General features: G+C 71.8%; 52 protein-coding genes, 3 tRNA genes, 1 pseudogene and 1 riboswitch (1 of these 57 cut by a window edge). Of the genes and pseudogenes, 28 read left to right on the top strand and 28 right to left on the bottom strand.

All coding sequences use genetic code 11. The features are described 5' to 3' along the window. Together ADL34_RS04555 and bcp are read right to left on the bottom strand one after the other, a co-directional pair. Window positions 1–248: pseudogene (locus ADL34_RS04555) on the bottom strand (HNH endonuclease signature motif containing protein); its annotated part reaches 253 nt to the left of the window's first position; the annotation flags it as partial. Between the two features lie 155 nt (window positions 249–403). Further along, window positions 404–871: a thioredoxin-dependent thiol peroxidase gene (gene bcp, locus ADL34_RS04550; protein WP_062665180.1), complete on the bottom strand. Its 468-nt coding sequence runs from the start codon at window positions 869–871 to the stop codon at window positions 404–406. A 94-nt stretch (window positions 872–965) separates the two neighbouring features. Between bcp and ADL34_RS04545 the strand changes: the two genes are divergently transcribed. From ADL34_RS04545 to sugE, 3 genes are all read left to right on the top strand, one after another. Further along, window positions 966–1295 carry a DUF3618 domain-containing protein gene (locus ADL34_RS04545; protein WP_062665179.1) on the top strand — a complete coding sequence of 110 codons (330 nt, stop codon included), beginning with the start codon at window positions 966–968 and terminating at the stop codon, window positions 1293–1295. Between the two features lie 51 nt (window positions 1296–1346). Next, on the top strand, window positions 1347–1703 hold the full coding sequence (locus ADL34_RS04540; RefSeq protein ID WP_062665178.1) for a GroES family chaperonin: 357 nt from the start codon (window positions 1347–1349) through the stop codon (window positions 1701–1703). A 63-nt stretch (window positions 1704–1766) separates the two neighbouring features. Beyond that, window positions 1767–1836: riboswitch (guanidine-III (ykkC-III) riboswitch) on the top strand. Between the two features lie 36 nt (window positions 1837–1872). Continuing rightward, window positions 1873–2193: a quaternary ammonium compound efflux SMR transporter SugE gene (sugE, locus tag ADL34_RS04535; RefSeq protein WP_062665174.1), complete on the top strand. Its 321-nt coding sequence runs from the start codon at window positions 1873–1875 to the stop codon at window positions 2191–2193. 24 nt (window positions 2194–2217) lie between these two features. Here the strand turns inward: sugE and ADL34_RS04530 are convergent, their stop codons facing one another. Further along, on the bottom strand, window positions 2218–4578 hold the full coding sequence (locus tag ADL34_RS04530; protein WP_062665290.1) for a transglycosylase domain-containing protein: 2361 nt from the start codon (window positions 4576–4578) through the stop codon (window positions 2218–2220). A 257-nt stretch (window positions 4579–4835) separates the two neighbouring features. Between ADL34_RS04530 and ADL34_RS04525 the strand changes: the two genes are divergently transcribed. From ADL34_RS04525 to ADL34_RS04510, 4 genes are read left to right on the top strand one after another with little or no spacing between them, the layout of a single operon-like run. Continuing rightward, window positions 4836–5636 carry an ABC transporter permease gene (locus ADL34_RS04525; RefSeq protein WP_062665289.1) on the top strand — a complete coding sequence of 267 codons (801 nt, stop codon included), beginning with the start codon at window positions 4836–4838 and terminating at the stop codon, window positions 5634–5636. Next, window positions 5629–6450 carry an ABC transporter permease gene (locus ADL34_RS04520; protein ID WP_062665172.1) on the top strand — a complete coding sequence of 274 codons (822 nt, stop codon included), beginning with the start codon at window positions 5629–5631 and terminating at the stop codon, window positions 6448–6450. Before ADL34_RS04525 ends, ADL34_RS04520 begins: the two co-directional genes overlap by 8 nt. Window positions 6451–6459: 9 nt before the next feature. Continuing rightward, window positions 6460–7467, top strand: coding sequence for an ABC transporter ATP-binding protein (locus ADL34_RS04515; RefSeq protein ID WP_062665170.1), 1008 nt, complete (start codon window positions 6460–6462; stop codon window positions 7465–7467). Between the two features lie 33 nt (window positions 7468–7500). Continuing rightward, window positions 7501–8211 carry a DUF1707 SHOCT-like domain-containing protein gene (locus ADL34_RS04510; RefSeq protein WP_062665169.1) on the top strand — a complete coding sequence of 237 codons (711 nt, stop codon included), beginning with the start codon at window positions 7501–7503 and terminating at the stop codon, window positions 8209–8211. A 48-nt stretch (window positions 8212–8259) separates the two neighbouring features. Here the strand turns inward: ADL34_RS04510 and ADL34_RS04505 are convergent, their stop codons facing one another. Further along, on the bottom strand, window positions 8260–9597 hold the full coding sequence (locus tag ADL34_RS04505; RefSeq protein WP_062665167.1) for an SGNH/GDSL hydrolase family protein: 1338 nt from the start codon (window positions 9595–9597) through the stop codon (window positions 8260–8262). Window positions 9598–9931: 334 nt separating this feature from the next. Here ADL34_RS04505 and ADL34_RS04500 point away from each other — a divergent pair, with 334 nt between their 5' ends. Both ADL34_RS04500 and ADL34_RS04495 read left to right on the top strand, forming a co-directional pair. After that, window positions 9932–11194 (top strand): DUF445 domain-containing protein, encoded by a 1263-nt coding sequence (locus tag ADL34_RS04500; protein WP_420714240.1) that lies wholly within the window; start codon window positions 9932–9934, stop codon window positions 11192–11194. A 54-nt stretch (window positions 11195–11248) separates the two neighbouring features. Next, on the top strand, window positions 11249–12757 hold the full coding sequence (locus tag ADL34_RS04495) for an MFS transporter (RefSeq protein ID WP_062665163.1): 1509 nt from the start codon (window positions 11249–11251) through the stop codon (window positions 12755–12757). A gap of 211 nt (window positions 12758–12968) precedes the next feature. On the opposite strand, the gene ADL34_RS04490 is transcribed toward ADL34_RS04495, so the two are convergent. The 7 genes from ADL34_RS04490 to ADL34_RS04460 form a co-directional block, all read right to left on the bottom strand. Continuing rightward, complete coding sequence (locus tag ADL34_RS04490; RefSeq protein WP_062665287.1) at window positions 12969–13271, bottom strand: hypothetical protein; 303 nt, start codon at window positions 13269–13271, stop codon at window positions 12969–12971. Window positions 13272–13399: 128 nt separating this feature from the next. After that, window positions 13400–14257, bottom strand: a complete 858-nt coding sequence (locus ADL34_RS04485) for an LLM class flavin-dependent oxidoreductase (RefSeq protein WP_062665154.1) — start codon at window positions 14255–14257, stop codon at window positions 13400–13402. A 168-nt stretch (window positions 14258–14425) separates the two neighbouring features. Then, window positions 14426–14659, bottom strand: coding sequence for a hypothetical protein (locus ADL34_RS04480; RefSeq protein WP_062665142.1), 234 nt, complete (start codon window positions 14657–14659; stop codon window positions 14426–14428). A gap of 199 nt (window positions 14660–14858) precedes the next feature. Continuing rightward, the gene (locus tag ADL34_RS04475; protein WP_062665133.1) at window positions 14859–15104 is read right to left on the bottom strand and encodes a hypothetical protein; all 246 of its coding nucleotides are present in this window, start codon (window positions 15102–15104) and stop codon (window positions 14859–14861) included. Between the two features lie 195 nt (window positions 15105–15299). Continuing rightward, entirely contained in the window at window positions 15300–18374 is a 3075-nt protein-coding gene (locus ADL34_RS04470) for a DUF3427 domain-containing protein (RefSeq protein WP_062665126.1), read from the bottom strand. Between the two features lie 166 nt (window positions 18375–18540). Then, window positions 18541–19563 carry an SEC-C domain-containing protein gene (locus ADL34_RS04465; protein ID WP_062665125.1) on the bottom strand — a complete coding sequence of 341 codons (1023 nt, stop codon included), beginning with the start codon at window positions 19561–19563 and terminating at the stop codon, window positions 18541–18543. Between the two features lie 92 nt (window positions 19564–19655). Then, the gene (locus ADL34_RS04460; RefSeq protein ID WP_062665124.1) at window positions 19656–21065 is read right to left on the bottom strand and encodes an MFS transporter; all 1410 of its coding nucleotides are present in this window, start codon (window positions 21063–21065) and stop codon (window positions 19656–19658) included. Window positions 21066–21123: 58 nt separating this feature from the next. Between ADL34_RS04460 and ADL34_RS04455 the strand changes: the two genes are divergently transcribed. The 4 genes from ADL34_RS04455 to ADL34_RS04440 all read left to right on the top strand — a co-directional run bounded on the left by ADL34_RS04455 (window position 21124) and on the right by ADL34_RS04440 (window position 24037). After that, the gene (locus ADL34_RS04455) at window positions 21124–21660 is read left to right on the top strand and encodes a winged helix-turn-helix transcriptional regulator (RefSeq protein ID WP_079034017.1); all 537 of its coding nucleotides are present in this window, start codon (window positions 21124–21126) and stop codon (window positions 21658–21660) included. Between the two features lie 247 nt (window positions 21661–21907). Further along, complete coding sequence (locus ADL34_RS04450) at window positions 21908–22219, top strand: DUF6412 domain-containing protein (RefSeq protein WP_062665122.1); 312 nt, start codon at window positions 21908–21910, stop codon at window positions 22217–22219. A gap of 116 nt (window positions 22220–22335) precedes the next feature. Continuing rightward, window positions 22336–23049, top strand: coding sequence for a YidC/Oxa1 family membrane protein insertase (locus tag ADL34_RS04445; RefSeq protein WP_062665121.1), 714 nt, complete (start codon window positions 22336–22338; stop codon window positions 23047–23049). A gap of 130 nt (window positions 23050–23179) precedes the next feature. Continuing rightward, on the top strand, window positions 23180–24037 hold the full coding sequence (locus ADL34_RS04440; RefSeq protein WP_062665119.1) for a fumarylacetoacetate hydrolase family protein: 858 nt from the start codon (window positions 23180–23182) through the stop codon (window positions 24035–24037). Window positions 24038–24104: 67 nt separating this feature from the next. Here the strand turns inward: ADL34_RS04440 and ADL34_RS04435 are convergent, their stop codons facing one another. Both ADL34_RS04435 and ADL34_RS04430 read right to left on the bottom strand, forming a co-directional pair. Further along, window positions 24105–24611, bottom strand: a complete 507-nt coding sequence (locus ADL34_RS04435; protein WP_062665117.1) for a heme-degrading domain-containing protein — start codon at window positions 24609–24611, stop codon at window positions 24105–24107. Continuing rightward, window positions 24608–25681 carry a Gfo/Idh/MocA family oxidoreductase gene (locus ADL34_RS04430; protein ID WP_062665115.1) on the bottom strand — a complete coding sequence of 358 codons (1074 nt, stop codon included), beginning with the start codon at window positions 25679–25681 and terminating at the stop codon, window positions 24608–24610. The genes ADL34_RS04435 and ADL34_RS04430 overlap by 4 nt, the downstream gene beginning before the upstream one ends. A 48-nt stretch (window positions 25682–25729) precedes the next feature. Here ADL34_RS04430 and ADL34_RS04425 point away from each other — a divergent pair, with 48 nt between their 5' ends. From ADL34_RS04425 to ADL34_RS04400, 6 genes are all read left to right on the top strand, one after another. Beyond that, complete coding sequence (locus tag ADL34_RS04425; RefSeq protein ID WP_062665114.1) at window positions 25730–26848, top strand: ROK family transcriptional regulator; 1119 nt, start codon at window positions 25730–25732, stop codon at window positions 26846–26848. Window positions 26849–27125: 277 nt separating this feature from the next. Next, window positions 27126–27953 carry a hypothetical protein gene (locus ADL34_RS04420; protein ID WP_062665112.1) on the top strand — a complete coding sequence of 276 codons (828 nt, stop codon included), beginning with the start codon at window positions 27126–27128 and terminating at the stop codon, window positions 27951–27953. A gap of 176 nt (window positions 27954–28129) precedes the next feature. Continuing rightward, window positions 28130–28909 (top strand): HAD-IIA family hydrolase, encoded by a 780-nt coding sequence (locus tag ADL34_RS04415; RefSeq protein ID WP_062665109.1) that lies wholly within the window; start codon window positions 28130–28132, stop codon window positions 28907–28909. Window positions 28910–29013: 104 nt separating this feature from the next. Continuing rightward, complete coding sequence (locus ADL34_RS04410) at window positions 29014–29574, top strand: hypothetical protein (RefSeq protein WP_062665108.1); 561 nt, start codon at window positions 29014–29016, stop codon at window positions 29572–29574. Window positions 29575–29576: 2 nt separating this feature from the next. Then, on the top strand, window positions 29577–30242 hold the full coding sequence (locus ADL34_RS04405; RefSeq protein ID WP_062665105.1) for a class F sortase: 666 nt from the start codon (window positions 29577–29579) through the stop codon (window positions 30240–30242). Window positions 30243–30331: 89 nt separating this feature from the next. Continuing rightward, complete coding sequence (locus ADL34_RS04400) at window positions 30332–31360, top strand: glycoside hydrolase family 6 protein (protein ID WP_062665104.1); 1029 nt, start codon at window positions 30332–30334, stop codon at window positions 31358–31360. 70 nt (window positions 31361–31430) lie between these two features. Here the strand turns inward: ADL34_RS04400 and ADL34_RS04395 are convergent, their stop codons facing one another. The 3 genes from ADL34_RS04395 to ADL34_RS04385 form a co-directional block, all read right to left on the bottom strand. Next, complete coding sequence (locus ADL34_RS04395; protein WP_062665102.1) at window positions 31431–33368, bottom strand: kelch motif-containing protein; 1938 nt, start codon at window positions 33366–33368, stop codon at window positions 31431–31433. Continuing rightward, window positions 33365–35371 carry a glycosyltransferase family 2 protein gene (locus ADL34_RS04390; RefSeq protein ID WP_062665101.1) on the bottom strand — a complete coding sequence of 669 codons (2007 nt, stop codon included), beginning with the start codon at window positions 35369–35371 and terminating at the stop codon, window positions 33365–33367. Before ADL34_RS04390 ends, ADL34_RS04395 begins: the two co-directional genes overlap by 4 nt. Before the next feature lie 446 nt (window positions 35372–35817). After that, window positions 35818–35891, bottom strand: a tRNA-Lys gene (locus ADL34_RS04385). A gap of 184 nt (window positions 35892–36075) precedes the next feature. Between ADL34_RS04385 and ADL34_RS04380 the strand changes: the two genes are divergently transcribed. From ADL34_RS04380 to ADL34_RS04365, 4 genes are all read left to right on the top strand, one after another. After that, entirely contained in the window at window positions 36076–37422 is a 1347-nt protein-coding gene (locus tag ADL34_RS04380) for a peptidoglycan-binding protein (protein ID WP_062665099.1), read from the top strand. Window positions 37423–37542: 120 nt separating this feature from the next. Beyond that, a complete protein-coding gene (locus ADL34_RS04375) occupies window positions 37543–38673 on the top strand; it encodes an SPFH domain-containing protein (protein ID WP_062665097.1) in 1131 nt (376 codons plus the stop codon). Between the two features lie 119 nt (window positions 38674–38792). After that, complete coding sequence (locus tag ADL34_RS04370; RefSeq protein WP_062665095.1) at window positions 38793–39398, top strand: lytic polysaccharide monooxygenase auxiliary activity family 9 protein; 606 nt, start codon at window positions 38793–38795, stop codon at window positions 39396–39398. 93 nt (window positions 39399–39491) lie between these two features. Then, window positions 39492–40007, top strand: coding sequence for a DUF3592 domain-containing protein (locus tag ADL34_RS04365; protein WP_063892254.1), 516 nt, complete (start codon window positions 39492–39494; stop codon window positions 40005–40007). 62 nt (window positions 40008–40069) lie between these two features. Here ADL34_RS04365 and ADL34_RS04360 read toward each other — a convergent pair. The 6 genes from ADL34_RS04360 to ehuB form a co-directional block, all read right to left on the bottom strand. Further along, window positions 40070–40143, bottom strand: a tRNA-Lys gene (locus ADL34_RS04360). Between the two features lie 107 nt (window positions 40144–40250). After that, on the bottom strand, window positions 40251–41009 hold the full coding sequence (locus tag ADL34_RS04355) for an IclR family transcriptional regulator (protein WP_062665094.1): 759 nt from the start codon (window positions 41007–41009) through the stop codon (window positions 40251–40253). 170 nt (window positions 41010–41179) lie between these two features. Further along, a complete protein-coding gene (ehuA, locus tag ADL34_RS04350) occupies window positions 41180–41998 on the bottom strand; it encodes an ectoine/hydroxyectoine ABC transporter ATP-binding protein EhuA (RefSeq protein ID WP_062665092.1) in 819 nt (272 codons plus the stop codon). Continuing rightward, the gene (gene ehuD, locus ADL34_RS04345; protein ID WP_062665090.1) at window positions 41988–42638 is read right to left on the bottom strand and encodes an ectoine/hydroxyectoine ABC transporter permease subunit EhuD; all 651 of its coding nucleotides are present in this window, start codon (window positions 42636–42638) and stop codon (window positions 41988–41990) included. Before ehuD ends, ehuA begins: the two co-directional genes overlap by 11 nt. After that, window positions 42635–43336 (bottom strand): ectoine/hydroxyectoine ABC transporter permease subunit EhuC, encoded by a 702-nt coding sequence (gene ehuC / locus ADL34_RS04340; protein WP_062665088.1) that lies wholly within the window; start codon window positions 43334–43336, stop codon window positions 42635–42637. The genes ehuD and ehuC overlap by 4 nt, the downstream gene beginning before the upstream one ends. After that, window positions 43333–44238 carry an ectoine/hydroxyectoine ABC transporter substrate-binding protein EhuB gene (gene ehuB / locus ADL34_RS04335; protein ID WP_062665087.1) on the bottom strand — a complete coding sequence of 302 codons (906 nt, stop codon included), beginning with the start codon at window positions 44236–44238 and terminating at the stop codon, window positions 43333–43335. Before ehuB ends, ehuC begins: the two co-directional genes overlap by 4 nt. Before the next feature lie 97 nt (window positions 44239–44335). Between ehuB and ADL34_RS04330 the strand changes: the two genes are divergently transcribed. Beyond that, window positions 44336–44830, top strand: coding sequence for a DUF3830 family protein (locus ADL34_RS04330; RefSeq protein ID WP_062665285.1), 495 nt, complete (start codon window positions 44336–44338; stop codon window positions 44828–44830). Here ADL34_RS04330 and ADL34_RS04325 read toward each other — a convergent pair. Together ADL34_RS04325 and ADL34_RS04320 are read right to left on the bottom strand one after the other, a co-directional pair. Continuing rightward, window positions 44807–46240, bottom strand: a complete 1434-nt coding sequence (locus ADL34_RS04325) for an amidase (protein ID WP_062665085.1) — start codon at window positions 46238–46240, stop codon at window positions 44807–44809. The two genes, ADL34_RS04330 and ADL34_RS04325, sit on opposite strands and share 24 nt — an antisense overlap. Before the next feature lie 30 nt (window positions 46241–46270). Then, complete coding sequence (locus ADL34_RS04320; RefSeq protein ID WP_062665083.1) at window positions 46271–47239, bottom strand: D-2-hydroxyacid dehydrogenase; 969 nt, start codon at window positions 47237–47239, stop codon at window positions 46271–46273. A gap of 216 nt (window positions 47240–47455) precedes the next feature. Between ADL34_RS04320 and ADL34_RS04315 the strand changes: the two genes are divergently transcribed. The 3 genes from ADL34_RS04315 (at window position 47456) to ADL34_RS04305 (ending at window position 50216) form a co-directional block, all read left to right on the top strand. Continuing rightward, window positions 47456–48247 (top strand): aspartate/glutamate racemase family protein, encoded by a 792-nt coding sequence (locus ADL34_RS04315; protein WP_062665283.1) that lies wholly within the window; start codon window positions 47456–47458, stop codon window positions 48245–48247. Window positions 48248–48284: 37 nt separating this feature from the next. After that, entirely contained in the window at window positions 48285–49016 is a 732-nt protein-coding gene (locus tag ADL34_RS04310) for an aspartate/glutamate racemase family protein (protein WP_062665081.1), read from the top strand. 96 nt (window positions 49017–49112) lie between these two features. Next, window positions 49113–50216 (top strand): LLM class flavin-dependent oxidoreductase, encoded by a 1104-nt coding sequence (locus tag ADL34_RS04305; protein WP_062665080.1) that lies wholly within the window; start codon window positions 49113–49115, stop codon window positions 50214–50216. Window positions 50217–50225: 9 nt separating this feature from the next. On the opposite strand, the gene ADL34_RS04300 is transcribed toward ADL34_RS04305, so the two are convergent. Beyond that, window positions 50226–52046, bottom strand: a complete 1821-nt coding sequence (locus ADL34_RS04300) for a putative bifunctional diguanylate cyclase/phosphodiesterase (RefSeq protein ID WP_062665078.1) — start codon at window positions 52044–52046, stop codon at window positions 50226–50228. A gap of 345 nt (window positions 52047–52391) precedes the next feature. Between ADL34_RS04300 and ADL34_RS04295 the strand changes: the two genes are divergently transcribed. Continuing rightward, window positions 52392–53756, top strand: coding sequence for a M6 family metalloprotease domain-containing protein (locus ADL34_RS04295; protein WP_079034014.1), 1365 nt, complete (start codon window positions 52392–52394; stop codon window positions 53754–53756). 126 nt (window positions 53757–53882) lie between these two features. Here the strand turns inward: ADL34_RS04295 and ADL34_RS04290 are convergent. From ADL34_RS04290 to ADL34_RS04280, 3 genes are all read right to left on the bottom strand, one after another. Then, window positions 53883–53956 (bottom strand) — tRNA-Lys (locus ADL34_RS04290). Continuing rightward, window positions 53947–54549, bottom strand: coding sequence for a bifunctional DNA primase/polymerase (locus ADL34_RS04285; protein WP_062665076.1), 603 nt, complete (start codon window positions 54547–54549; stop codon window positions 53947–53949). Before ADL34_RS04285 ends, ADL34_RS04290 begins: the two co-directional genes overlap by 10 nt. Window positions 54550–54680: 131 nt before the next feature. Next, a complete protein-coding gene (locus ADL34_RS04280; protein WP_062665074.1) occupies window positions 54681–55046 on the bottom strand; it encodes a hypothetical protein in 366 nt (121 codons plus the stop codon). Between the last annotated feature and the right edge of the window lie 269 nt (window positions 55047–55315).

Below are 55315 nucleotides of genomic sequence, written 5' to 3'. Positions count from 1 at the left end.
TCCGCTGTGAGCACGGTGAGGATCTCCTCGGCCGTCCGGCGCCGCCGGTTGTCGCGTTGCCGTTCGGTGCGGACGACCGGGTTGAAATGCGACGTGTCGATCCCGTACGCCCTGATCCGGCGGCTGATGTGGGTGTGGTGGCCGCCGACCACGTCCAGGCCGAGGTGGCGCAGGACCTCGGACATGTTCGTCGACGCCGTGACCGCCCCCTGGAGCACGTCTCGCGTCCACTTCACGCCTCCACGCTCCCTATCCGCCCCCATCGCGCCCCTCCCCGCCCTCGGTCACCCGTTCGTGGCTCGTACGGATCAACGAGCCGATCGTCGGATCGTCACCCCAGGAAAAGCGGAACGGCTCCCACCGGGGTGACCGGGTGGAAGCCGTCGGGGCGCGGGAGCAGGCGTCAGATGGCCAGGTCCTTGATGATCTTGGCGACGTGGCCCGTGGCCTTGACGTTGTAGAGGGCTCGTTCGACCTTGCCCTCCTCGTCGACGACGACCGTGGAGCGGATGACGCCGACCACCGTCTTGCCGTAGAGCTTCTTCTCGCCGAAGGCGCCGTACGCCTCCAGTACCTTCTTGTCCGGGTCGGCCACCAGCGTGACCTTCAGGGACTCCTTCTCGCGGAACTTGGCGAGTTTCTCCGGCTTGTCGGGGGATACCCCGATGACGTCGTAGCCGGCGCCGGCCAGGAGCTCCAGGTTGTCCGTGAAGTCGCAGGCCTGCTTGGTGCAGCCGGGCGTCAGGGCGGCGGGGTAGAAGTAGACGATGACCTTGCGGCCCTTGTGGTCCGAGAGGGACACCTCGTTGCCGTCGGCGTCGGGAAGGGTGAAGGCGGGGGCCACGTCCCCCGGCTGGAGTCGCTCGCTCATCGAACAAGCGTAACCGGGGAGCCTGACGGTGCGGTTCGCCGTGGAGCTGACAGACTGTCCGGAAACATCATCAGTTCACTTCGGAGGCCGTACGGTGGCGGACACGTCGGACACCAGGACCCCGGCACAGATCGAGGCGGACATCAAGGCCCGCCGTGCTGTGCTGGCGGAGACGCTCGACGAGATCGGGGTGCGTGTGCACCCGAAGACGATCGTCGGCGACGCCAAGGCCAAGGTCGTGGCGAACATCGACCACACGCTCGGCCGCGCCTACGTGGGCGCGAACCGGGCCGTGAGCGACGTCAAGGCCAGGTTCACGGACGAGGACGGCGCGCCCCGTCTGGAGCGCATCGTGCCGGTCGCGCTCGTGGCGGTAGGACTGGTCGGGCTGCTGGCCCTCGGCACCCGGCGCCGCAAGGGCTGAGGGCGCGACCCGGCGGCGTACACAGGTGGCAGAGGCAGGTAGGTTCGAGGCGTGAGCGCCAACAGAAACGAGCACAGCACCCAGGACGACAAGCTGCCCATCCGGATGCTGCACGACCGTGTACTCGTGCGGCAGGACACCAGCGAGGGCGAGCGGCGTTCCGGTGGCGGCATCCTGATCCCCGCGACGGCCGCCGTGGGCCGCCGGCTGGCCTGGGCCGAGGTCGTCGCGGTGGGGCAGAACGTACGGACCGTGGAGGCGGGCGACCGGGTCCTGTTCGACCCGGAGGACCGTGCCGAGGTGGAGGTGCGCGGCGTCGCGTACGTGCTGATGCGCGAGCGCGACCTGCACGCGGTGGCCGCCGACCGGTTCGAGGGGTCGGAGGACTCCACGGGGCTGTATCTGTGAGGTGAGGGGTCGGTTCGAGGGGCCGGTGACGATCGTCACCGGCCCCTTTTCCGTGGGCTCCCGACGGGCTTGCTAGCGTGGAAGGCGCCCGACGAGACGCGCCGTACCGGGATGAAGGCAAAGACGACGCACCGCGTTCCACGTCGTCTCGTCTCGGAAGGTGCCTGTCATGGCCTGGGTGCTGCTCGTCGTCGCCGGTCTGCTCGAGGTCGCCTGGTCGGTGGGCATGAAGTACACCGACGGTTTCACCCGGCTCGTCCCCAGCCTGTTCACCGGCGCGGGCATCGTCGCGAGCATGCTGCTGCTGTCGTACGCCGCCCGGTCCCTGCCGATCGGTACGGCCTACGGGGTGTGGGTCGGTATCGGCGCTGCCGGTGCCGCGGTGGTCGGCATGGTGGTGCTGGGGGAGCCGGCCACGGCGGCGCGGATCTTCTTCGTGTGTCTGCTGCTGGTCGCCGTGGTGGGGCTGAAGGCGACCAGCGGCCACTGAGAGGCCGGCAGGGGCCGTCCCGGCCTACGGTCTGCGGGTCGGGAAGCCGGCCGTGGTGCCCGTCGTCCCCGCTCCACCGGTGTCGGTGCCGCCGTCCTGGCCCGTGGTGGTGCCGCCGTCCTGGCCGCCGGGTCTGCCGGCGCCCCCGTCGGTGGTCCCGCCGTCGTTCGTGCCGCCGTTCTCGCCGCCGTCGGTGGTGCCTCCGTCGTCCGTGCCGCCGTCGCCGCCGCCGTCCTGGCCGGCGCTGGTGCCGCCGTCGGGGCCGCCGGGCGTCTCGCCGCCGGTCTGGCCCTCGGTGCCGGTGCCGGAGGACGGCTCGCCGGACGGGGTCTCGTCCTCGTCACCCTCGTCCTCGTCGCCCTGGGTCGGGTCGGAGGTGGGGTACTGGGGCACCTCGGCGTTCTCCTGGAGCTCCAGGTCGAAGTCGGTGACCGGCTTCCCCTTCAGGGCCGCCTTCGTGTACTGGGCCCAGATCTCGGTGGGCGCGCCGCCGCCGTTGATCCGGTCGAGGCCCATGACGCCGTACAGGGACTTGTGCTTGGCGGTGACGGGGTCCTGGCCCATCACGGCGACGACGGTGGCGAGGTCGGGGGTGTACCCGGCGAACCAGGCCGCGGTGTCCTCCTCGGCGGTGCCGGTCTTGCCGGCGGCGGGGCGGCCGGCGGCCTGGGCGGCGGTGGCGGTGCCGCTGTCGACGACGCTCTGCAGGACGGAGGTCGTGGTGTCGGCGGCTTCGCGGGTGACGGCCTGGGAGGGCTTGCGGTGGGGCATCTCGACGACCTCGGCGCCGTCCTTGGTCACCTTCTCGATCATGGTGTAGGTGCCGCGCTTGCCGTGGTTGGCGAGGGTCGCGTAGGCCTCCGCCATGTCCAGGACGCTGGCGGTGGCGGTGCCGAGGGCGATGGAGGGGTAAGGCTCCAGGTCGGGGGTGGCCGTGGGCAGGCCGAGCTTGACGGCGGTGTCCTTGACCTTCTGCGGGCCGACGTCGACGGCCATCTGCGCGTAGACGGCGTTGACGGACTTGTTGGTGGCGGAGCGCACGGAGATGTCGCCGTAGGAGACGTCGTCCTCGTTGGCGGGGGCGTAGTACTTGCCCTGCCAGCCCTGTACGGGGCGCCGGTTGGTGCCGTCGTAGACCGTGTTGGGGGTGATGGGGCGGCCGTCGCGGGTGGTCGACTCGTTCTGCACGGCGGCGGTGAACACGAACGGCTTGAAGGTGGAGCCGACCTGGAAGTCCCGGCGGGTGGCGTTCGGGGTGTACTGCTTGACGTAGTCGACGCCGTTGTACATCGCGACGACCTTGCCGGTCTTCGGGTCGACGGAGGCGCCGCCCGCGCGGACGTAGCTGTCGACCTTGCGCTTCTTCGGGTCCAGCCGGGACATCAGCTTGTCGTCGACGGCGTCGACGAAGGCGTCCTGCCGCTTCTTCTGCAGGGTGGTGGTGATGCGGTAGCCGCCGAACTCCAGGTCCTCCTTGTCGACCATCTTGTTCCTGATCAGGTAGTCCTGGACGGTCCGCACGATGTAGCCGCGCTGTCCGGACAGCCCGGTGGAGGTGGAGGACTCCTTGGGCATGGGGAACTTCAGCCCGGCCCGTTCGGAGGCTTTGAGCCAGCCCTTGGTGACCATGCCGTCGAGGACGTAGTTCCAGCGGGCGACGGCGCCGGCCTTGTTCTCGGGGTGGGCGACGACGTCGTACTCGCTGGGCGCGTTGACCAGGGCGGCGAGGTAGGCGGCGTGGGCGGCGTCGAGGTCCTTGGCGTCCATGCCGTAGTAGGCCTGGGCGGCGGCCTGGATGCCGTAGGAGTTGCGGCCGAAGAAGCTGGTGTTGAGGTAGCCCTCGAGGATCTCGTCCTTGCTCTTCTCGCGGTCGAGCTTGATCGCGATGAAGAACTCCTTCACCTTGCGGGTGACGGTCTGCTCCTGCCGCAGGTAGTAGTTCTTGACGTACTGCTGGGTGATCGTGGAGCCGGACTGCTTGCCCTTGCCGGTGGCGGTGTTCCAGGCGGCGCGCACCATCGCCTTGGGGTCGACGGCGGACTCGGTGTAGAAGTCGCGGTCCTCGGCGGCGAGGATGGCGTGCTGGGCCGGCTTCGACATCTGGGCGAGGGTGACGTTCTCCCGGTTGACCTCGCCGTCGCGGGCGATCACGGAGCCGTCGGCGTACATGTAGACGTTGGCCTGCTTGGTGGCGAGCGCGTTGGCCGGCGGGATCTTGACCAGGGAGTAGCCGAGGAAGAACAGGCCGGCGAGCAGCAGGACGCCGATGACGAAGGTGCCGAGGACCATGCGCCAGGTCGGGATGATCCGTCGCCAGCCCGTCCGCCGGGGTCGCTTGGGCTTCCCGGCCGGCTGTTGCGGCTGTGGCTGCGGCTCTTCGCTCATGTCGTGCTCGGACTCCTGATTCACGTCGTACTTCCGTACGCCATTCACGTCGTACTTCCCGTACGCCCTCGTACGCCTGCTGCGCCCCCATTGAAGACTCTCGCGCCGGGTGTTCCGTTCCCGGAAACGCGCGCGTGTTGGGGGAAAGTGAGCTGTTTCTCGCCTCAGGGTGCCCCGGAAATCGGCTGGCAGGCCGCCTCGCGCGGCGACTAGGCTCCTGCGCTTCGGTGCCGGCGCGGGTGAGGAGGGTGGTGGACGTGGGCGCGGGGCGGTTGTACCTGGCCGTCGCGGTGGGTGGTTTCCGGCGGTATGCGACGTACCGGCTGGCCACGGCGGCCGGGGTGTTCACCAACACCGTCTTCGGTGTGATCCTCGTCTTCACCTATCTGGCCCTGTGGGAGGAGCGGCCGGGGCTCGGCGGCTACGACCAGGCGCAGGCGGTGACGTACGTGTGGCTGGGGCAGTGCCTGTTCGCGACCCTGGCGATCCAGGGCGGGGGCGCGGAGAAGGAGCTGATGGAGCGCATCCGCACCGGGGAGGTCGCCGTCGACCTGTACCGGCCGGTGGATCTGCAGCTGTGGTGGCTGGCCGGGGACCTGGGGCGGGCCGCGTTCCAGTTGCTGGGCCGGGGGGTGGTGCCGTTCCTGTTCGGGGCGGTGTTCTTCCCGATGACGCTGCCCACGGACGTGGGCCGGTGGGCGGCGTTCACGGTCACGCTGGTGCTGGCGGCGGTGGTGAGTTTCGCGATCCGCTATCTGGTGGCGCTGAGCGTGTTCTGGCTGCTGGACGGGACGGGCGTCAACCAGGCGCTGATGATCGCGGGTGTGTTCTTCTCGGGCATGCTGCTGCCGCTGAACGCGTTCCCGGGGGCGTTCGGCGAGGTGGTGCGGGTGCTGCCGTGGGCGGCGCAGCTGCAGATGCCGGCGGACGTGCTGATGGGGGAGACCGGGGTGTCGGGGGCGCTGGCCTTCCAGGCGGGCTGGGCGGTGGTGCTGCTGGCGGCGGGGCGGGCGCTGCAGTCGGCGGCGACGCGGCGGGTGGTGGTGCAGGGTGGCTGAGCGCGGCGCGGTGTTCGAGGGGCTGCGGGCCTACCGGCTGATCGCCGGGATGTGGGTGCGGTCCAGCATGACGTACCGGACGTCGTTCGTGGTCACGGTGGTCGGCAACCTGCTGCTGACCGGGATGGACTTCGTGGGCATCCTGCTGATGTTCTCGCAGGTCGACTCGTTGGGCGGCTGGTCGCTGCCGGAGGTGGCGTTCCTGTACGGGCTGTCGGTGACGGCGTTCGGGATCGCGGATCTGGTGCTGGGCTCGATGGACGTGCTGGGCGCCCGGATGCGGGACGGTTCGTTCGACGTGTTGCTGGTGCGTCCGGTGCCGGTGCTGGCGCAGGTCGGCGCGGACCGTTTCGCGCTGCGCCGGCTGGGCCGGATCACGCAGGGCCTGGCGGTGCTGGGCTGGGCGCTGTCGGCGGTGGACGTGGAGTGGACGGCGGCGAAGGTGCTGCTGGTGCCGGTGATGGTGCTGAGCGGTGCGGTGATCTTCGGCGCGGTGTTCGTGGCGGGGGCGGCCTTCCAGATCGTCGCGCAGGACGCCGCCGAGGTGCAGAACGCGTTCACGTACGGCGGGACGACGCTGCTGCAGTATCCGCCGACGGTCTTCGGCAAGGACCTGGTGCGCGGGGTCACGTTCACGCTGCCGCTCGCCTTCGTCAACTGGGTGCCGGCCGCCCATGTGCTGGGCCGGCCGTACCCGGTGGCGCTGCCCGGGTGGACGACGTACGCGTCGCCGCTGGTGGCGGCGGTGTGCTGCGCGGCGGCGGGGCTGGCGTGGCGGGCGGGCCTGCGGGCTTACCAGAGTACGGGGAGCTGAGGGACGGACATGGGTGACGAGGCGTTCATCGAGGTCGACGGGGTCGAGAAGGTCTTCGACGTCCGCCGCAGGACGGGTTTCCTGAAGCGGGAGCGGCGGCGGGTACAGGCGGTCGACTCGATCTCCTTCCGGGTGGCGCGCGGCGAGATGGTGGGCTACATCGGGCCGAACGGCGCCGGGAAGTCGACGACGATCAAGATGCTGACCGGCATCCTGACGCCGAGCGGCGGCCGGCTGCGGGTGGCCGGCATCGATCCGTCCCGGGAGCGGACCAGGCTGGCGCACCGCATCGGGGTGGTGTTCGGGCAGCGCACCACGCTGTGGTGGGACCTGCCGCTGATCGACTCGTACCGGCTGATGCACCGCATGTACCGGATCCCGGACGCCCGCTACCGGGAGAACCTGGACCGGCTCGTCGAACTCCTCGGTCTGGAGGACCTGCTGGAGGTGCCGGTGCGCCAGCTGTCCCTCGGGCAGCGGATGCGGGGGGACGTCGCTGCGGCGCTGCTGCACGACCCGGAGGTGCTGTACCTGGACGAGCCGACCATCGGCCTCGACGTGATGTCGAAGGCCAGGGTGCGGGCGTTCCTGCGGGAGCTGAACGCCGAGCGGGGCACGACGGTGCTGCTCACCACGCACGACCTGCAGGACATCGAGCAGCTGTGCTCCCGCGTCATGGTCATCGACCACGGGCGGCTGGTGTACGACGGCGCGCTCGCCGGGCTGCACGAGGTGGGGGAGAGCGAGCGGATGCTCGTGGTCGACCTGGAGCGTGAGCTGCCGCCGATCGAGGCGGCCCCGGCCCGCGTGGTGAAGGTGGAGGGGCCCCGCCAGTGGCTGGCGTTCCCGGCGTCCGAGTCGGCGGCGGCGCTGGTGGCGCGGGTCGCCGCCGACCACCCTCTGGTGGACCTGTCGGTACGGGAGCCGGACATCGAGGCGGTGATCGCCCGCATGCTGCACAGCCCGGCCGAGTCCGCGCAGGTGCCGCGGGAGGACGTGGGACGGGTCATCTCGTAGCCCCCGGACAGGAGTTGCTCGTAGGCTGCTGTCATGAGCGACAACGCCCCGGAGCTGCGTGCCTCCGACGCCGACCGTGAACGGGTCGCCGACGTCCTGCGGGACGCCCTCGCGGAGGGGCGGCTCGACATGGAGGAGTTCGGGGACCGGCTCGACGCCACCTACCAGGCCCGCACCTACGGCGAGTTGGAGCCGCTGACCCGGGACCTGCCGGTCGGCGCGGCGCCGGTGCCGAGGGTCGACATGGTCAAGCGTGCCGCGCCCGAGGACCAGCCGTGGGAGGGGCGGATCGTCGGCGGTGACGGCTCCCCGACCTGGGCGGTGGCCGTGCTGTCCGGGTTCCAGCGCAAGGGGCGGTGGACGGCGCCGAAGCGGCTCAACTGCGTCGCGTTCTGGGGCGGCGGGGAGATCGACCTGCGGGAGGCGAACTTCGCGGACCGCGAGATCGAGATCAACTGCGTGGCCGTCATGGGCGGCGTGCAGGTGATCGTGCCGCCCGGCGTGGAGGTCGTGGTGCGCGGCATCGGTGTCATGGGGGGCTTCGACCACCGTGAGGACGGTGTCCTCGGCGAGCCCGGCGGGCCCCGGGTGATCGTGTCCGGGTTCGCGTTCTGGGGCGGGGTCGGTGTGGAGCGCAAGCTGACGCGCGCCCAGAAGCAGGAGCTGCGCGAGGAGCGCCGCCGCGAGAAGCTGGAGCGCAAGGCCGGACGGCGCGAACTGCCGACGCCGGCCGACGAGGACTGAACGCGGACGGGGAAGGGGCGGCCACCGGGTCCGCCTCTTCCCCGTCGCTCACAGTTCGGCGGGGGCCGCGCCCTTCAGCAGCTTCAGGTCGAAGCTGTCCGCCATCCGCTCGTACCCCTTGTCGCTGGGGTGCAGATGGTCGCCGGAGTCGTAGTCGGCGCGGAACCGGCGCGGGTTGTACGGGTCGCGGACCGCCGCGTCGAAGTCGACGACCGCGTCGAAGACGCGTCCCGCGCGGATCTGCGCGTTGATCTGCTGCCGCACCTGCTCGCGGGCGTCGGTGTAGCCGCGGTGGCCCTGGAAGGGCATCAGGGTCGCGCCGACGACCTTCAGGCCGCGGGCGTGGCCCTGGCGGACCAGGGTGCGCAGGCCGTCGAGGATGCGCTCGGGGTCGGCGACGCCGGGGGTGCGCAGGATGTCGTTGACGCCGAGGTCGATCACGACGACCTTGACGCCGGTGCGGGAGAGCACGTCCCGGTGGTAGCGGCCCAGCCCGGCCTGGTTGTCGGCGGGCCGGCCGGTGCCGCTGGCGAGGATCTGGTTGCCGCTGATGCCCTGGTTGACGACGCTGTAGCGGGGCAGGTCCTGGCCGGCCGCGATCGCGCTGCGCAGCCGGCGTGCGAGGACGTCCGTCCAGCGGCGGTTGGCGTTCAGCGTGGACGTGATGCCGTCGGTGAGCGAGTCGCCGAAGACGACGACGGTGCCCTCCGACTCGTTGCTGAGGACGTCCACCGCGGTCAGGTACCGCCAGGACGTGACCTGCCCGGTGTACGCGGCGCCCGTGGTGTCCTCGGTCAGGTCGCCCTCGCCGACGTAGCTGGTCTGACGGGCGTGCGGGTGCCAGGTCACCGGGCCGGACGGGGTCGGCGAGTACGTGGTGACCAGCACGTCGGAGTCGGCGGGGACCGCGATGCGCACCGCGTCGCTGAGCACCTGCTGCCCGGGCGGTACGACGACGGTGGTGCTGCCGCCGAAGGTCAGGCGCCGCATGGTGTCCGCGACGGCGGCCGCGGTGCCGGGGCCGGCGGCGACGGCCATCGACGCGTGCGTGATCGTCAGCGACGACTGGCCGTAGAGATTGGACAGCGTGATCCGGGCACTCGTACCTCCGACGCCGACGTGCACGACGTTGCGCAGGGAGCGGCCCACCAGGCCCTCGACCTCGGTGCCCGGCTCCGCGCCGACCGGGGACGCCGACCAGGCGCCGACCCACAGGCCGGTGGAGGCGGGGGCGGCGGGGCCGCGGCCGGTGCCGCGCTGCGCGGGGGCGGTCGTGCCGGTGGCGCTGCCGTGGTCGGCGGCGACCCCGATGTACAGACCGACGGACAGGGTGACGATCAATGCGACGATCGCGGCGAGCAAGGCATAACCGGTACGCCTGGTCATGCGGTGCGTTCTCCTCGGACGGATGGGAGCCCGAGGCTCCGATGTGATCACCTCATGATGCGTCATAAGGCGGAAGGGAGTTGCACAGACCCCCCATTGGGCCGCCCGGAGTGTTCCGGAGTCGTCATCGCTCTCCCCCCGAGGACAGACGCCGGGAACTCCTGATTCGTTCCAGGAGTAGGTCGGGAAGGGACAATGTGTGCGGGGGATCACGGACGGGCGGAGCAGAATGGAACGTACGAATCCGGAGGAATCGGGAACGCGTGGCGTAGGGGAGCATGCCCGGCCGCAGGCCCCCGGTAACCGGGACGTGCCCCCGGCGGCCGTCCGCGCCATGTCCACGTTCACGGCTGCCGACGAGGAGAAGCGGCGCGGCGTACGGCGGATGAAGCTCACCGCGACCGGCCTGCTGCTGTTCGTCGCCCTCGTGTACGTCCTCGCCGAGGTCGCCTCCCACCACGGGGCCGGTGCCTGGGCCGACTACGTCGCCGCCGCCGCGGAGGCCGGCATGGTCGGCGCGCTCGCGGACTGGTTCGCCGTGACGGCCCTCTTCCGGCACCCGCTGGGCCTGCCCATCCCGCACACCGCGATCATCCCGAACAAGAAGGACCAGCTCGGTGTCTCCCTGGGCGAGTTCGTCGGCGAGAACTTCCTCTCCGAGGACGTCGTACGGCAGCGGCTGCGCGCCGTCGGCATCGGCAGCCGGCTCGGCGCCTGGCTCGCCGAACCCGCCCACGCCGACCGGGTCACCGCCGAGCTGGCGACCGCGCTGCGCGGCGCCCTGACGGTCATGCGGGACTCCGACGTCCAGGCCGTCGTCGGCGAGGCCATCACGCGCCGCGCCGACGCCCGCGAGATCGCGCCCGGCGTCGGCAAGATGCTGGAGGGCATCGTCGCCGAGGGTGGCCACCGGCGGGCCGTCGACCTGATCGTGGCCAAGGCCCACGACTGGCTCGTGCTGCACGGCGACGACGTCATGGGGGCCGTGCAGGGCGGTGCCCCCGGCTGGACGCCGAGGTTCGTCGACCGCAAGGTCGGCGAGCGCGTCTACAAGGAACTGGTCCGCTTCTGCGTCGAGATGCGGGACATGCCCTCCCATCCGGCGCGCGGCGCCCTCGACCGGTTCCTCATCGACTTCGCCTCCGACCTGCAGTCCGACACCGAGACCCGGGCGCGTGTCGAACGGCTCAAGGGCGAGGTGCTGGCCCGCGGCGAGGTGCAGGACCTCATCGCCTCGGCCTGGACCGCCGTACGCTCCATGATCGTGTCCGCGGCCGAGGACGAACGCAGCGAGCTGCGGCTGCGCGTGCGCTCCTCCCTGCTGTCCCTGGGCGCCCGGATGGCCGCCGAGCCGTCCATGCAGAACAAGGTGGACCGCTGGGTCGAGGGCGCCGCCGTGCACGTCGTGACGACGTACCGCGCGGAGATCACCTCCCTGATCACGGACACCGTGGCGGGCTGGGACGCCGAGCACACCACCCGCAAGATCGAGGCGCACATCGGACGCGATCTGCAGTTCATCCGGATCAACGGCACCGTGGTCGGCTCGCTCGCCGGACTGGTGATCTACACGGTGGCGCGGGCACTGGGGGCGTAGACCTGCCGTCGCGCGGGCACCCGACGAGCGTTCCACTCGCCGAGGAGGGAGCCCATGAGCACGGCACAGGCCGAGAGCGGCCGCACGATCACCACCGACATCCCCGCGAGACTCGACCGGTTGCCGTGGTCCCGCTGGCACTGGACCATCGTGATCGGTCTCGGGACCGTCTGGATCCTCGACGGCCTGGAGGTCACGGTCGTCGGGAACATCGCGCCCCGCCTGTCCGAACCGGGCAGCGGACTTCCCATCTCCTCCGGTCAGGTCACCGGGCTCGCCGCCGCGCTCTATGTGGCCGGTGCCTGTATCGGCGCCCTGTTCTGGGGCCGGCTGACCGACCGCTGGGGCCGCAAGAAGCTGTTCATGATCACGCTCGCGGTGTACCTGGCCGCGACCGCGCTGACCGCGTTCAGCTTCCACACCTGGTGGTTCTTCCTCTTCCGCTTCCTCACCGGCTTCGGAATCGGCGGCGAGTACGCGGCGATCAACTCCGCGATCGACGAGCTGATCCCGGCGAAGTTCCGCGGCCGCGTCGACCTGATGATCAACGGTAGCTTCTGGCTGGGCGCCGTCGGCGGCGCGCTGCTGTCGATCGTCGCCCTGGACACCTCGATCTTCGCCGCGGACGTCGGCTGGCGGCTGACCTTCGCGCTCGGTGCCGTCCTCGCCCTGGTCATCCTCCTCGTACGACGGCACGTCCCGGAGAGCCCACGCTGGCTGCTGATCCACGGCCGGGACGACGAGGCGGAACGGATCGTGACCTCCATCGAGGAGAAGGTGGAGGCCGGCCGGGACGAGCCGCTGCCGCGCGCGGAGGGTGAGATCACTATCCGCCAGCGCCGCAGCGTCACCTTCATGGAGATCGGCCGCACCGTCTTCGCCAAGTACCGCCGGCGCGCCACCCTCGGCTTCGCCCTCTTCATCGGCCAGGCGTTCCTCTACAACGCCATCACCTTCGGCTTCGGCGCGATCCTGACCCAGTTCTTCGACGTGCCGAGCGGCAACACCGGCTACTACTTCGCCGTCATCGCGGTCGGCAACTTCATGGGGCCGCTGCTGCTCGGCAAGCTGTTCGACACGGTGGGCCGGCGCGTGATGATCTCGTCGACGTACCTGCTGTCCGGTCTGCTGCTGTTCGGCACGGCCTGGCTGTTCGACCGGGGTTCGCTGAGCGCGACCACGATGACGGCCTGCTGGTGCGCGGTGCTGTTCTTCGCCTCGGCCGGTGCGTCCAGCGCCTACCTGACGGTCTCCGAGGTCTTCCCGATGGAGACCCGGGCCATGTCCATCGCCTTCTTCTACGCCCTCGGCACCGCGGCGGGCGGCATCAGCGGCCCGCTGCTGTTCGCCAAGCTCACGGAGACGGGCGTGGTCGGCGACACGGTCCTCGCGTTCCAGATCGGCGCCGGGCTGATGTGCGCGGCCGGGCTGGTCGCGGCGTTCCTGGCCGTCAAGGCGGAACGCCGGTCCCTGGAGGACATCGCCAAGCCGCTGTCGGCGGTCGCCGATCCGGCCGGCGAGGGCGTCCGCCCGGCACCGGCGCCGGGGACGGCGGGTCCGTGATGGGGGCGTGACGGCGGTCCCGTAACGACAGGGCCGTAGCGGCGGGTCCGTAACGGCATGGCCGTAGCGGGCGAGTGGACCGGTACGGGTCCACGAACATGAGGCGCCGAGCCCGTTCGGGACCGGCGCCTCATGCATGCGTCACCCATTGCCGGGACCGGCGCCTCATGCGTGCGTCACCCCCCGTCGGGCCCGGCGGGGGGTGCGCGCGTCATCCCCGGCGGTCGGCGACCGCCCAGGACGCGAGGGCCACGGCGCCCGCGACACCGAAGACGGCCGGCCAGGCGCCGACCTTCCGGGCCAGCGGGTGCGAACCGGCGAAGGCGGCGGCGTAGGTGACGGTCAGCGCCACCGCGGCCCGGTCGCCGGCCTGCCGCCGCCACTGCTGCGCGGCCGTGGCCCCCGCGACGGCCAGCACGGCTCCGCCCAGCTGCCGCTTCCTGGTCCAGCGGGCCACGCCGTACCCGCCGACGAGCCCGCTCGCGGCGACCACCGCGCTGGGGATCCTCGCCATGTGTCCCTCCAACCGCTTGCGCCGGCCGATGCTGCCGGCCGAGCTGTAGAGCATGAAGATAACGGGCGGGCCCACGCCGCTTTCCACCGGCGAGGCCCCCGCGCTTCGGCCCGGTGCCGGAACAGGCGTCAGAGCACGTCGGCCAGGCGGTCCACCTGGTCGGGGTCCACGCCGTAGCAGTAGAGCATCACCTCGTGGACGCCCAGATCGGCGTAGGCGGTGAACGCGGCGCGGATCGCGGCCGGGGTGGTGAGCAGCCCCTCGGCCATCCGGTCGGCCATGCCCGTGAAGGCGTAGTAGGCGAGCAGCCGGGAACGGGCGTCGTCGACCACGTCCTGCGGGCCGAGCGCCACGTTCACCTGGGCCACCAGGCGGGGTTCGCCGTCCCGGCCGTACTCCTTCCAGAAGCCGCGGACGGTGTCGAACAGCCCGCCCGCCCAGGAGGGCGGAGCCGCGGCGAGGAAGCCGTCACCGAAGCGCGCGACGCGTTCGAGCGCGGCCGGCTGGAAGCCGCCGAACAGCACCTGGGGGCCGCCGGCACGGGCGGGCGCGGGCCCGATGGGACCGGCGCCCTCCCCGTATGCCTCGCCCGCCCACAGACGGCGCATCAGCACCATCTGCTGGTCCATGAGACGCCCTCGGGTCCGCAGATCGGTACCGGCGACGAGATGGTCGTCCTCCCGCCCGCCGACCCCCAGCCCGAGGACGAGCCGCCCCCCGGTCATCCGGTCCAGGGTGGCCGCCTGCTTGGCCAGCAGGGCGGTGCCGCGCAACGGGGCGAGCAGCACCTCGGTCTGCACCCGGATCCGGGAGGTGGCACCCGCGAGGACGGAGAGGGCGACGAGCGGTTCGGGGTTGTCGTGCACGAGACGGTCCAGCAGCCCGAGGGTGCTGAAGGGGCCGGCGTCGGCGCGCCGGGCCCAGGTGAGGAGGGCGTCGGGATCACCGATGGGCAGACCGATGCCCACGTCGAGGGTGGTGTTCATCTGGGGAACCTCCGGGATGAGGGGTCGACAAAGTCAGCTGCCGCCCCTCCCGCACCTCATCGAGGAGGTGGGACGCTCCCACGCTGCGGCGTGTCTCCGGGGAACGTCTCGTCGAAGTGAGGGCACGGTATCCGGCCCCGAATCCGCCCGACAATCGATTTACGGGGGTCAGTCCCCCGAATCAGAACCAGAACCGGAACCGGAACTGAACCCGGACCTCGACCCCGACCCGGACTGGGACGACCCCATCCCCCGGACGAGCGCCGTGACGATCCCGGCGACGCCCAGCGTCACGGCGGACACCACCCGCACCCAGCGCGGCCCGCCCCGCGCCGCCCACACGACACAGACGCAGCCCAGGACGACGAGCAGCAGAATCCCGGCCAGTACGAGCACCCCCACGCGCTCTCCCCCTCACTCGCCCCGGAAGGTCATCTCCGGGGATCGGTCCGGCCTGCCATCCTCCCCCAACGACCCGGGAACCCGACCGCCGGGTACGTCCCCGAGACATGTACACGGACACGGACGAGGGCCCCGGCACCGGGCGTGTGCCCGGGCACCGGGGCCCATCGGGGTGAGTCGTCAGCGGCGAACGTGCGGCTCAGTGGCCCCCGCCGCAGCTGGAACCCTGGTGAGTTTGTTGCGCGCCTGGGCTCCCCTCACCGTTGAGCAGATTGCCCGCCAGCCCGTTGGCGATCCCGACCTCACCGAGGATGTCCAGGTTGAAGTCGTGCGAGTGGCAACCGTCGCCACCGTAGGCGGGCTGCGCGCTGGCCGTGCCGGTGGCTATGCAGGTGAGGCTACCGACCACTACGGCCGCGAGAGCGGCCCTCTGAAGCTTGCGCATTGTTCCTCCTACGGGTGGGATCGGCCGAGCGCACACGAAATGACCCACTTTGCGCTCATCTCGGAGGCTAATCCGATATCCCACCCCCCGCCGCCCGAGGACTGCCGAACGGGCCATGGCGGTGAGGGGGCATCAGAACCACGGACCCCACTCGACACTGACCGGGTATCAGCCGGTCGGCGGACAACGACGGCCCTACCCTGCGGCGATGCTCGCGTACGACCTCACGTCCGCGGGCAGTTCGTGATGGAGGCGCCAGGTGATGGCCATGGGCTTGCTGCCCTCGTGCTGGACGTAGGTGGCCGGTCCCAACAGCATCCACGGCTGTGCCTTGCCGATGTCGGTCTCGTTGTAGCGCCGGGCGAACAGCAGTACGTGGCTGCCGCGCCGCTCATGCTCCCGGTACCGGAGACCGGTCGGCGAGGTGTCCGCCGTGGTGCTCTGCGACTCCCAGTGGAAGAGCCAGGGGCTCAGCGCGTAGTCCTTGTAGCGCACGGTGGGGGAGAAGTCCTTCTCGTTCTTCTCCAGTGTGATCAGCAGTGCGTCGGTCTGATGCGCCTCGTCCCACAGCACGCCCTGCGCGAAGGAGCCGGGCATCTGCCCGCCGAAGCGGACCACGCCGAGTGCTGCCAGGATCTCCGACCGGTTGTACGCGCTGTGGACCTTCAACGGGACGTCGGTGTGCGGCCCTTCGAGAGGGACGGGCAGGTGGTCGGCCTGCTCCAGCACATGGCGGAGGACCTGGCGCAGTTCGCTGCGCAGCGCGCGCTGTCCGCGGAGCGCCTCGAAGCCCTCGCTGTAGGACCCGAACCCGCCGGCCTTGTCCCAGAGCGTGAAGAAGAGCATGCGCGCGTAGGTCTGGTCCCGAGGGCTGAGTGACGCGTACGCCGGCGCGTCGTCGGCCAGCATGCGGAGATACGCGTCGGCACGCTCCCGGTCGTCGACGTGCAGGAACGCGTGCACGCGCTTCAACAGGTCTGCCTCGCCGGGCTGCTCGGGCTCCCCGGCCAGTCCGGCCCGGCGCAGGATCGACGTCCATGAGTTGGTGGACTTGTACAACTCGCGGATCTCGCGCCGGCTTTCGCGCAGATAGTCCGCGAGGCGTGGTGTGTGGAACGCCCGCACCTCACGGGCCAGGGTCTGGGCCGTCGCCTTCAGCTGGGTCCGGATGTTGTCCAGCACCAGGTCCTTCGACTTGCCCTCGAGGATGATCTGGCAGCCGGACGGCAGCACCGGGAAGTCGTGTTCGGCGTGCTCGAGCAGGCGGCCGCGCGAGAGGTTGGTCATCGCCCGGAACTGCTCCTCGAAGCGGAACTCGGCGCGGTGCTGGCCGATGAAGTCGAGCACCGTGAGCACGGGCTTGTCCGGCGTACGGCGCAGGCCTCGTCCGAGTTGCTGGAGGAACACCGTGGCGCTGCTCGTCGGTCGCAGGAGCAGCAGGGTGTCGACGTCGGGGATGTCCAGGCCCTCGTTGAACAGGTCGACGGAGAAGACCACTTGGGTCCTGCCCTCTTTGAGCCGCGACAGGACCTCCTCGCGCACCTCAGGACGCGATGCACTGTCCAGCGCCTCGGCCTCGAAGCCTGCCTCCCGGAAGTACCGTGCCATGAAATGGGCGTGCTTCCTGCTGACGCAGAAGCCGAGGGCCCGCATGGTGGCCGGATTGGGAACCTTGTCCCGCACCTGCTTGATGACGATGCGGGCGCGGGCGTCGTCGGCGGAGAACAGCTCCCCGAGCTGTGTCTGGTCGTACGCGCCCGTACGCCAGTCGAGCCGTCTCAGATCCGTGCCGTCCGGCACGCCGAAGTAGTGGAACGGGCACAGCAGGTCGTTGTCGAGGGCTTCCCACAGTCGCATCTCGGCGGCGATCCGGCCTTCGAAGAACGCGTCCTGGACGTTGAGGCCGTCGGCGCGCTCAGGGGTGGCCGTCAGCCCGAGGAGCTGCTTCGGCTGGAAGTGGCTGAGCACCCGGCGATACGTGGTCGCGGTGGCGTGGTGGAACTCGTCCACGACGACGACGTCGAAGTGCTCCGGAGCGAACTGCTCGAGACGCTGCCCGGTGAGCGACTGAACGCTGGCGAACACGTGCTTCCAGTCGCGGGGCAGCTCGCCGCTGTACAGGACCTCACCGAAGGACGCGTCGTCGAGTACCTCGCGGTACATGCGCAGCGACTGCTTGAGGATCTCCTTGCGGTGGGCCACGAAGAGCAGCCGCGGATAGGGCCGTCCGCCGCCCCGCCGGTGCAGCTCCCGGTAGTCGAGGGCGGCCATGACGGTCTTGCCCGTACCGGTGGCGGCCACGAGAAGGTTCCGGTGGTACCCGTGGACCTCGCGTGCGACGCGCAGCCGCTCCAGCATGTCGGCCTGGTGGGGGTACGGCCGGACCTCGAGACCGGACAGGCTGATCTTCGCGTCCCTGCCGGACACCGGCCCGCCCGCGGTACGCAGCGCGTCGTCCAGCCGGTGGGCGTCGCGATCCGGGTCGTAGGACTCGAACGCGATGTCGTTCCAGTAGGCGTCGAAGGTGCCCTCGAACTTGCTGAGCACGGCCGGCGTGGCCACGGACGACAGCCGGACGTTCCACTCCAGGCCGTCGAGGAGCGCGGCCTTGGAGAGGTTGGAGCTGCCGACGTACGCCGTGTCGAATCCGCTGTCCCGCCTGAACAGCCACGCCTTCGCGTGAAGCCGGGTGGAGCGGGTCTCGTAGTTGACCTTGATCTCTGCGCCGAAGTCACGTACCAGCCGGTCCAGCGCATGGCGGTCGGTGGCGCCGATATAGGTCGTGGTGATGACGCGGATGGGCACGCCACGCTCGGCGGCCGCCCGCAGGGAGTCCTCCAGCACCCGCAGGCCGTACCACTTCACGAAGGCGCAGAGCAGATCGATCCGGTCGGCGGTCGCGAGCTCGGCGCGGAGCTCGCTGCCGAGGCTGGGGTCGTCGGGCGCGTTGGTGATGAGCGCGGTCTCCGACAGCGGCGTCAGCGGACGTACCGCGTAGACGCCCGGGGCCTCCTTCTCGGCCAGCGCGAGCAGTTGCCGAGGCCCTTCGGCGATGGTGTCCGTCTCGCCGCCGTCCTCGGTGCCGGTGGCGAGGGACGCCATGATCTGGTTGGCCACGGTGACGCGCCGGTCGGGTGGCAGCTGCGCGAGCCGCCGGCTCACCGCCTGTCCGATGTGCCGGGCGAGGACGTGCGGCGACGACTCCTCGCTGACCTCGTCGTCGATCGCCTTCCACCCCGCCGCGTGCAGCTGCTCCATCTGCTGCTGCATACGCCGGGTGACGACCGCCTCGTAGACGCCCGCGACAGGCTGCGACAGATCCCTCGGCTGAGCCACGCTGGTCCCCCCATCCCGCACTTCAGTGGCTCAGTTCTAGCAGGAGCCACTGACAGCCCACGGGACAACGGGGGGAGGGGCACGAGGTCACTCGGCGGCCTCAGACCGCCGAGTCCACCCCATGGCACTCCCCATACCCCCGCCCCGACCCGCACCAGCAATCCGCCCCCCGCTGCGGTGGCCAGGCGATGGCTCGGCCTCGGGCGGCCAGGGTGGTCGCGTACTGGGGGAGGAGGGTCGGGTCCTCCGGGGAGGACAGCTCGGAGGCGGCGAAGGCCTCGTAGGACGGGACCGTGCCGGTGACGATGCCCAGATTCGGGGTGCCGGACGCGGACAGTTCGCGCAGGGACGTCTCTATCGTCGCCAGGTGCTCATCGTGCGACGGGTACTCGGCGGACAGTGACGGGTACGCCGTGAGCAGTTCGGTCAGTTCGTCCGCGGGCCAGCGCAGCATCGCCACCGGGAACGGGCGGGACAGGGCCTCCCGGTAGGCGCCGAGTTCGGCGCGCAGGCGGGAGATCTCCGCCTCCAGCTCCGCCGGGTTGTCCGAGCCCAGGGACCAGACCCGCTTGGGGTCGTGGAGCTCGTCCAGGGAGACCGGCATCGAGTGCAGGGTGTCCGCGAGGGCGTCCCACTCGTCGTGGGCCAGGCCCAGCATGCGGCGGACCCGGTGGCGGCCGAACAGCAGCGGGTGCGTCGCGTACGGGGGTTCCTCGGCGTCCGTCAGGAGGAGCCGGGCCGCCTGCGTGAACGTCTCCTGCGCCTGCTCCAGTTCGTCGTGCGCCTCCAGCGCCTCCGCGACGATCACCCAAGGGGCCGGGTCCCTCGGGGCGGACGCGCGGACCCCGTCGATGATCGCTCTGGCCTCGGCCTCGTGGCCGTACTCCCAGAGGTTCGACGCCTTGAGGGCGCGCACCAGATGGGGGTTCTCCAGGGGGTCCGACGACGCCAGCAGGCGGTCGTACAGGGCGGTCGCGGCCGGGCGGTCGCCGGACAGTTCCAGGTGGGCCGCGGCCCGCAGCAGCAGGGCCTCGGCGTCCTCGGGGTAGAGGCCGGCGGTTCGCTCCAGGCGTGCCGCCTCGGCGGTGTGGTCGACGTTTTCGGCAGGCGTGTCGGGGCGCATGGGGGACACCGTACTGCCCGTACATGTCCTGGGAGAGGACGGAGGGGAGAAGAGGGAGGGAGAACAGGAAGGGAGAACAGGAGGGGAGCCCCTCAGGCCGTTCGGTCCCGCAGCGCCGCGACCGCTGCCGCCGCCACCAGGGACAGGACCGCCGAGACGACCATCGCGATGTCGGCGCCGTGGGTCAGGCCGCCCTTCGTGGACGTCACGACCGCGATCGTGAGGGCCACGCCCGCGCAGGAGCCGATGTACCGGAAGGTCTGCTGGGCGCCCGAGCCCATCGCGGCCCGCTGGGCCGGGACCGACTCCACGGCGAGCAGGGGCAGCGCGGCGTTGAGCAGGCCGCTGCCCACACCGGCGACGATCAGGCCGGGCAGCAGCCGGGTCCAGGAGCCGGAGCCGAGTGCGCCCAGCATGGTCAGGGTGCCCGCCGCGTGCAGGGCGAAGCCGAGGGCCAGCTGGAGGCGCGGTGCGATGCGGCCCGCAAGCCTGCGGGCTTGGAGGGCCACGGCGAAGGACAGCCCGGACCACAGCAGGAACAGCCAGGCCGTGTCCATCGCGGACAGGCCGAGCGTCTGCTGGAGCAGTGCGGGCAGGAAGCTGAACAGGCCGATCACCGCGAGGCCGGTGAACAGGCCGCCGGCGGAGGAGGCCAGGAATCCGGGGCGGCGCAGCAGGCCCAGGTCGATCATGGGGGTCGCCGTGCGCCGCTCCACGACCGCGAAGAGCCCCAGCAGGACCACGGCCGCGAGGAGCAGCAGGGCCACGGGTGCCCGCAGCCAGCCGTCCCGGCCCAGGGTCAGTGCCGCGACCAGGGCGACCAGCGCCAGGCCGAAGGTGACCGCGCCGGCCAGGTCGGGGCGGCCGCCGCGCGGGGCGCGGGACTCGGTGAGGGCGCGGTGGGACAGGGCGGCCACCACGAGCGCGGCCGCGCCCAGCACGCCGTAGGCGACGCGCCAGCTGGGCATCGCCCCGGCGACGAGAGGGCCGACGGCGATGCCGCCGCTGACGAACGCGCCCCACACCCCGGTGGCGTGCAGCCGGCCGCGCGGGCTAGGGAAGGCGTGGACGATCAGGCCGAGGCTGCTGGCGAGGAGGGCCGCGCTCGCGGCGCCCTGCGCGACGCGGGCCAGCGTGAACAGCCAGGTCGAACTGGTCAGCGCGCCCAGCGCCGTCGTGACGCCCAGCGCCAGGGTGCCCGCGACGAAGATCCGGCGCCGCCCGTAGTCGTCGGCGAGGCTGCCGGCGACCAGGAGCAGGGCGGCGAGGCCCAGCGGGGTGCCGTTCAGGAGCCACGCCTGCGCGGAGAGCGGGGTGTGCAGATCGGCGGCGGTCTCGGGGAGCGTGACCATCGGGGCCGTGTACGTCATCAGGGCCACGGCGGTGGCGGCGCTGGTCAGCGCGAGGGTGGCGCGGCCCGATCGCGCGCCGGGCGGGGAGGTCGGGCCGGCGGCCGGGGCGGGGGCCACGGCGGCGTCAGTTCGTTCAGTGAACCTGGGCATGGGCTCACCGTAGCATCGTGAGTCTGTTCACTGAACCAAGGAGGTGGAAAGCGGTACATTGGACGCCATGGCACTGGGTAAGGACTACGCGACGCAGGACTGCTCCATCGCCCGCGCGCTGGAGATCGTCGGTGAGCGGTGGACGCTCCTGATCGTCCGCGACGCGCTCTACGGCGTCCGGCGCTACAACGACTTCCTCGTCCACCTCGGCATCCCGCGCGCCGTCCTGGCCGCCCGCCTGCAGACGCTCACCACCGAGGGCATCCTCGTCAAGCACCGCTACCAGCAGTCCCCGCCGCGCGACGAGTACGTCCTCACCGAGCGTGGCACCGCCCTGTGGCCCACTCTGCGGTCCCTCGGCCTGTGGGGCCGCGAGCACTTCGGCGAGCGCAAGCTCCGCGTCTTCCGGCACGCCGGCTGCGGTACCGAGCTGGGGGCGTACGGCGAGTGCCCGGCCTGCGGGACCGTCGTCCCCGTCGCCGACGTCGAGATGGTGCCGGGACCCGGAGTCGACCCCCACCCCGCGGACCCGGTCGGCCGGGCCCTGCTGCGGCCCAAGCGCCTGCTGGAGCCCCTCGAGGTGGAGCCCGCCTGACCAGGGGACCGCGCCTGACCAGCGGGCCGTGCCTGACCAGGGCGCCGCGCCTGACCTGTGGGCCGGTCGGCGGAACGATCCCCTCCCGTCGCGCGTCCTGTATAACGAACGTCAGGACCGTGACGCAGGTCAGGACCGTGACGCAGGTCAGGACCGTGACGAAGGTCAGGACCGTGACGAAGGTCAGGACCGTGACGAACGTCAGCACAGCCAGGCAGGCGTCAGTACGCCGAGGGGAGGGCAGCCGATGATCCGCACAGCGTCGCGTCTGCGGCCCGCCGCCCTGCTGGTGTTCCTGTTCCTGGAGGTCGCGCTCCTCGACACGGGCAGCCTCTCCGCGACCGTCGCCCTCGCGGCCACCGCCGCCGCGAGCTCCGCGTTCGCCGCCTGCTCCCTCCTCGCCTCGCGGGCCGCGCCCACCGTGCCGCCCACCCGCGTACGGACGGCCATCAGAGACCGGGCCCGGCGCACCGCCTTCCTGCCCCAACGCGACCCCGACGCCTCCGGCCGGCCACGGCCCAGGGCACCCGGGCACGCCCTCGCGACGACCTTCGCGTAGGGCACACCCTCCTTTCCCTCAGCCGTTGATGTGACCCGACGCGGGTCGTCATGCCGCCATGCCGTCCACCGGCATCCACCCACCCCGGCACGACGAGACCCACGGAGGGCTCACCCATGTCCGTTTTCGCCGACGTCGTTCAGCGGCTCGCCGACCTGCTCACCCCGCTGTTCGGCGCCACCGCGGCCGCCGCCGCGATCGTCCTGTTCACCGCCCTCGTACGGCTCCTCGTGCACCCCCTGTCCCGGGCCGCCGCACGGGGTCAGAAGGCGCGCCAGGAACTCCAGCCGAAGCTCGCCGAGCTGCGCAAGAAGCACGGCCGCGACCCCGAGCGGCTTCAGCGGGCCGTCATGGAGCTGCACCGCGAGGAGAAGGTGTCCCCGCTCGCCGGCTGTCTGCCGGGCCTGTTCCAGCTGCCCGCCTTCTTCCTGCTGTACCACCTGTTCTCCAACACGACGATCGGCGGCCACGCCAACGAGCTGCTGTCCCACCAGCTGTTCGCCGCGCCCCTCGGTGACCGCTGGGCCGACGCGCTCGGCGACGGGGGCGCCCTCGGCCCGGCCGGGCTCGTGTACCTCGTGCTGTTCCTGCTGGTCGCCGGTGTCGCCGCGTTCAACTACCGGCGTACGAAGCGGATGATGGCCGCGAACCCGGTGGCGCCCGTGGCCGACGGGCAGGCCGTGCCCGGCATGGGGGCGATGAGCAGGGTCATGCCGTTCATGTCCTTCCTCACCCTCTTCACCGTCGCCGTGGTGCCGCTGGCCGCCGCCCTCTACGTGGTGACCAGCACGACGTGGAGCGCCGTCGAGCGCGCCGCTCTCTACCGATGACCCGGACCCGGCGTCCGGTCCAGTACGTGAACCGGGTCTTGCGGACTGCCCGCGCAGCTTGGACGATCGACCAGTCCTCCGATGGCTGCACCCGTCGGCGGGCGCCCCGCGATCGAGGGAGATTGTGACCATGAAGCTGCTGCGCGTCGGTACGGCCGGATCGGAGCGGCCCGCGCTGCTCGACGCCGAGGGGACCCTGCGGGACCTGTCGGGTCTCGTCCCGGACATCGACGGACCGCTGCTCGCCGACCCCGAGGCGCTCGGTCGCGTCCGTGCCGCCGCAGGCACGGGCGAGCTGCCCGCGCTGGACCCGGAGGGGCTGCGGATCGGGCCGCCGCTCAGGCGGATCGGCAAGATCGTGTGCATCGGCCTCAACTACCACGACCACGCCCGGGAGACCGGTGCCGAGCCGCCGTCCGAGCCGGTCGTCTTCTTCAAGGCGCCGGACACCGTCGTCGGCCCCGACGACACCGTCCTGGTGCCGCGCGGGTCGGCCAAGACGGACTGGGAGGTCGAGCTGGCGGTCGTCATCGGCCGTACGGCCCGCTATCTGGAGTCCGCCGAGGAGGGGCTCGCGCATGTCGCCGGGTACGCGGTGGCGCACGACGTGTCCGAGCGGGAGTTCCAGATCGAGCGGGGCGGCACCTGGGACAAGGGCAAGAACTGCGAGACGTTCAACCCGCTGGGCCCGTGGCTGGTGACGGCCGACGAGGTGCCCGACCCGCAGAGTCTCGCGCTGCGGCTGTGGGTCAACGGCGAGCTGAAGCAGGACGGCACGACGGCCGAGCAGATCTTCCCGGTGGGGGAGGTCGTGCGGTACGTCAGCCACTTCATGACCCTCTACCCCGGTGACGTCATCAACACGGGGACGCCGGCCGGGGTCGCGCTGGGGCGGCCCGAGCCGAAGCCGTACCTGCGGGCCGGGGACGTGGTGGAGCTGGAGATCGAGGGGCTCGGCCGGCAGCGGCAGGAGTTCGAGCAGGCCTGACGGGCGGGACCGTGTGGCGCGCCCGCCACACGGTCCCGGAGTCTCACCCGCCACACGGTCCCGGGTCCTACCCCTTCGCCAGGAAGCTCTCCAGCGCCTCCACCACCATCCGGTGGTCCGCCAGCTGAGGCAGTCCGCTCACCGTGACCGCGCCGACGACCCCGGCGCCCTCCACGGTGATCGGGAACGAGCCGCCGTGGGCCGCGTAGACGTCGGGGTCCAGCCGCGAGGACTCCTCGAACGTCGTGCCCTTGGCGCGGAACCGGGCGCCCACCAGGTAGGACGAGGCGCCGTAGCGCTCCACGACCCGGCGCTTGCGGGCGATCCACGCGTCGTTGTCGGGCGTGGCGCCCGCGAGCGCCGCGTGGAACAGCTGCTGCCCGGCGCGGTGGATGTCGATCGCGACCGGCGCCTGGCGCTCCCGGGCCAGCTCCACCAGCAGGGAGCCCAGCGCCCACGCGTCCTCGTGGGTGAACCGGGTGAAGACCAGGCGCCGCTCCTGGGCCTCCAGCTCCTCCAGCGAGGGCGTGAGCTCGGGCTGGGACTTCGGGGTCGGTCCGCTCGTGTGCGTCACAGGGTCACCGTCACTCCGTCACGGGCGGAGCGTCGCGCCGCCTCCAGTACGTCCAGGGCGGCGGCCGCCTCCAGAGCGGTCACCGGGTTGGGGCCGCCGTCGCGCAGGGCCGCCGCGACGGCCGCGTAGTAGGCGGGGTAGTCGCCGGGCAGGGTCGGGACGGCGGTGCCGCCGCCCGTGAGCGGGGACTCGCCGGCGCCCAGCCGTCCGTACAGCTCCTCGGGCTCGGTGCCCCAGCCGGCTCCGTCGCCGGGCCGCCGTCCCTCGCGCAGCTCCGCCTCCTGCGGGTCCAGGCCGTGCTTGACGTACCCGGCCTTCGAGCCGAGCACCCGGAAACGGGGGCCGAGCTGCGCGGTCGTGGCGGAGACGTACAGATGCGAGCGGACGCCGTTGGCGTGTGTCAGGGCGAGGAAGGTGTCGTCGTCGGCCTCGGCGCCGGAGCGGCGGACGAGCGCCTCGGCGTACACCTGGGTGACCGGGCCGAAGAGGACGAGGGCCTGGTCGACGACGTGGCTGCCGAGGTCGTAGAGCAGACCTCCGATCTCTGCGGGGTCGCCGGACTCGCGCCAGCCGCCCTTGGTCTGCGGACGCCAGCGCTCGAAGCGGGACTCGAAGCGCCAGACTTCGCCCAGCTCGCCGTCGTCGAGGAGGCGGCGCAGGGTGAGGAAGTCGTTGTCCCAGCGGCGGTTCTGGAAGACGGACAGCAGCAGGCCGCGCTCCTCGGCCAGCGCCGCCAGCCCGCGCGCCTCGGCCGCCGTGCCGGCCAGCGGCTTGTCCACGACGACCGGCAGGCCCGCCTCCAGGGCGGCGGTGGCGAGCGGGACGTGCGTCTTGTTCGGCGACGCGACGACGAGCAGGTCGAGCTCGCCGGCGCGGGCGAGCAGCTCGTCCGGCGACGCGGCGACACGCACGTCCGGGTGCTCGGCGCGGGCCTGCCGCTGCCGCTCGGGGTTCGAGGTGACCACCGTGTCGAGGGCGAGACCCTCGGTGGTGGCGATCAGCGGGGCGTGGAAGACGGAGCCGGCCAGTCCGTAGCCGACGAGGCCCACGCGGAGGGGAGTAGCACTCATACGACCCACTTTGGCAACGCTGTTGCCAAAGTGCAAGCGCCGGGGACAATGGGAGACGTGAACAGGACGGAAGGCGGGGCCGGCGGGGTGAACCTGGGCGCCCTGCGCAGCCACAACACCGCGCTCGTGCTCGATCTGCTGCGCACGGCCGGCCCCGGCGGCATCAGCCGGCTCGAACTCGCCGAGCGCACCGGGCTCACCCCGCAGGCGGTCAGCAAGATCACGGCCAGGCTGCGGGAGGAGGGCCTCGCCGCGGAGGCGGGCCGACGGGCCTCCACCGGCGGCAAGCCGCGGACCGTGCTGCGGCTGGTCCCCGAGGCCGGGCACGCGGTCGGCGTGCACCTCGACCGGGACGAGCTGACGGCCGTGCTCTGCGATCTCACCGGCACCGTCGTCGCCCGGCGCGGCGCCGCCCTGGATCTCGGGGCCGGTGCGGACACCGTCGTCGACCGGCTGGTGACCGAGGTGACGGGCCTGGTGTCCGGGGCCGCGCGGCCGGGCCCGGTCCTCGGCGTCGGAGTGGCGCTGCCCGGTCCGCTCGACCACCGGCGCGGCGTCCTGCACCGCGTCACCGGGTTCCCCGAGTGGAACGGCTTCCCGCTGCGCAGCGTGCTCCTGCGGCGCCTGTCGCTGCCCGTCGTCGTGGACAAGGACACCAACGCCGCCGCCCTCGCCCTCGCCGTCGGCCGCGCGGAGACGGCCGGCGCCTCCTTCGCCTATCTGCACTTCGGGGCGGGCCTCGGCGGCGGGCTCGTCATCGGCGGGACCGTGCACCGGGGCACCCGCACCGGGGCCGGGGAGTTCGGGCACCAGGTGGTCCAGCTGGACGGCCCGCCCTGCGGATGCGGCAACCGGGGCTGCGTCGAGGCCCTGTGCCTGGCCGCCGTCGCCCGGGGCGACACGGCGGAGGCGGCCAGAGTGCTCGGCACCGCCGCGGGCAACCTGGTCGCGCTGCTCGACGTCGACCTCGTGCTGCTCGGCGGGCGCACGGTCGCCGCCGCACCGGACACCTTCGTCGACGGGGTCGCCGCCGTCCTCGACGCCCGCGCCCGGCGCGCCGGCGAGGAGACCGTTCCCGTACGGCTCGCCCCCGGCGCGGGCGACGGAGTCGCCGAGGGGGCGGCACAGCTGCTGCTCGCACCCCTGTTCGGGCGTGCCGAGGGGTGACCCGCGCGGGCCGCGTCCGACGGCGTGGCAGCGCACACCCATCGCTCGGGGCGGGCGACGGCTCGGGAGGGCGAGGGGTGACCCGGGCGGGCCGCGTCCGACGGCGTGGCGGCGCACACCCGTCGCTCGGGGCGGGCGACGGCTCGGGAGGGCGAGGGGTGACCCGGGCGGGCCGCGCCCGGCCGGGCGGCGGTCCTGCGCCGATCGGGCGGTCCCGCGCGTCCGTACGGGACGGCATCGCCCGAAAGGCCCTCCCGACCGGCATGGTCATGTGTTCATGCGACTGCACACACCCGTAGCCCTCTGCCTCGCCGCAGCCGCCCTCGTCGCCGTCGCACCCCCGGCGGGCGCGGAACCCGCCGCGCCCGGCTGCGCCGGCGACGGCGGGACCTTCCCGCTGGCCACCCGCCTGCACGGCGGGCCGAAGACGTACACGGCGGGCGGTGGATCCGGCACCTGGTACCTGGACCTGAGGAACCGCACCGGACGCACCTGCACCGGCATCCACCCCGTCGTCGTCCTCGTCGACGACAAGCGCGGCCTGACCCCGTCCCAGCCGCGCCTGGAGTTCCACCCCGGCGGCCGCGACGACCGGCCCCGCCGGGTCCGCTTCGAGGCCACCGACCAGGACGAGCTCGTCGGCGCCTTCGACGGCTTCCCCGGCTTCACCGTCGGCCCCCGCAAGACCGTCACCGTGAAGGTCCGGCTCGCGTTCACCTCCGACGCCGTACCCAACGAGGTCACCGCCAACGCGGCCGTGGTCCAGCGGCACGACGGCGACGGCGACTGGGTCGGCCAGTCCGACGACTACCGGTTCACCGTCGAGGGCGCCCCCGCCGACGAGGACGACCCGTCCGGAAGCCCGGCCCCGGACGGCACGGACGCCACGGACGGTCCGAGCGACCCCGGCGACCGGGACGCCTCCGCCGTGCCCGCCGACCCGGACGCCTCCCCGTCCCCCGGCGAGACCCCGCGGGAGCGGCTCACCCTCGCCGACGAACTGGCCCGCACCGGCCTCACCTCCCCGCCCGGCGTCACCTTCACCACCACCGTGGCCCTCCTGCTCGCCGGAGCCACCCTCCTGATCGCCCGCAAGCGCCGCTGAGGTCCGCAGGTCCGCGGAGCCGGGCACGCGGCACGGGCCTTCCCCCGGCGGCGGCCGGTCACGCATGATCGGCGGGTCGGGGCCGACCGGTCCTGACTAGGCTGGAGCCGCCGGTACGGCGTGGTTCCGGCGCCCGCAGCCCGTCTCCGCACGCAGGCCAGGAGAGTCACATCACCATGGCAGACCGCAAGCCCATCGAGTCCTGGCTCACCGACATGGACGGTGTGCTCATCCACGAGGGCGTCCCCATCCCCGGCGCGGACGCGTTCATCACGAAGCTCCGCGAATCCGGCAGGCCCTTCCTCGTCCTCACCAACAACTCGATCTACACCCCGCGCGACCTGCACGCCCGCCTGAACCGCATGGGCCTGCACGTGCCGCTGGAGAACATCTGGACGTCCGCCCTGGCCACCGCCCAGTTCCTGGACGACCAGCGGCCCGGCGGGTCGGCGTACGTCATCGGCGAGGCGGGCCTGACCACCGCGCTGCACGACATCGGGTACATCCTCACCGACCACGAGCCGGACTACGTCGTCCTCGGCGAGACCCGCACCTACTCCTTCGAGGCCATGACCAAGGCGGTCCGGCTCATCAACGACGGGGCCCGCTTCATCTGCACCAACCCCGACGAGACCGGCCCGTCCGCCGAAGGGCCGCTGCCGGCGACCGGCGCCGTCGCCGCGCTGATCACCAAGGCGACCGGCAAGCAGCCGTACTTCGCGGGCAAGCCCAACCCGCTGATGATGCGGACCGGACTGAACGCCATCGGTGCCCACTCCGAGACGAGCGCCATGATCGGCGACCGGATGGACACCGACGTCCTGGCCGGCATGGAGGCCGGGATGCAGACGTTCCTGGTGCTCACCGGCCTGACCCGCCCCGAGCACGTGGAGAACTTCCCCTACCGGCCCTCCCAGGTCGTCGACTCGATCGCGGACCTCGTCGAGCGGATCTGAAACGCCGTACGGGCCTGATCCGACCCGGATGGAGCAATGCGGGCCCCGCCCAGGATGCGGGGCCCGCCTCACCGGGGGAGCCTCCCTGTATCTGGAGGTTCACGATGGGATCACTGCGCGTCACCCTGAGTGCGCTCGCCGCCCTGGGGGCGGTGAGCGCCGTCCCGGCGGCCCACGCGGCGGACGGGGGTGTCTCGGTCGGCCCCTCGACCGCCGCCCCCGGCGACGACGTCGCCCTCCGGGTGAGCGGATGCCCCGGCCGAACCGCCACCGCCACCTCCCCGGCGTTCGTCGCCGACGCCGCCCTGACCGTCGGTGAGGACGGCGCCCTCGGCGGGGAGAGCCGGGTCCGCTCCACGGCGAAGGACGGCGGCTACGACGTGCGCGTCCGCTGCGGCGACACCACCCGCACAGGCTCCGTCACCGTCGCCCGCCGCGCGGCAGGCCCGGCCGGCGCCCAGCGCCACGGGGCCCCGCCCTCGCCCGCCGCCAGCCCGACCGCCCCCGTCCGGGCCGGCGGAGGCGGCGCCACCCGCCTCGCCATGGTCGACGCCCGCGAAGCCGGACCCGGCACCGCGCACACCGTGACGGGACTCGTCCTCGCCGGCGTCGCCGCGACCGCCGTGGCGCTGCGCAGCGCCCGCCGCAGCCGGCGCCCCCGCTGACCGTGACCGCACGCGAACGCACCGGCCTCGGCGGCCGCCTGCTCACCGGCACGGTCTGGGTGGCGCTGCTGCTCGGACTGTGGCTGTGGGGCTGGGAGGTCACGGACGTGCGGCCGCACCCGTCCTCCCCGCCCGCCGCGGGCACGCCGATCCCCGCCGGCCCGCCGCCCGACGTACGGCTGCCCCCCGCGGCGCGGCCCCTCGCCGACGCCCTGCCGCAGCGGGTCGAGATCCCGGCGCTCGGCGTACGCGCCCCCGTCGTCGCCCGCGGCCTCGACGCGCACGGCGCCGTCGACCCGCCCCCGTACCGGCAGGCGGCCGCCATCGGCTGGTACGCGGCCGGGCCGGCACCCGGGGCCGAGGGGGCCGCGCTGATGGTCGGTCACACCGACACCGAGACCCGCCCGGCGGTCTTCCACCGGCTCGCCGCGCTCCGGCCGGGCGCCCGGGTGCGGGTGCTGCGCGCGAGCGGCCGGGTCGCCGAGTTCACCGTGGACGACGTCCGGACGGTGGAGCGCGACCAGTTCGACGCCGGGTGGGTGTACGGCCCGCACCGCCCCGGCCGCGCCGAACTGCGCCTGATCACCTGCGCCGGCACCTTCGACCGGGCCACCCGGACGTACTCCGCGAACCTCGTCGTATCCGCCTATCTCACCGGCCGCGAGTAGCCCCGGCGAGGGGCACGTGGACCTCACGTGGCCCGCCACCGGGTATGTCAGGATTGAGCCTCGGAAGAGTGCACCCGAGGGGGAGCTGGATGTACCAGAAGAGGGGGGCCTGGGGGGTCGCTCGTGCGCGCACGTCGGCCGTGCTGCTGGGGGCGGCACTGCTGATCGCGGGATGTTCCTCCGGGGACGGCGACACACCGGACGGCGAGAACGCCGCCCGGATCAGCCAACAGCCCAAGGACAGGAACCCGTTCTGGGTGAACCCGGACGGGAACGCGGCCGAGCAGGTGGCCGCGTACGAGAAGGACGGCAAGAAGGAGGACGCCGAGCAGATCCGCAAGATCGCGGAGCAGCCGACCGGCGAGTGGATCGGCCCGGAGAACCCGGAGGACGAGGCGCGCGGGTACACCGAGGCCGCCGCCAAGGCGGACCGCACCGCGCTGCTGGTCCTCTACAACATCCCGCACCGCGACTGCGGCCAGTACTCGCAGGGCGGCGCCGCCGACGGCGACACCTACCGGGAGTGGATCGACGGGGTGGCCAAGGGCATCGGCGACCGGGGGGCCACGATCGTCCTGGAGCCGGACGCCGTGCTTCACCTGGTGGACGGCTGCACCCCGGACGAGTTCCACGAGGAGCGCTACGACCTCCTCAAGGGCGCCATCGCCAAGCTCAAGTCGCTGAAGAACACGAAGGTCTACCTCGACGCGGGCAACGCCGGCTGGGGGCACCCGGACCAGATCTTCGAGCCGCTGAAGTGGGCGGGCGTCGACCGGGCCGACGGCTTCGCGGTGAACGTCTCGAACTTCTACACGACCAAGGACTCCATCGCGTACGGCAAGCAGCTCTCCACCCGCGTGGGCGGGAAGCCGTTCGTCGTGGACACCAGCCGCAACGGCAACGGCCCCTACACGGGCGGCGACCCGAACGAGCGCTGGTGCAACCCGCCGGGCCGCGCCCTGGGCGAGACCCCGACGACGAAGACGCCGGACCCGCTGGTCGACGCGTTCGTCTGGGTCAAGCGCCCCGGAGAGTCGGACGGCGAGTGCAAGGGCGGCCCGAAGGCCGGCCAGTGGTGGGCGAAGTACGCCCTCGGACTGGCCCGGGCCGGCAAGTGACCCGCTGAACGCGACGGCCCCGCACCTCCTCGAAAGGTGCGGGGCCGTCGTCCGTACGGCCACGGGAGCGCTACGGCACCCGGACCCACTGCGCCTTGGACGGCGTGCCCTGGTCGTCCGTCACGAAGAGCATGTACCAGCCCGACGGCACCAGGTTGCGGTTCGTCGGCACGGTCACCGTGAGCTTGTCGCCCGACGCCCGGAAGTCCAGCTTCACCGACCGCTGGTCCACGTCCGTGACGTGCGTGGACGCGCTCGGCCGCATCAGCCGTACGTTCTTCACGGCCGAGGCGTGCTGCGAGGTGAAGGTGCCCGTCCCGCCGCGCTTGATGGTGCGCGGGCCGCCCGACAGCGACGGCTGAGCGTCCCGGTACAGATACGGCGGCGTGTAGATCTCGATGCGCTGCTCGAACTTGCCCGGCTTGGTGTTGGCCTTGTCGGCGTAGAGCGAGTCCGAGCCGAAGAACATCACGCGCCCGTCGGGCAGCAGGATCGAGCCCGAGTGGTAGTTGCGGCCCACCAGCGGGTCGGCCACCCGGTCGAACTCCTTGGCGCCCGGCCGGTACAGGTGCGCCTGGAGGATGTTGGAGTCGCCCCGGCCCCGGTAGTCCTCCGAACCGCCGGACACCAGCACGGAGTCGTCCGGCAGCACCGAGGTCTGCGGGTAGCGTGTGCCCTTCTCCAGCGACGGCCCGTCCACGAAGGCGGGGTCGTCGTCCTTCAGGTCGATCAGCCGGGTCTTCTCGCTGGACTCCTTGGACTCGCCGACGCCACCGCCGCCGATCACCATGTACTTCTCGTCCTGCGCGGGAGGGAGCAGCACGGTGCCGGACGTCTCCATCAGCTTGGCGTCGCTCAGGCCGCGCAGCTTGGTGAACTTGTTGGTGTCCACGTCCCAGATGCCCGGGTCACGGCCCACGTTGTCCGGTCCGTAGCCGGCGTTCGAACCCGAGTAGAAGATCTTGCCGTTCAGCAGCGGGAACAGCGCCGGGTACGTCGGGAACTGCCGGGTCTTGTCGAGGTACGTCCACTTCTTGGTCTTCGGGTCGTACACCTCGTTCTTGCCCGGCACCAGCTGACCGATGTCGTCGAGGCCGGAGACGCTGAGGATCTTGCCGTCGCCCAGGGTGGTGAGCGTCGGGTACCAGCGGGCCTCGTGCATCGGGTCGACCTTGATGTACTTCTCGGCGACCGGGTCGAACTCGTAGGCGTCCCGGATGCCCTGGAAGTCCTTCTTGTCGAGGGCGAGCTTCTGCGCGATGCCGTAGGTGTTGCGCGCGTCGACGCCCGACAGGCCCTGGATGCGGTAGTTGTCCTGGGTTCCCGTCTCGTACTTGGTGCCCTGCTTCTGCGCCTCGACGTAGATCCGGCCGAGACCGGGGTCGTTGCGCAGGAACTCGCCGGTGACCTTGTCGAACACCTTCTTGGCGCGCGGCACCAGCACCGGGTCCTTGGAGACGAACGTCTTGCCGTTCTCCTTGCCGGTGAACTTGGTGCCCGCGGGCAGCGTGATCGGCTCGTCCGGGTTCTCGTTGTGGACGATCATCAGGCCGCCGGCCTTGGTGACGTCACCCTTGAGCTTCTCGTACCGCTTGGTGCCGCCCGCGATCAGCAGGTTGCCGTTGGACAGCTGGGTGTGGCCGGTGCAGAACAGGTCGTTCGGCGTCGGCACCTTCTTGATGGTGCCCTTGACCGGGTCCCAGATCCGGGTGTCGTACTGCTTCGCGTCGAAGTTGTCCTGGTTGTTGCCCGAGCCGGCGATGAGCAGCACCTTGCCGGTGTGCAGGAGCGCCGCGTGGATCGTGTTCTGGCGGTACTCCTCGGGGAACTCGACGATCTCCCACTTGCCGTTCGCGGCTTTGTACTCGGGTCTGTTGATCTGGTACTGGTGGTATTTCTCGGTGCCGACGCGATAGAGCCACGGCCCGTTCATTCCGGCCAGCGCGAGCACCACCGCCGTGCCTATCGCGAGTCGACGGGCGCGGCGGCGGCCTGCACGGTCCTTCATTCCTTACGTCCCCCAAGTCCACCAAGGGCGATCTGCATCGTCTGGTCGTTGCCGCCACCGCCCTGCGCGGCCCAGGTCGGCTTCTGCTGACCGTGGGGCGCGTGCGGGGTGGCGTGCGAGGGCAGCGGCTGCGGCTGGTACGGCACCGCCGGGCCGGCTGCCGGCGCCGCGTCCTGCTGCCCGCTCCCGGCGGGCCGGGCAGCGTGCGCGGCGGGCTTCTTCTTCTCCTGCCGCAGCATGTAGCGCCAGGCGAAGATCGGCGTCGCGGTGATCAGCATGGCGAACGTCGCCCAGATGATCATCGCCGGGTGGGAGTGCCCGTAGACGAATCCCGCCGTGATCGAGGCACCGAAGATCGCGATGAAGTACCAGTGGTACCGGAACGTGCCGAACCAGCGGTCGGGGCTCGCGGAGTCGCCCTTGGGCGTGACCACGAACTTGCTCTTCTTGCGCAGCACCGAGTCGATCAGGGCCTTGGCGTACAGCGGCGCCGACAGCGCGGACATCACCATGCCGGCCACACCGCCGGAGCCCTCCGGCTCGTGCGGCGAGACGTTGTGGCGGCGGTTCCAGACGTACAGGCCGATCTGGAGGGCCGAGGCGTTGCCGTACAGCATCAGCCAGATCGTGGGGTCGATGTTCACGCCGGAGGCGCCCAGGCCCAGGAACAGCGCGCAGCTCAGCGCGGCCAGGATCCAGTTGAGGGCCGACATCGGGTAGAAGATGATCATCATCGTGTAGTTGAAGAGCTTGCTCGGCGGCAGCGAGTACCAGCCCTTCCAGTACTGCTTGAGGATCGTCTCGTACGTCCCTCGCGACCAGCGCATCTGCTGGGTGAAGAAGTCCGTCCAGGCGCTCGGGCCCTCGCCGACGGCGAGCACGTCCGGAGTGTAGACCGAACGCCACTTGCGGCCCGTGGCCGGGTTCTTGTGGCGGTGGATCTCGAAGCCGGTCGCCATGTCCTCGGTGATCGAGTCGTACAGGCCGCCGATCTGCTTCAGCGCCTTGATGCGTACGGCGTTCGACGTACCCACGAACATCGGCGCGCCGTACTTGTTGCCCGCGCGCTGGATGAGGGCGTGGAAGAGGAACTGCTGGGACTCGGCGGCCTTGGTGACGAAATTGTCGTAGTTGCCGTAGACCTGCGGGCCGATGACGAAGCCGACGTCCGGGTCGCGGAAGAAGCCGAGCATCCGCTCCAGGTAGTTGGGCAGCGGCACGTGGTCGGTGTCGACGGAGGCGAAGAAGTCGTAGTCGTCGCCGTGCGCGTCGAGCCAGGCGTTGTAGTTGCCGTGCTTGGTCTTGGCGCGGTGCGGGCCCTTGGCCTGGTTCCACTTGGCGATGCCCTTGCGGGAGAAGTGGCGCACACCGAGGCGGGCGCACACCTCCTTGACCGCGGGGTCGTCGCCCTCGTCGAGCAGCCAGACGTGCATCAGCCCCCGGTGGCGCAGCTTGACCGCCGCCTCCAGGGTCTTGGTCACCATCTCCAGCGGCTCCTTGCCGGGCACGAAGGAGGTGAGGAAGGCGACTCTCGTGCCGGTCTCCGGCACCACCGGGATCGGGTCGCGGGCGACCAGCGTGGCGTGCGCGTTGGAGAGCACGTTCATGCAGCGGAAGAACTCGATCAGGCCGATCGAGACGAGCATCACGATGTCGAGCGCCGGCAGCCAGTCGAAGGCCGGGTAGTCCCGCTCGGTCCAGTGCTCGGGCTGGAGCAGCCAGAAGAGCAGGACCAGCGAGAGCACCGGGGCCGCGGCCAGCATCAGGGCGACCCGGATGCGGTGCGGCTCCTGCGAGATCAGCGAGCGGTACTGGACCCGGTACGGCTTGTTCGGGTCGGGCTGGGTGAGGGGACCGGCCAGCCGGCTGTAGTGCTCGTAGTCGTACTTCGGCAGCGTCTTCTTTATCCGGCGAAAGGCCCCGGTCCGGTGCGTCGGCACCCTCAACTGGGTGGTCTGTGACGGGTCGAAGTCCCGCCGGGCGCCCGTCGGCGTCGACGTCATGAGTCATCCCCCCACACGCAGGTCACCGCGTGTCTGTCGGTTCCGTTTACGACTGTGTCGATCCCCCTCGACCTTCACAGGCGTATCAGTGGCGGGCCGCGGTCACCACATCTTCCACACGTTAGACATGGAAACGCGACCTTCCGGTTGCATCATGCCCCCCTCGGCATGCGGTCGTGAAACGGGGCCCCCTGCTCCCCGGAAAACCGGCAACCGGCTCCTTGCCCCCCAACTGCCGCGTATGCGCAGCATCGTGAAAAACCCCACCCCAGGGTTCTACGCGGGTCCGCATGATCGCAAGATGCGAAACGCGGTGTTTACCGGTCATACGCGCCCATTGTGGCAGCTGTGGAGGCCGCGTGTGGCCGTCGTGGACACAGTCGTGGACACAAGGTGCGGGAACGCCGGAAGCCCCTCGCGCGAGCGAGGGGCTTCCGGACCGTCTGTGCGCCGCCAGGGACTCGAACCCCGGACCCGCTGATTAAGAGTCAGCTGCTCTAACCAACTGAGCTAGCGGCGCCTGCTGACGTCGTCACTCTACATGACCTTCGCCGGTGCTCCCGACCACCCGCCGCGCGGCGCCGGGGCCGGAGGAGGGGCCTGTAAACCATTCGGACCGTCAACATGCGGGTCCCGGCGACAGTTGGGAAACTGTCGAGGTGCACAGCCGAGGAATGTTCCGTCTGGAGTGTGAAGGGAATCGCATGGAAACTCGGACTCCGGTGTTCGAGGAATTCGATCCGGCGAGTGACTGCGACTGCCCGGGATGCGTCCACTGGCGGCGTGTCCTGCCGCATTCCACGACCGGCCGCCACCCGGCGGCCTACCGGGCCCTGGTGCTCGCCGCCGCCGCGACCAGCACGCTCGCCGCCGCTCACACGGCCGCGGCGGCCGCCCCCCAGGCCCCCGACCGGCCGGGCGTCCCCGCAGGTGACGAGCCCAGCACCCCGCAGGGCCGCAAAGCCCCGCTGCACGGTCCCGGCGGGGCGCCGGCCGCCCCGGCCACCGCGACGGAGACCCCCGCCACCACCCGTACGGAGATCATCAACCGGGCGAAGAAATGGGTCGCGGCGAAGGTGCCGTACAGCATGTACAAATTCTGGTCGGACGGATACCGGCAGGACTGTTCCGGATTCGTCTCGATGGCCTGGAGCCTGCCCGGTAACGAATGGACCGGAAGCCTCGCCCAGTACGGCGTCCGTATCAAGAAGGAGGATCTCCAGCCCGGCGACATCCTGCTGTTCCACAATCCGGCGGACCCCCAGAAGGGCTCGCACGTCGTGATCTTCGGCGGCTGGACGGACCACACCCAGTCGTCCTACGTCGCCTACGAGTCGGCGCCCCCGCATGCGCGCCGCCAGACCACGCCGTACGCCTACTGGAGCCACTCCGACCGCTATGTCGCCTACCGCTACAAGGGGCTGGTGAAGGGCACGGCGGGCGCGGAGCCGGAGACCGCCGGGCCCGAGCAGCCGAAGCCGCAGCAGCCGGCGGGGCCGGCCGAACCGGCGAGTGCGGTGCCCTACCCGGGGCGGGCCTACTTCGGCCCCGGGGCCAACAACAAGCACGTCACCCGGCTGGGCCGCATGCTCGTCGAACGCGGCGCCGGCCGCTACTACACCGCGGGCCCCGGCCCGCGCTGGACCGACGCCGACCGCCGCGCGACCCAGGCGTTCCAGCGGGCCCAGGGCTGGCGGGGCCAGGACGCGGACGGGCTGCCCGGCCCGGCGACCTGGAAGCTGCTGGTCACCGGTAAGGGCAGGGACGTCCAGGGCGGGGCGGGCGCGCCGGAGCAGCCCGCCTCGCACGGGGTGGCCGGCTATCCGGGGCGGGCCGCGTTCCGGCCGGGCGCGGAGAACGCCCATGTCACCAGGCTCGGCGAGCGGCTGGTGAAGAAAGGGTTCGGCACGTACTACAGGTCCGGGCCGGGGCCGCGCTGGAGCGAGGCCGACCGGCGAGCCGTCGAGGCCTTCCAGCGCGCCCAGGGCTGGCGGGGCGGCGCGGCGGACGGCTACCCGGGGCCGGAGACCTGGCGGCGGCTGTTCGCGTAGCCGACCCGGCGCGCCGAGGCGCGCACCGGACCGAGGGGCGGTCCGGACACCGGGTGCGCGCGCCGGGCGCCGCACCCTCATTCCCTGTGACGCATCTGGCGCGGAGGCTGGAGGCAACGCGTGACCACGACCACGTCCCACACCCCGGAGCCCGACGGGTTCGACGGGCCGGCCGAGCCGCCCGTGCGGCCCGCACGGCTCATCCAGAACGAGTCGACCACCGAGATCCCCGTCCATCTGCTCTTCCGTGACGAGGCGGACCCGGTGCCGGTGCCGCTGCGTCCGACGGTCGTCGCCCGCCGGCAGGGCACGGGGGAGCAGCCCCGAGTGCGCCGGCCGGTGCAGCCGAAGCCACGCCCCGACCTCCGGGTCGACCCGGAGCTGGTGGAGCGGCCCGCCCGGGTGCTGCCGGGTGCGGTCGGACTGATCGCGGGGGTGTGCGCGGCGGCCGGGGCGCTGGCCACCTCCTGGTGGGCGGGGGTGCTGCCCGCGGCGGCCGTGCACGCGCTCGGGCTGCCGGCGGCCGCCGGGGCGGGGCTCGGGCCGGCGCAGTGGGCCGCGTACACCGGTGCCGGTGCGCTCGGCCTGTTCGGCTTCGGCGGTCTGGCGCGCGGGCGGACCGGCGGGGCCTGGGTGCTGGGGCTGTTCGGCCGCTACCGGGGGACCGTGCGGCGCACCGGCCTGCTGTGGGTCAACCCGCTGCTGCTGCGCCGCCGGGTCGACGTACGGCTGCGGCACTGGCGCAGCGAGCCGATGCAGGCGGCCGACGGCAGCGGGGTCGCGCTGCGGGCGGTCGTGCTGGTGGTGTGGCGGGTGCGGGACACCGCGCGGGCCACGCTCGCGGTCGAGGACCACGAGTCGTATCTGCGCGAGTGCGTGGAGGCGGCGCTGGCGCGGGTGCCGGTGGAGACGCCGGGTGCCTCCCGGGGTGCGGTGGAGGCGTCGGGGGACGCGCTGACCCGGCTGGTGGTGCGGGACGCCGGGGCGGTGGGGCTCGAGGTGTTCTCGGTACGGCCGCTGCGGGTGGAGTACGCCCCGGAGGTGGCCGCCGCCATGAACCGGCGCCGGATCGCGGTGCTGGACGCTCAGAACCGGGCGACCGTGCTCACGTCGGTCGTGGACTCGGTGGAGGACACGGTGACCCGGCTGACCACGCGGGGCCTGGTCGACCTGGACGACTACGAGCGCAAGGCGCTGGTGAAGGACCTGACGGTGGCGTTCTGCTCGGGGCGGGGGGAGACGGCGGGCTGACGGGGTGTCGAACAGGGCCCGCTATTGGTATGGACATGTTCAAGCGTCAGCAATAATCTGGGACTTGGTCTAGACCTGCAAGCTCACCGAACCTCCCCCACGTTCCCAGGAGCAGCAGCATGCGCAGAAGGACCAAGCTGTACGCCGCCGCGCTCGGACTCACCACGGCCGGAGCCCTCGCCCTGTCCACCCAGGGCGCGAGCGGGCACGGGTACACCGACCTCCCCGTCAGCCGTCAGAAGCTGTGCCAGAACGGCACCGTCGCCAACTGCGGGTCCATCCAGTGGGAGCCGCAGAGCGTCGAGGGCCCGAAGGGCTTCCCCGGCGGCGGACCGGCCGACGGGCAGATCTGCAACGGCGGACTCGGCCAGTTCAGCCAGCTGAGCGCGCCCAAGACGCCGTCCGGGGCCGCCTGGCCCACCACCAGGGTGACCGGCGGTCAGAACTACACGTTCCGCTGGCAGTTCACGGCCATGCACGCCACGACCGACTTCCGGTACTACGTCACCAAGCAGGGCTGGAACCAGAACCACAACCTGTCCCGCTCGGACCTGAACCTGACGCCGTTCTTCACGGTCCCGTACAACGGTCAGCGCCCGCCGTCCACCCTCTCGCACAGCGGGCGGCTGCCGACCGGGCTGAGCGGCCACCACGTGATCCTCGCGGTGTGGACGATCGCGGACACCGGCAACGCGTTCTACGCGTGCTCGGACGTCAGCTTCTGAGGTTCCCTTGAGTCAAGGTCACGGCCGGCGTGGGTAGGTTCCTGCCACGCCGGCCGTTCGAGGCCGGCGCCTTGACCTCGGGGGACCATCGTCATGGACGCACTCTTCTACATCGTGCCCTGCCTCATCCTGGCGGTCGTGCTCTTCATCGGCTTCCGCGTGACGCACCGCTCGTGGCAGATCCGCGCCGCCTGGAACAGCGGGCTGACGGCGGAGGGCCGCTGTCTGCGGACGTTCACGACCACGCACGGGGGCGGGCGCGACACCTCGGTGCACACGACGCTGCACCACGTGTACGAGTTCACCGCGCGCGACGGCCGCGTCGTCCGCTTCGAGGAGGAGGGCGGCCCGGCGACGACGGTGCAGGGCGACTTCGTCACCGTCCACTACACGGAGGGCGCCAGGATCGCCGCCACGGCCCGCAGGCCCGGCCGCCTCGGTCTGGCGGCGTCCACCCTGGGGACCCTGGCCGTCCTCGGCGCGGCCGCGGTGGTCTGCGTCACCCTCCTGGTCTCGTACCAGTCGATGACGGCCGAGTTCGGTTTCGGGGAGGAGACGGGAGACGGGGGCGACATGGTGGTGATCGACGGGGTGACGATGACGCCGTGAGGCCGTATTCGTGGGCGGACATGTCGAAGGGCCCCCCGCTCCCACGAGAGGCCCTTCCGGTGTGCGCCGCCAGGGACTCGAACCCCGGACCCGCTGATTAAGAGTCAGCTGCTCTAACCAACTGAGCTAGCGGCGCATGACTCGCGCCGACCGCGTTCTCACTGCTCCCGCGGCTGGCGACGAAGAAAATAATACCCGGTTCTGAGGGGTGCTTCTGACCACCTGGGCCGGTGCCTCCTGGACCTAGATCGCCAGGGACAGGAGCACCGGGGCCGCGTTGCGGTTGAGGGCGTCCGCCGCCTGGCGCAGGCGGTGGGCGTGGCGTACCGGGAGCGACAGGGCCAGGCAGCCGACCGAGGAACCGGCCGTGATCGGTACGGCCGCACAGACCGTGCCCACCGCGTACTCCTGCAGGTCGAGGTGCGGGACCGTCGGCGGCTGGGACTCCAGGCGGGACAGCAGCACCTTGTCGCTGGTGATCGTGCGCGAGGTGAGCCGGGCCATCTTGTGCCGGGACAGATGGTCCCGGCGCCCGTTGTGGTCGAGCTGACCGAGCAGGCTCTTGCCGATCGCCGTGGCGTGCGCCGAGTAGCGGAAGTCGACCCACTCGTTGACCACGGGGGTGGCCGGACCGGCGGCGAACTGGTCGATCCGGATCTCCCCGTCGACGTACCGGCTGACGTAGACGGCCGCGCCGACCGAGTCGCGCAGCCGGTCCAGGGTGCGCTGAAGGTTCTCCCGCAGGGCCCGCGCCCGGCTCTCCGCGGAGCCGAGGCGGGCCAGCGCCTCCCCGGCGACGTACGCCCCGTCGGTCACCTGCTCGACGTACCCCTCCCGGCGCAGCATCCGCAGGAGGCCGGTCAGGCGCTCCTGGCCGATGCCCGTGTGCCGGGCGAGTTCCGTGCCGGTGACTCCGGTGCCGTGCCGGACCACCGTCTCCAGGACGCGCAGGGCGTCCTGTGCCGAGTGGTACGGCGTCGTCGGCTCGTGCTGCAGCGCCACGGTCCCCCCTGCGGTCGCACATTGCTTCCCGATGCGGGTTCTGGTCAGCCGGTCCCCTTCACGATAGCGGCCAAGGGGGCCGTGGCGAGCGGTCGTTGACGAGATTCCGGCCCCCTCAACTGCGGCATCGGCACTCTGGCACATGCCACGGTCATGGGACCGGGGTGACGTCACAGGACAGCGCCGAGGAACTCCCGTGTGCGCTCGTTCTCGGGGTCGTTGAAGATCTTCTCCGGGCTGCCGGACTCGATCACGCGGCCGGAGTCGAACATCAGGACCTGGTCCGAGATGTCCCGGGCGAAGTTCATCTCGTGCGTCACGCAGAGCATGGTGATGTCCGTGCTGCGCGCGATGTCCCGCAGCACGTCGAGGACGCCCGCGACCAGCTCCGGGTCCAGGGCCGAGGTGACCTCGTCCAGCAGGAGCACCTGCGGGCGCATCGCCAGCGCCCGCGCGATCGCCACCCGCTGCTGCTGCCCGCCGGACAGCTGCGTCGGGCGGGCGTCGCACTTGTCGGTCAGGCCCACCATCTCCAGCAGCTCCCGCGCGCGCACCTCCGCCTCGTCCTTGGACATGCCGAGCACGGTGACCGGGGCCTCGGTGATGTTCCGCAGCACGCTCATGTTCGGGAACAGGTTGAACTGCTGGAAGACCATGCCGATCTTCTTGCGGATCTCGCGGACCTGCTTCTCGGGGGCCGGGTACAGCTGGTCCCCGTCGACGGTGATCCGGCCCTCGTCCGGCTTCAGCAGGGTCATCAGCAGCCGCAGGATCGTGGTCTTGCCCGATCCGGACGGGCCGATGAGGGTGACGTGCTTGCCGGCGTCGACCGAGAAGTCCAGGTTGTCCAGGACCGTGTGGTCCCCGAACCGCTTGGTGACCCGCTCCAGGCGGATCAGCTCACCGGTGCTGCGCGGAGCGGTGGCGTCCCCGGCTCCCCCGGGCTTCTCGGGCTGCTTCTCGAACGGGGCGTGGGTGTCAGTGGACAAGGCGTCGCTCCAGGGCTCGCAGGGCAAGGGAGGCCAGGTAGGAGATGACGATGAAGGCAACGCCGATCACCGTCAGGGGCTCGGTGAACTGGAAGTTCTGCTGGGCGAACAGCCGTGCCTCGCCGAGCATCTCCAGCACGGTGATCGCCATCAGCAGGGGCGTGTCCTTCAGCATCGAGATGACGTAGTTGCCCAGCGCGGGCACGACCCGGCGGACGGCCTGCGGAAGGATCACCACGGCCCACGTCCGGCGCAGCGGCAGGTTCAGCGCCGTCGCCGCCTCCCACTGGCCCACCGGCACGGCCTCGATGCCGGCCCGGTAGACCTGCATGGTGTAGGTCGAGTAGTGCAGCCCGATGGCGAAGACGCCGGTGGTCAGCGCCGAGGCGGTGATCCCCCACTCGGGCAGCACGTAGAAGAGGAAGAACAGCTGCACCAGCAGCGGGGTGTTGCGGACGAACTCGGTGACGGCACCCACCGGCCAGGTCACCCAGCGCGTGGGCACCCGCATGAGCAGCGCCCACACCAGTCCCAGCGCGAACGAGATCAGCGAGCCCAGGACCAGGATCTGCAGGGTGACCAGCAGACCGTCCCAGAAGTACGGCATGAAGTCGGAGACGGCGCTCCAGTCCCACTTCACGAGACACCACTTCCCTCGGGCACGCGCACGGCGGCGGTCTCCTTCTTCGGCGCCTTGCCGACCCCGGCCTTCAGCCGCTTCTCCAGGCCGCGCATCATCCGGGTCAGGGCGAAGGCGATCACGAAGTAGATGAGCAGGATGTACGTGTAGATCTCCGCGCTCTCCTGGAGCGCGAGGCGCACCAGGTTGCCGCTGAACGCCAGGTCGCCCATGCCCATGATCGACACGAGGGCGGTGCCCTTCAGCAGTTCCACGAGCAGGTTGGAGAACGGCGGGATCATCTCCGGCACGGCCTGCGGCAGCAGGACGAGCCGCATCCGCTGCCAGGGCGTGAAGCTGAGCGCGATCCCGCCCTCACGCTGGGCCGGGTCGACCGCGGCGAGGGCGCCGCGCACGATCTCCGAGCCGTACGCGCCGTAGGTCAGGCCGAGGGCGAGCGTGCCCGCCCACAGCGGCACCAGCTGCCAGCCGAAGGCCGGAGGCAGCACGAAGAACACCCAGAAGATCATCACCAGTGCCGAGGTCCCGCGGAACACCTCGGTGTAGAAGCCCGCCAGGAAGCGGACGAACTTCAGCCGGTGGGTGCGCGCGATGCCGACCACGAAGGACACGGCGGTCGCCAGCAGCGCGCTGAGGACGAGCAGCTGGATCGTGACCCAGACGCCCTTCAGTACGAGTTCCCACAGTCCCGAGGTCATCCGCCGCACAGCTCCTTCGCGGTCAGATCCGTCATCTCGTCCTCGGTGAAACCGAAGGGCTTGAGGATGCGGAGCAGTTCGCCGCTCTTCTTGAGCTCGGCCAGTTCGCGGTTGAAGGCGTCCCGGAGCCTGGTCTCGGTGGGCCGGAACGCGAACGCGCCGCCGTCGACGTGCGGTTCGCCGTCCACGAGGGGCTTGAAGGGTTCGGTGGACTCCGCCTTGGAGGACTTCTTCACGACCTCGCGGGTGGTCAGCGCGGTCCCGGCGAAGACGTCGACCCGGCCGGCCTCGACGGCGTTCAGGCCGGCGACCTGGTCGGGCACGATCAGGATGTCGCTCTCCTCGTACCCGGCCTCGACGGCGTACGCGATCTCCGCGTACCCGGTGCCGGTGGCGAACTTGGCCTTCTTCTCGACGACGTCCTTGTAGTCGTGCAGGCCCATCGGGTTGCCCTTGCGCACGATGAAGGCGTCGAGCATCTGGTAGTCGGGGTCGGAGAAGATGACCTGCTCGCAGCGCTCGGGGTTCACGTACATCCCGGCCGCGACGACGTCGAACTGCTGGGAGTTCAGGCCGGGTATGAGCGAGCCGAACTCGGTGGGGACCGGCTGGACCCGGTCGACGCCCAGCCGCTTGAAGATGACCTTGGCCAACTGCGGCGCCTCGCCGGTCAGTTCGCCGTTCTTGTCGATGTATCCGAAGGGTATCTCGCCGGCGATGCCGAGCCGGACCACGCCCGCCGCACGCAGTCGTTCGAGCAGGTCACCGCCGTCCTTCGTCGACGCGGTGGCCACGCGCGAGCAGCCCGCGGCCCCCAGCACACCGAGCGCCGCCACCCCCGCGAGCAGCGACCGGCGTGTGGTCCCTGATGTGTCTCTGTCGTTCCCATTAGGTGGAGCCATGGCGGCGCGGCTACCCGAAGCGATGCGAGGTATTCCGGCCAGTTTCGGCCCCGTTCGGCGGTCGGGCGGTCTTGACCGGGGCGGGACCATGGGGGACATGGCCGACCGATACCTCGAGATCTCCCTGGTCGAGCGCGGGATCAGCTGCACGGCCCGACTCCTCGACGACCGGGCGCCGCTCACCTGTGAAGCCGTCTGGAAATCTCTCCCGCTGTCCGGCGACGTCTACCACGCCAAGTACGCCCGCAACGAGATCTACGCCCTCTTCCCGCCCTTCGCGGAGACCGAACCACCCCTGGAGAACCCCACCGTCACTCCCATTCCGGGCGATCTGTGCTATTTCTCCTTCGCCGGTGCCGAACTCGGCACCTCCGCCTACGGCTACGACCGGGAGGTCCGCCCCGGCACGACCGTGGTGGACCTGGCCCTGTTCTACGAGCGCAACAACCTGCTCCTCAACGGTGACGTCGGCTGGGTGCCCGGCATCGTCTGGGGCCAGGTCGTGGACGGTCTGGAGGCGATGGCCGACGGCTGCAACGACCTGTGGCGGACGGGGGCCGCCGGGGAGTCACTGCGTTTCCGCAGGCTCTGACCCGCCGGGTGCGGAGGGCGGCGCCGGCACTCCGGCCGCCCCCGCCTCGTACAGCGCGTGCGCCGCGCGCAGCACCAGGTCGTCCCGGTGCCGGGCGGCCACCAGCTGCAGGCCCACGGGCAGTCCGTCGGCGTCGAGGCCCACCGGGACCGAGGCGGCGGGCTGCTGCGTCATGTTGAACGGGTAGGTGAACGGCGTCCACCCGGTCCACCGCCGGTGCCCGGACCCCTTCGGCACCTCCGCGCCCGCCTCGAACGCCGTGATCGGCAGGGTGGGCGTGACCAGCAGGTCGTACGACAGGTGGAAGCGGCCCATCCGGCGGCCCAGGTCCCGGCGCGCGTCCACGGCGGCCAGGTACTCCAGCGCGCTGTGCCGGGCGCCGAGGGCGCAGATCTCCCGCAGTCCGGGGTCCAGGAGGGCGCGTTCGCGCGGTCCGAGGTGCTGGACGACCCGGGCCGCCCCGGAGAACCACAGGGTGTGGAAGGCCTCCACCGGGTCGGTGAGGTCGGGGTCGCGCTCCTCGACGTACGCCCCGAGGTGCGCCAGCCGCTCCACGGCCCGCCGTACCGCCGTCGCCACCGCCGGACGAACCGCCACCTGGCCGCCCAGCGTCGGCGAGTAGGCGATCCGCAGCCCTCGCACGCCGTCCGCCAGGGCGGCCGCGAAGGACCGGGTCGCGGTCGGGAGCGCCGACCCGTCGCGGGGGTCGGGCACGCCGATCGTGTCGAGCAGCAGCGCCGCGTCGGCCGCGTCCCGGGTCATCGGGCCGACGTGCGCGAGCGAGCCGAAGGCGCTCGCCGGGTACAGCGGGACCCGCCCGTACGTCGGCTTCAGCGCGAAGACACCGCAGAAGGCCGCCGGGATACGGACGCTGCCCCCGCCGTCGGTGCCCAGGGCGAGCGGTCCCGCGCCCAGCGCCACGGCCGCGGCGGCGCCCCCGCTGGAGCCGCCCACCGTGCGGGACAGGTCGTAGGGGTTGCGGGTGACGCCGGACAGCGGTGAGTCGGTGACGCCCTTCCAGCCGAACTCGGGCGTCGTCGTCTTGCCGAGGAACACGGCGCCCTGCTCGCGCAGCCGGGCCACCGACGGCGCGTCCTCGTCCCAGCGGCCCCGCTCCGGCACGGTCCGGGAGCCGCGCAGCGTCGGCGCGCCCCGCGTCAGCAGGATGTCCTTCACCGTGACCGGCACCCCGTCGAGCGGCCCGGCCGGTGTGCCGTCCCGCCACCGCCGCGCGGACTCGGCGGCCCGCGCGAGGGCCTCCTCGGCCGTCAGCCGGACGAACGCGTTGACCCGTGGCTGGATCCGCTCGGCCCGCTCCAGCGCGGCGCGGGTCGCGTCGACCGGGTCGAACCGCCCGGTGCGGTATCCGTCGAGGAGTTGTACGGCGGTCAGTCCGGCGAGTTCCGTCATGCGCCCTCCAGGCCCGTGTCCGTGCGCGGTTCAGCGTCCGGGGACGTACCCGCGCTGTTTGTCCACCACGTTCAGCAGCGGTCTGCCCGCCTCCCAGCGCTCGTACAGCTCCACGAACTGGGTGCCGAGCCGATCGCGCCAGCCGACCGTGTCCCCGCTCATGTGCGGTGAGACGAGCAGCCCCGGCACCTCCCACAACGGGCTGTCCGGGCCCAGGGGTTCGTCCTCGAAGACGTCGAGCGCCGCCCCCGCGATCCACCGCTTCCGCAGCGCCTCGGCCAGCGCCTCCGTGACGACGAGCTGCCCGCGCCCGACGTTGATGAACCGGGCCGAGGGCTGCATGACGCCGAAACGCCGCAGGTCGAACATCCCGCGGGTCTGCCCGGTCAGCGGCGCCGCCGCGACGACCCAGTCGGCGCGCGCGATCAGCCGGTCCAGGTCCTCGGGTCCGTGGATGCCGGTCCGCGGGACCCGGCCCACCAGCGCGGTCGTCACGTCCAGAGCCTTCAGCGTGCGGGCGATCGCCCGGCCGATGGGACCCGAGCCCACGACACACGCGCGGGTGCCCGCCACCTGCTGCCCCTCGCGGTGCCGCCACTCCCGGGCGCGCTGGAGGTCCAGGGTGCGCGGCAGGTCCTTGGCCATCGCCAGCACCAGCGCGGCCACGTACTCGGCGATCGGCTGGTCGAAGACGCCGCGCGCGTTGGTGACCACGGTGTCGGACGCGGTGAGCTCCGGGCACATCAGATGGTCGACGCCCGCGCTCGCGGTGTGCACCCAGCGCGGCCGGGGCCCCTCGCCGGGCCAGGCGTGGCGCACGGCGTGCGAGGTGAAGTCCCACACGAGCAGGACGTCCGCGTGCGGGAGCCGGTCGGCGAGCGTGCCGGCGTCCGCGTGCTCGATGCGGACGCGTCCGGTGAGACGGCCCAGCCGGGGCAGGGGGTCCGCGTCGAGCACGAGGAGCGTGGGCCGGGACGCGGACGGGACGGGTGGGGTCATGCGGGGTCGCTTCCGGAGGTGTGGGGCGGCGGGGCCGGGGCCGGCTCCTGGGCGGGTGCGGGTGCGGTCGCGCGGATTCCACTGGGGGTCACGGGCCGTCTGACATGCGAGGTTTGACCACGCTCGCACCCGAACCTACCTTCGTCAACACGGGCGCACGCACGGTCCGTTGCTCAGCCGTATCTCGCAGTGAGGACGGTGCCCGCCATGGACGCCATGGACATCTCCTTCCTCGGCGGACCCCGCCCGCAACGCGGTGTCGGTGTCGTCGCCCCCTTCGACTTCGCGCTGGACCGGGAGCTGTGGCGGTGGGTCCCGGACGAGGTCTCCCTGCATCTGACACGGACACCGTTCGTGCCGGTCGAGGTCGGTCTCGATCTGGCGCGGCTGGTCAGCGAGCACGAGACGCTGGGCGACGGAGTGCGCACCCTGACCGCCATCAGCCCCGAAGTGGTCGCCTACGCCTGCACCTCGGGCAGCTTCGTCGGCGGAGTCGCGGGCGAGCGCGCGATGTGCGAGGCCATGACCCGGGCCGGCGCGGTGCCCGCGGTGACCACCTCCGGGGCGCTGCTGGAGGCGCTGGCCGAGCTGCGGGTCCGGCGGGTGGCGCTGGTGACGCCGTACACCGAGTCGGTGACCCGGTCCCTGGAGGAGTACGTGGCGGAGGCCGGGGTAGCCGTCGCGGGGTGCGCGTACATGGGGCTCACCCGGCACATCTGGAAGGTGCCCTACCGGGAGGTGGCCGAGATGGCCCACCGGGCCGTGCGCGCGCCGGCCGACGCCCTGTTCATCAGCTGCACCAATCTGCCCACCTACGAGGTGCTCCCGCAGCTGGAGGCCGAGCTGCGCATACCGGTGATCTCGGCCAACCAGGTGACGATGTGGGCTGCGCTGCGCCGGTTGGGTACCCGCGCGGTGGGACCGTATCAGGCGCTGATCGATCCGGCGGCGCGCGGCGGCCCGGTCCTCCCGGACGTGCCGGACGTGCCCGAACAGGAACAGCAGTAGCAGCCCGACGTCAGCACCGACCAGCAGAAAGGCCGACATGACCGCACTGGGATTCCTCTACCCGGGCCACTCCGCCGAGGACGACTACCCGCGCGTCGAGCAGCTGCTCGCCAGCGACATCCGGCTCGACGTGGTGCACACCGACATCGGTGAGGACGCGCACCGGGTGGACGCGCTGCTGAGGATGGGGTCCGCCGAGCAGCTCGCGACGGGCATCGAGGAGCTGCGGCTGACCGGCGCCGAGGCGGTCGTGTGGGCCTGCACGAGCGGCAGCTTCGTGTACGGCTGGGAGGGCGCCCACGACCAGGTGCGCTCCCTGGCCCAGGCGGCGGGCATGCCGGCGTCGTCGACGTCGTTCGCCTTCGTCCACGCGATGCGGGAGCTGGGGGTGCGCAGGGTGGCGGTCGGCGCGACCTACCCGGACGACGTGGCGGGGCTCTTCGCCCAGTTCCTCCAGGCCGCCGGGGCGGACGTCGTCGCGGTGCGCGGCGCCGGGATCGTCACCGCGGCCGAGGTCGCGACCTGGGAGGAGAAGGAGCTGTTCGCGCTGGCGCGGGAGGCCGACCACGCCGACGCCGAGGCGGTCCTCCTGCCGGACACCGCCCTGCACACCGCCTCCCACGTCCCGGCCCTGGAGGAGGCCCTCGGCAAGCCGGTCCTCACCGCCAACCAGGTCACCGTCTGGGAGGGGCTGCGGCTCACCGACCGCCGGGTGCACGCCCCGGCCCTGGGCGCGCTCTTCACCCGGGAGCCGATCGTGCAGGTGTGATCCGTCCCGCGACCGCCGCGGCCCAGGGAATAAAGCGGAGACCCCCTCCTGTTACCGCCCTACGCACACCGCAGGGCGATATCGCAGGAGGAAGACGTGGCCGCAGACGACACCGGGGCCGACGGGATCCGGGGCACGGCACACGGCACGGCACCGACGCCGCTGTCCGTGCTGGACCTCGTCACGGTCAGCGCGGGCCACACCGCCACCGACGCCCTGCGCACCAGCGTCGAGCTGTCCCGGCTGGCCGAGGCGCGCGGCTTCCACCGCTACTGGGTCGCCGAGCACCACTCCATGCCGGGCGTGGCCTCCTCGTCCCCGGCCGTGATCCTCGCGCACCTCGCCGCCCACACCGAGCGCATCCGCCTCGGCTCCGGCGGCGTGATGCTGCCCAACCACGCGCCGCTGGTCATCGCCGAGCAGTTCGGCACGCTGGAGGCGCTGGCGCCGGGGCGCGTCGACCTGGGCCTCGGGCGCGCGCCCGGCACCGACGGCGCCACCGCGGCGGCCCTGCGCCGCACGGACCACCTCAACGAGGGCGCCGACGACTTCCCCGAGCAGCTCGCGGAACTGATCCGCTTCCTCGACGACGACTTCCCCGACGGGCACCCCTACCGGCGGATCCACGCCGTCCCCGGCCCCGTGCAGGGGACCTCGCCCGGCGGTGTCCAGTCCACCCACCGGCCGCCCGTCTGGCTGCTCGGCTCCTCCGGGTTCAGCGCCCGGCTCGCCGGCGTCCTCGGCCTGCCGTTCGCGTTCGCCCACCACTTCTCGGCGCGCAACACCGTCCCGGCGCTCGACCTGTACCGGGAGAGCTTCCGGCCCTCCGGCGTCCTCGACCGGCCGTACGCGCTCATCGGCGTCGGCACCCTCGCCACGGACGACGAGAAGGAGGCCCGGCGCCAGCTCAAGGCCGCCGCGCTCAGCATGATCCGGCTGCGCACCGGCCGCCCCGGCCTCGTCCCGTCGGTGGAGGAGGCGGAGCGCTACGAGTTCACCGAGATGGAACGCGACTTCGCCGACTCCTGGAACGCCAACGTCGTCCACGGCACGCCCGACGAGGTCCGCGCCGGACTGGACGACCTGCAGAAGCGCACCGGCGCCGACGAGTTGATGCTCACCAGCAACGCCCCCGGCATGGACGTCCGGCTGCGCTCCTACGAACTCATCGCCGGCGCCTACGGGTTGCCGGCGGCCTGACCCGTTCCGTCAGACCTTGACGCCGAGCAGCTCGGAGATGCGGTCCGGGGACACCGGCCGGGAGTACAGCCACCCCTGGCCGGTGTCGCAGCCGATCCGCCGCAGCCGTGAGGCCTGCGCCAGCGTCTCCACGCACTCCGCCGTGACCGTCAGGCCCAGCCGGTGGGCGAGCTGGATCATCGCCTCGACCACCACCTCGTCGGCCGGGTTCGGCGTGACCGCCGCCGTGTCGTCGCCCTCGTACTGGAAGCCGCGGACGAAGGCGCCGTCCAGCTTCAGCACGGACACCGGCAGCCGGCTCAGATACGCCAGGTTCGAGTAGCCGGTGCCGAAGTCGTCGATGGCGATGCGCACGCCCATGTCGCTGAGCGCCTGGAGGTCCCGCAGCGGCCGTCCGGCCGAGCCCATCACGGCCGACTCGGTCAGCTCCAGCTGGAGCAGCCGGGGTTCGAGACGCGTCTCCTCCAGGATTTGAGCCACGTCCGTCACCAGGTCGGAGTCCCAGACCTGCCGCACGGCCACGTTCACACTGACGAAGATCGGTGGTTCGCCGGGGTGCGCGGCCTGCCACTCGACGGCCTGCCGGCATGCCGTCGCGAGGATCCAGCGGCCGAGCGGCACGATCGAGCCGTCCTCCTCCGCCAGTCCGATGAACCGATTCGGCGGCAGCACACCGAACTGCGGGTGGTTCCAGCGGACCAGCGCCTCCACCCCGCGCAGCCGTCCGTCCTCCATGCTCACCAGCGGCTGGTACTCCAGCGCGAACTCCCCGCGCTCGATGGCCGGCCGGAGCGTGGCGGCGAGCGCCTGACGCGTGATGAGGTGCGCGCTGCGCTCGGGGTCGAAGAGCGTCCAGCGGTCCTTGCCGTCGGCCTTCGCCCAGTACAGCGTGGTGTCGGCCGCCTGCATCAGGGCGGTCGGGGTGGTGCCGGCCGCGTGCCGTTCCACGACGCCGATCGACGCCGACACCGACAGCCGCCGCCCGGGCAGGTCGAACGGCTCCCGGACGGCCTCCAGCAACGACTCGGCGAGATCGGCCAGTTGGTCGGTGCCCGTCGAATCCTCCACGAGCAGCGCGAACTCGTCGCCGCCGAGCCGCGCGACCAGCGGCGGGATCGACCGGCTGCGCCCGGCCTCCTCGGCGCAGCGCGTGAGCCGTTCGGCGACGGCGGCCAGCAGCTTGTCGCCGATGCGGTGCCCGAGGGTGTCGTTGATCGCCTTGAAGCCGTCGAGGTCCAGGTAGCACAGGCCGATCCGTCCGGTGCTGCCGCTCTCGTCGTACGACTCCACCTCCAGCGCGGCCGACAGCCGTTCGAAGAAGAGGGTGCGGTTGGGAAGCCGGGTCACCGGGTCGTGCATCTGCAAGTGCCGCATCCGGGCCTGGAGTTCGCGGTGGGCGGTGATGTCGGCGACGGACAGCAGCACGGCGTCCGCCTCCTCGCCGGGCAGCGGCGCCACGGTGACCCGGGCCCACAGCGAGCGCCCGTCGGGGTGCTTGAGGCGGCGCGTGCAGCGCAGTTCGGCCTGCCGGCCGCGCAGCACCTCCCGGTACGCGTGCCAGGTGCGCGCGTCGGAGGCGAGGTCCACCAGGTCGGCGGCGACCGACCCGGCCAGCTCGTCGTCCCCGGTGCCGAGCAGGTCGGCGAAGCTGGGATTGGCCCCGGTCACCCGGCCCTCGCGGTCGACCACCGCCATCGCCAGCGGCGCCGCGCGGAAGACGGCGGCATAGGGCGGCCCGCCGGTACCGGGGGACGGCAGTTCACCACTCTCTGTGACGGCCGGCCCGATGAGGTCTGCCGCGGGCGCCGGCCCTTCGGACGTTCCGCTCACCGCTCGCTCCCGCAGTGCACTCGATCTTCGGATGGGTCTCATCGGAATGGGTGGCCGGGTGGCGATCCGGTCGCCGGGCCGTGTCCGTGCAGGAAAGTGTCAGGAAAGTGTGCCGATCATAGAGGCTGGCTCAGAGGCCTTCCACCTACTGCCCAGTGTTCCCACACGGGCCGCGCTCGCGCCAGATCGTTTCTGCCCGCACGTGGACGGCTTCTTTGGGCCTTCGACCAGTTGTGACGTTCCGTGAGCGAACCGGGGTGTCGCCCTGACGGTTCCTGAGCACTCTCACCCGTCCGGTGCAGCTGAACAGGACGTAGTACGACAATCCGACACAGGCTGGGTGCGGTGTCCCGCGAACCGCTCCCGGAGGTCGTCGTGCCGCGTCAGTTCCCCCTGCTCCGTGGGCCGGGCCTGCCGCGGGACCGGCGCCGACTGCGCAGCACCGCCGCGGTGTTCACCACCATGTCGGCGCTCGCGGCCACCTCGCTGATCGCGGGTCCCTCGTCCGCCGAACCGTTCGACGCGGCGCCCTGCGCCCTCGCCCGCACCGACGCCCATCACTCCGAGGGCCTCGACACCTGGAACGCCGCCTATCCGCGGCCCACCCGGAAGCTGGACGCGGTGATGGTGTTCCTGTCCTTCCCGGACTCCCCGCCGCAGACCACGCCCGCCGAACTGGCCGCCGACCACTTCCCGGCCACCAGCCACTTCTTCGAACGCGCCTCCTACGGCAGGTTCAGCCTGCGCGCCCACCCGATGGGGCACTGGCTGCGCATGCCGAAGCCGTCGACGGCGTACGCCATACAGCGTGACTGGCGGGCCGCCGACCGGGCCGCCTACCTGCGGGACGCGCTCGCCGCGGCGGACCCGGAGGTGGACTTCTCCCGCTACGACATCGTGTACTTCGTCGCCGACCCGGACGCGCCCGGCGTCGACTCCGACGCCACGAAGGTCGTCAACCTGGAGCGGCCGCTGCGGGCCGACGGCACGGACATCCGGCGGGTCGTCACCGTCTTCGAGAACCATCCGCCGGACCGCCTGGTCCTCGCGCACGAGACCGGCCACGTCTTCGACCTGCCGGACCTCTACCACCGCCCGGTGGACGGCAAGGGCGACTGGGACACCTACGTCGGGGACTGGGACCTGATGGGCAGCCAGTTCGGGATGGCACCCGACCTGTTCGCCTGGCACAAGTGGAAGCTGGGCTGGCTCGACCCGCGGCAGGTCGTGTGCGTACGGGGCATGGGCTCCGGTTCGACACGGCTCACCCTGGAGCCGCTGGCGGCCGGCGCGGGCGTCCCGGTGCCGGTGGGCGCCGCCGGGGCGCCCGGGTTCTCCGGCACGCCCGGCACGGTCCCGGGGTTCGGGCTGGGCAACGGCATCAAGCTCGCCGTCGTCCGCACCGGGGCCGACAGCGCCCTGGCCTTCGAGGTCCGCAGCCCGGCGGGCAACGACGTCCAGGCGTGCCGGGAGGGCGTGCTGGTCTACCGGGTGCGCAGCCACACCGAGTCCGGCGGAGGGTCCGTGGAGGTGGTCGACGCCCATCCGCGCAGCGAGGCGTGCTGGGAGGAGTCCGTGTATCCGCCGCTCGCGGACGCGCCGGTCGGGCTCGGCGAGAGCTTCACCGTGCCGGAGGACGGGGTGCGGGTGGAGGTGGAGGGGCGGTCCGTCTCGGGGGCGTGGACGGTGAAGATCACGACCGTGAGGTAGCGCCCGCGCCCGGCCCGGGGTCGCGCGACCGGATCACGAACGCGCCGCGTGGGACGGTGCGCCCGGGCAGCCTGTCTCAGGCATGTGAGAAGCCCCCCGCTCGCGCGAGGGGCTTCTCACTGTCTGTGCGCCGCCAGGGACTCGAACCCCGGACCCGCTGATTAAGAGTCAGCTGCTCTAACCAACTGAGCTAGCGGCGCCTGCTGACGTCGTAGACCTTAGCACCCTGATCCGCGTGGGGAAAAATCGATATCCGCACGGTCGCCCGAGCCGCCCGCACGGCCGCCCAGAGGAGCACCTCCGGGCCCGGTAACCAGGGATTACGGGTGTCCGGCGCCACCAGCCAGCGGGAGTCGCGCGGGGCCTCGGCGGACGTGTGCGCGTCGGTCGCGGCGGGGACGGTCACCGCGTCGCCGGCGCCGTGGCACAGCAGGGGCGGAATGCCCTCCGTGCGGCCGAAATCCTCCCAGCGCAGCAGGGAGGGCAGGCGCTGGGCGGTGCCCGGAGCGGCGAACATCAGCAGCCGCCCGCGATGGGCGGCGACGGGTCCGGAGCCCGGGCCGTCGTTCCACAGCCGGTCGAGCATGCGGCGCCCGAAGACGGCGGGCGCGCTGACGACGTCGAAGACCGAACCGCACGGCAGGACCACCGGGGCCTGCGGGCGCTCCCGCCAGAGGGCGAGCGTGCTGCGCGGATACGTTCCTGCGGAGGCGAGCCAGGCGGCGCCGTCGCGGGTGACCCCGGTGACGTCGCAGCGGTCGTCCTGGAAGAGTGCGTCCCGTGTGCTGCTCATGCCGTCTACATCTACCGACGGTGAGCAGTCCGTATCGCTGGGTTGCCGAAAGGCGGGACAGGGGAGGGCGTGAGCGGGTATCTTGCCCGCCCTCCTGGCATATGCCGGGTCATCGAGGTCACGGCGTGCGGTCACACGGGGTCGACGGTCCCCGCGCCCTCCACGCCGCGCAGCAGGTCCCTGCCGAACTCGACCATCTTCTTCGCGTAGTCCTCGGTCCACTCGGCCCGCTCGGCGATGTCGGCGGTCGTCAGCCGGTCGAACCGCCGCGGATCCGCGAGCTGGGCCGCCGCCATGGCCTGGAACTCCATCGCGCGGTCCGTCGCCGCCCGGAACGCCTGCGTCAGCTCGGTCGCCCGGGCCAGCAGGGCCCGCGGGTCGTCGATCGACTCCAGGTCGAAGAAGTGCTCCGGGTCGGCCGCCGCCTGGGTGGGCTCGAAGAGCAGGGGCGCGGGGCGTAGCCGCGGTTCGTTCCTGCGCGGCGTGGGCTCCGCCATGTCGTGTCCTCCTCGTACGTCACCGATCCCCGGTACCGATACCCACCCACGCGGGCGCGCACCGCGGCGAACCGGTCCATCGTCCATTGTCCCGCGCCCGCGCAAGGGGGCACCGGGGCGTGCGCCGGTCCGCTCCACGCTCTTCAAGGCGGCGGGGGCCCGGGATGTTCCGGGGGGGTGCCCCTATGTCTCTGGTCAAGGTAGATGGGTGCTGGTTCGGCGTCTGGGACGATGTGCCTGTGCATGCTGATGACGAGGTTGGCGAGGGT

The sequence above is a fragment of the Streptomyces sp. NRRL WC-3605 genome, from assembly GCF_001509795.1.
Taxonomy (GTDB): Bacteria; Actinomycetota; Actinomycetes; order Streptomycetales; family Streptomycetaceae; genus Streptomyces; species Streptomyces viridochromogenes.
Note: the sequence above shows the minus strand (reverse complement) of the source record. Positions and strands in the feature narration are given on the sequence as shown.

Excerpts from the sequence above, each read along its gene's own strand:
- bcp (WP_062665180.1), bottom strand. The coding sequence starts at position 871 with ATGAGCGAGCGACTCCAGCCGGGGGACGTGGCCCCCGCCTTCACCCTT.
- sugE (WP_062665174.1), top strand. The coding sequence starts at position 1,873 with ATGGCCTGGGTGCTGCTCGTCGTCGCCGGTCTGCTCGAGGTCGCCTGG.
- ADL34_RS04530 (WP_062665290.1), bottom strand. The coding sequence starts at position 4,578 with ATGAGCGAAGAGCCGCAGCCACAGCCGCAACAGCCGGCCGGGAAGCCC.
- ADL34_RS04515 (WP_062665170.1), top strand. The coding sequence starts at position 6,460 with ATGGGTGACGAGGCGTTCATCGAGGTCGACGGGGTCGAGAAGGTCTTC.
- ADL34_RS04510 (WP_062665169.1), top strand. The coding sequence starts at position 7,501 with ATGAGCGACAACGCCCCGGAGCTGCGTGCCTCCGACGCCGACCGTGAA.
- ADL34_RS04505 (WP_062665167.1), bottom strand. The coding sequence starts at position 9,597 with ATGACCAGGCGTACCGGTTATGCCTTGCTCGCCGCGATCGTCGCATTG.
- ADL34_RS04500 (WP_420714240.1), top strand. The coding sequence starts at position 9,932 with ATGTCCACGTTCACGGCTGCCGACGAGGAGAAGCGGCGCGGCGTACGG.
- ADL34_RS04495 (WP_062665163.1), top strand. The coding sequence starts at position 11,249 with ATGAGCACGGCACAGGCCGAGAGCGGCCGCACGATCACCACCGACATC.
- ADL34_RS04490 (WP_062665287.1), bottom strand. The coding sequence starts at position 13,271 with ATGGCGAGGATCCCCAGCGCGGTGGTCGCCGCGAGCGGGCTCGTCGGC.
- ADL34_RS04485 (WP_062665154.1), bottom strand. The coding sequence starts at position 14,257 with ATGAACACCACCCTCGACGTGGGCATCGGTCTGCCCATCGGTGATCCC.
- ADL34_RS04475 (WP_062665133.1), bottom strand. The coding sequence starts at position 15,104 with ATGCGCAAGCTTCAGAGGGCCGCTCTCGCGGCCGTAGTGGTCGGTAGC.
- ADL34_RS04470 (WP_062665126.1), bottom strand. The coding sequence starts at position 18,374 with ATGCAGCAGCAGATGGAGCAGCTGCACGCGGCGGGGTGGAAGGCGATC.
- ADL34_RS04465 (WP_062665125.1), bottom strand. The coding sequence starts at position 19,563 with ATGCGCCCCGACACGCCTGCCGAAAACGTCGACCACACCGCCGAGGCG.
- ADL34_RS04460 (WP_062665124.1), bottom strand. The coding sequence starts at position 21,065 with ATGCCCAGGTTCACTGAACGAACTGACGCCGCCGTGGCCCCCGCCCCG.
- ADL34_RS04450 (WP_062665122.1), top strand. The coding sequence starts at position 21,908 with ATGATCCGCACAGCGTCGCGTCTGCGGCCCGCCGCCCTGCTGGTGTTC.
- ADL34_RS04445 (WP_062665121.1), top strand. The coding sequence starts at position 22,336 with ATGTCCGTTTTCGCCGACGTCGTTCAGCGGCTCGCCGACCTGCTCACC.
- ADL34_RS04440 (WP_062665119.1), top strand. The coding sequence starts at position 23,180 with ATGAAGCTGCTGCGCGTCGGTACGGCCGGATCGGAGCGGCCCGCGCTG.
- ADL34_RS04430 (WP_062665115.1), bottom strand. The coding sequence starts at position 25,681 with ATGAGTGCTACTCCCCTCCGCGTGGGCCTCGTCGGCTACGGACTGGCC.
- ADL34_RS04425 (WP_062665114.1), top strand. The coding sequence starts at position 25,730 with ATGGGAGACGTGAACAGGACGGAAGGCGGGGCCGGCGGGGTGAACCTG.
- ADL34_RS04420 (WP_062665112.1), top strand. The coding sequence starts at position 27,126 with ATGCGACTGCACACACCCGTAGCCCTCTGCCTCGCCGCAGCCGCCCTC.
- ADL34_RS04415 (WP_062665109.1), top strand. The coding sequence starts at position 28,130 with ATGGCAGACCGCAAGCCCATCGAGTCCTGGCTCACCGACATGGACGGT.
- ADL34_RS04410 (WP_062665108.1), top strand. The coding sequence starts at position 29,014 with ATGGGATCACTGCGCGTCACCCTGAGTGCGCTCGCCGCCCTGGGGGCG.
- ADL34_RS04400 (WP_062665104.1), top strand. The coding sequence starts at position 30,332 with ATGTACCAGAAGAGGGGGGCCTGGGGGGTCGCTCGTGCGCGCACGTCG.
- ADL34_RS04395 (WP_062665102.1), bottom strand. The coding sequence starts at position 33,368 with ATGAAGGACCGTGCAGGCCGCCGCCGCGCCCGTCGACTCGCGATAGGC.
- ADL34_RS04390 (WP_062665101.1), bottom strand. The coding sequence starts at position 35,371 with ATGACGTCGACGCCGACGGGCGCCCGGCGGGACTTCGACCCGTCACAG.
- ADL34_RS04380 (WP_062665099.1), top strand. The coding sequence starts at position 36,076 with ATGGAAACTCGGACTCCGGTGTTCGAGGAATTCGATCCGGCGAGTGAC.
- ADL34_RS04370 (WP_062665095.1), top strand. The coding sequence starts at position 38,793 with ATGCGCAGAAGGACCAAGCTGTACGCCGCCGCGCTCGGACTCACCACG.
- ADL34_RS04365 (WP_063892254.1), top strand. The coding sequence starts at position 39,492 with ATGGACGCACTCTTCTACATCGTGCCCTGCCTCATCCTGGCGGTCGTG.
- ehuC (WP_062665088.1), bottom strand. The coding sequence starts at position 43,336 with ATGACCTCGGGACTGTGGGAACTCGTACTGAAGGGCGTCTGGGTCACG.
- ehuB (WP_062665087.1), bottom strand. The coding sequence starts at position 44,238 with ATGGCTCCACCTAATGGGAACGACAGAGACACATCAGGGACCACACGC.
- ADL34_RS04330 (WP_062665285.1), top strand. The coding sequence starts at position 44,336 with ATGGCCGACCGATACCTCGAGATCTCCCTGGTCGAGCGCGGGATCAGC.
- ADL34_RS04325 (WP_062665085.1), bottom strand. The coding sequence starts at position 46,240 with ATGACGGAACTCGCCGGACTGACCGCCGTACAACTCCTCGACGGATAC.
- ADL34_RS04320 (WP_062665083.1), bottom strand. The coding sequence starts at position 47,239 with ATGACCCCACCCGTCCCGTCCGCGTCCCGGCCCACGCTCCTCGTGCTC.
- ADL34_RS04315 (WP_062665283.1), top strand. The coding sequence starts at position 47,456 with ATGGACATCTCCTTCCTCGGCGGACCCCGCCCGCAACGCGGTGTCGGT.
- ADL34_RS04310 (WP_062665081.1), top strand. The coding sequence starts at position 48,285 with ATGACCGCACTGGGATTCCTCTACCCGGGCCACTCCGCCGAGGACGAC.
- ADL34_RS04285 (WP_062665076.1), bottom strand. The coding sequence starts at position 54,549 with ATGAGCAGCACACGGGACGCACTCTTCCAGGACGACCGCTGCGACGTC.
- ADL34_RS04280 (WP_062665074.1), bottom strand. The coding sequence starts at position 55,046 with ATGGCGGAGCCCACGCCGCGCAGGAACGAACCGCGGCTACGCCCCGCG.